The organism is Kosakonia sp. CCTCC M2018092, assembly GCF_003864115.1.
GTDB lineage: Bacteria > Pseudomonadota > Gammaproteobacteria > Enterobacterales > Enterobacteriaceae > Kosakonia > Kosakonia cowanii.
In genome coordinates, this window is sequence record NZ_CP034225.1 from 3550944 (window position 1) to 3607275 (window position 56332).

Below are 56332 nucleotides of genomic sequence, written 5' to 3' on the forward strand. Positions count from 1 at the left end.
AAAAATCCTCACGCAGCTCGACGGCCAGTTGATAGGAGGCACCAAACAACCAGACGCGCCAGACATAGCGCAGCAGATAGGTGACGACAGCAATCGCCACCAGCGCCGCTACCCACATCCACACCTGCTGATGGGTAAACTGCTTCTGGGTGACGCCATCCACCACAATCCCCACCACTTTTGGCGGGATCAGCTGCAAGATAGCAATAATGATAAGTAAGGCGACGGCGCCGAGGTAGCGCTGCCACTCCCGACGAAAATACCAGCCTAACTGAGCAAATAATCGCACGCGGTTACATCCTGAACGTGAATTGCCGACGGTCGGTTAACCGCCGGAAGGGTTATTCAATGGGCAAAGCCGTGGTGTATTTTATCTGTTCCATGGCGAAGCTGGAGGTGACATCCGAGAGCCCCGGCACGCTGTTGACCAGCTTCTTATAGAAGTCATCGTAGCGTTTCATATCCGCCACCTGGACGCGCAGCAGGTAATCGTACTCGCCAGCCATACGCCAAAAGCCTAGCACTTCCGGGAGCTGTGTCACTTCGCTGACGAAGCGGTTATACCAGTCGCTGCTGTGATGCTGGGTTTTGATCAGCACAAATGCCGTCAGCCCCAGCCCGAGCTTTTCCGCATCCAGCACCGCCACGCGGCGCAGTAAGATACCGTCATCTTCCAGTTTTTTCAGCCGTTTCCAGCACGGAGTGGTGGTCAGATTAACGGCATCAGCCAGCGCCTGCAAAGAGAGCGAACAATCCTGCTGCAACAGTGCGAGCAGCTTACGGTCAATTTTATCTAACATCCCCTGCTCCGTTAGAAAATTTTTCTCTAAATAGTCTATCGAAAAGGCGAAATGGCAACCTTTTTTTCTTCGCCTTTCGCTAGACTGGGCACAAAATGACAAACGGAACAGCATCATGAACAACAGCTGGGTCAAATACGCGATTAATGAAATCAATGCCGACGCGCAGCGCTCTGCGGATACCCACCTTATCCGCCTGACGCTGACGGGTTTTCCGGGTATCAATCTCTATTTAAAAGATGAAAGCACGCACCCCACCGGCAGCCTGAAGCACCGCCTTGCGCGCTCGCTGTTTCTCTACGGCTTGTGCAACGGTTGGATTAAAGAAGGCACCACGATTATTGAAGCCTCCTCCGGCTCGACCGCCATCTCAGAGGCGTGGTTTGCACGCCTGCTCGGGCTGCCCTTTATCGCGGTGATGCCTTACTGCACGGCGAAACGCAAAGTGGAGCAGATCGAGTTTTACGGCGGCCGCTGCCACTTTGTCGACAGCGCCTGCGAGATCTACGCCGAATCCGAGCGGCTGGCGAAAGAGCTGAACGGTCACTATATGGATCAGTTCACCTTCGCCGAGCGCGCGACGGACTGGCGCGGCAATAACAACATTGCCGACAGCATTTTCCGCCAGATGAAAAATGAGCCGCATCCGGTGCCGGAAGCGATTGTGATGAGCGCCGGAACGGGCGGCACCTCGGCAACCATTGGCCGCTATATTCGCTGCCAGGGTTATGACACGCGCCTGGTGGTGGTGGACCCGGAGAACTCCGTCTTCTTTGATTACTGGCAGAAGCGCGACAGCACACTGCGTAGCCCGATCGGCAGCAAAATTGAAGGCATTGGCCGCCCGCGCGTCGAGCCGTCATTTATTGCCGATGTGGTCGATGAAATGCTGCGCGTGCCGGATGCCGCCAGCGTGGCGACCGCCCAGTGGCTGGAGACGCAGCTTGGCCGCAAAGTGGGTGCCTCTACCGGCACCAATATGTGGGGCGCGCTACAGCTTGCGGCGCAGATGCGCGACGAAGGGCGCAATGGCTCGATCGTTACCCTGCTGTGCGACAGCGGCGAGCGCTATCTTGAAACCTACTACAACCCGCAATGGGTGGCGGCGAACCTCGGCGATATTGAGCCGTGGAGCGCGAAAATCGCCCTGCTTACCTCACCGCAATAGCGCGAAGGTAATGCCGACAGGCAAAAAAAAGCCGGGTTTAATAAACCCGGCTCGCTGGCAATATCTTTTCATTCGGGGGAATAAGGAAGATGTGGAGTGTCCAGCCAGTGTGTCAAAAAGTGCGACACCGCCTGATTACGGCAGTGCCCGATAACCGGTAAATGCGGCAGCGCCGCGCGCAGCTGTGGCATGGCGTTGCCCATGATCATGCCGTAGCCAACGCTCTCTAACATCTCTCTGTCATTCATCGCATCGCCAAACGCCATACACTCTTGCAGCGTCAGCCCTAACGATGCGCTGAGTACCGCCAGCGCGGCGCCTTTATTGCAGCCGACCGGCAGAACCTCCAGACAATCCATCGCCGCAAAACAGATATGCGCCTGCGCGCCAAGCTGCTCATCAAGTTGTAGCTGCAAACGGCAGAGATCGTCGTGATTGCCGACAAAACTGATCTTGGCAACCTCACTGGTTGGCAGGCGTTTAAGATCGGTAATCTGATAGCTAAAGTCGCTGAAGAGATGCGCCTGCAGCGCCTCCGGCAGCGGCTTATCAGTCAGCCAGCCGGAATCATTAAACACATGCAGCGAAGCACCGGTCTCCCAGCGGCCGTGCAACACGCGCTCGACAACCTGTGGGGAGAGATCCTGGCGATGGAGAAGCTCGCCCTCTAAGGAGTGGATGCGCGTACCGTTGCCAGTGATGAGAAAGGCATCAAGGGCGATATGCTGCACAACACGCTGCATCTCCAGCGCGTGCCGACCAGTGGCGAAGGCGAGCGTAACCCCCCGCTCATGTAAGCGTCGCAGCGCCGCCAGCGTTTGATCGCCCAAACGATGGTCGGGCATAAGCAGGGTTCCATCCATATCAAAAGCGGCCAGACGCGCCATGATCTACTCTCCAGTTCTGATGCCGTTAGGTTGTGTTTCAGTATTGCGTGGGATATACGGAAGTAATAGTGAATAGTTAAAAATTATTGTTCAGGGTTATGAGATTACTCAACCGCCTTAATCAGTTTCAGCGTCTATGGTCGCCTTCTGCCGGTGAGGATCAGGCGGTGAGCATTAGCGAGCTGGCGCTGCGCTGCTATTGCAGCGAACGCCATATGCGCACCCTGCTGCGCCAGATGCAGGCCGCCGGCTGGTTAACGTGGCAGGCGCAGTCCGGACGCGGTAAACGCGGCGCGCTGCATTTCTGCGTGACGCCGGAGCGGCTGCGGCGCGAGATGCTGGAGCAGGCATTGACGGCCGGGCAGCAGCATAACGCGCTGGCGCTCGCCGAGCTTGATCCTGCGGACCTGCGCACACTGCTCAACCCCTATCTCGGCGGGCAGTGGCAGAACGAGACGCCGACGCTGCGCATTCCTTACTATCGTCCGCTGGATCCTTTGCTGCCGGGTTTTCTCGCAGGACGTGCGGAGCAGCACCTGGCCGGGCAGATCTTTAGCGGGCTGACGCGCTTTATCAGCCGCAGCGCGTTACCGCAGCGCGATCTGGCGCACCACTGGGAGAGCAGCGAGGATGGCCTGTGCTGGCGCTTTCACCTTCACGCTACCCTGCACTGGCACAATGGCGATGCGGTCACCGCCGCACAGCTGCATCAGCAGCTTGTCGCCCTGCTTGAGTTGCCCGCGTTGCGGATGCTTTTTGCCAGCGTCGAGCGCATTACGCTCACCCATCCGTGGTGTATTACCTTTCAGCTGCATCGGCCCGATTACTGGCTGGCGCACCGTCTGGCGAGCTACGGCAGCCGCCTGGCGCACCCCGCTCATCCGCAGATTGGCACCGGGCCGTTTCGCCTTGTCGCCTTCAGTGACGAACTGGTGCGCCTTGAGAGCCACGACCACTACCATTTAGGCCACCCGCTGTTGAAAGCGGTCGAGTACTGGATTGCGCCCCAGCTGTTTGATGAGGATTTAGGCACCAGCTGCCGCCATCCGGTGCAGATCGCCATCGGCGAGCCGGAGGAGTTGCGCCATCTGCAACCGGTCAGTAACAGCATCAGCCTCGGCTTTTGCTATCTCGCCCTGCGCCCCGGCGCGCGGCTAAGCCCGGCGCAAGCGCGCCGTCTGGTGCAGATTATTCATCACACCTCGCTTTTGCAGACGCTGCCGCTGGATGAGGGGCTGATTACCCCCAGCCGGGAGTTACTGCCCGGCTGGCATATTCCCGGCTGGCCTGAAGAAAACGTCGCCTTGCCTGCAAAGCTGACGCTTATCTACCATCTGCCGGTGGAGTTGCACACCATGGCGCAGCAGCTTAAAGCGTATCTTGCTGCGCTCGGCTGCGAGCTGACGGTGATTTTTCATGACGGTAAACGCTGGGAAGGGTGCCGCGAACTTGCAGCGGCGGATCTGGTGATGGGCGACAGGCTGATTGGCGAAGCGCCGGAGTACACCCTTGAGCAGTGGCTGCGCTGCGATCCGCTGTGGCCGAACCTGCTCGGCAGCGCGCAGTTCGCGCATCTGCAGACAACGCTGGATGCGGTGCAGCGCCAGGCCGACGAGCAGGCGCGTATTGCGGCGTTAAAAGCGCTCTTTGACAGGTTGATGGACGAGGCACTGCTGACGCCGCTCTTTAATTATCACTACCGCATTAGCGCGCCGCCGGGGGTTGAGGGGATCGAGGTCAATCGCCGCGGCTGGTTTGAGTTTACCGAGGCCTGGCTTCCGGCCCCGTCGCCGTGAAGAAGCTGGTCGCTGCCTGGCTCACGCGCTACCATACCTTTTTTGTGTAAATGTCAGGAATAATTATGAAACGTGCCGTTGTCGTCTTCAGTGGCGGACAAGACTCCACGACCTGCCTGGTGCAGGCGTTACAGCAGTATGATGAAGTCCATTGCGTGACGTTTGATTATGGGCAACGCCATCGCGCTGAGATCGACGTCGCGCGCGAACTGGCGCAAAAGCTGGGCGCACGGGCGCATAAAGTGCTGGATGTGACGCTGCTTAACGAACTGGCCGTGAGCAGCCTGACGCGCGACAGCATTCCGGTGCCGGATTATGAAGAGAGCGCGGACGGCATCCCGAACACCTTTGTTCCCGGGCGCAATATTCTCTTTCTTACGCTGGCGGCGGTCTATGCCTACCAGGTGCAGGCAGAAGCGGTGATCACCGGCGTGTGCGAGACCGATTTTTCCGGCTACCCGGACTGCCGCGACGAGTTTGTGAAGGCGCTTAACCACGCGGTTAGCCTCGGTCTGGCGAAGGATATCCGTTTTGAAACGCCGCTGATGTGGATCGATAAAGCCCAGACCTGGGCGCTGGCAGATTACTGGGGTGCGCTCGATATGGTGCGCAGCGAAACCCTGACCTGCTACAACGGCATTAAAGGCGATGGTTGCGGCCACTGCGCGGCGTGCCATTTACGCGCCAACGGCTTGCAGCAGTACCTTGCGGATAAAGCCTCAGTAATGAGCGCAATGAAAGCAAAAACCGGATTGAAATAGGCCCGGTCAACAAACCCGCACCAATCCCGTAGGCCGGATAAGCGGCAGCGCCATCCGGCATTATCTCCGCGGCACAATTGCCGGATGGCGGCTTCGCCTTATCCGGCCTACATGAATGAAGCCGCTGAAACGGCGTAGGCCGGATAAGCGGTACGCGCCATCCGGCATCATCACCGCGGCACCGATTGCCGGATGGCGGCTCCGCCTTATCCGGCCTACAAAAGCGAGCCTACAGCAACACCGATATTGCCTTTACCTCCGGTCTCACAGCAGCGGTGTTGACCCCCGCTGAAATCGGCGAACCGAAGCGTGAATGACAAGGTCTGGACGCCATGGATGGCGGACAGAGGCGAACCGAGACAGGGACAAAATTGCCGGGAGCAATTTTGAACAGCGCTTGCGCTGGCCCCGAAGGGGCGAGTCCCATGGATGGGACGAGTAAGTCGAGTCGAGCCGGCCGCAGTCAGGCTCGCGGGAGGTGAGCGCAGTGCGCAGCACCGATTTCCTCGCGGGGCCGCGGGGATTGACAAGGGGAGCGCGGCCGCTTCCCTTGTCCCGTTCACCGCATAAGAGATTAATGAAACTCCCCAACGCCTGGTGAACGGAACCATTCCACCGTGGTAACACCCTTGCCGGATGACGGCTTCGCCTTATCCGGCCTACGCCTGACAATTCGGCACGGGTGCCGCGAAACATGCCGGATGGCGGCTCCGCCTATCCGGCCTACGCGGTTTCAGCGATTCCAGCGCACCTAATCCCGCTCCCCAATCATTATCTCCAGCTTCTCCCGCAACTCCCCCTCCAGCGCCAGCGCTTTCTGGGTTTTCAGATCGATGCAGACAAAAGTCACCAGCGCATCGGCAACCACCTGCCCTTCCGGCTCTAATGTCACCACCTGGCTTAACACGCCGCTTTTGCCGTTAATCTGCTGGACATGACTGGTGACCGTAAGCAGATCGCCGAGCACCGCCGGGCGGCGATAGTTGATATTGATGTTAACCACCACAAAAGCGATGTTGTGGGCGGTCATCCACTGAAAACTCTCGTTATGCTCCAGCCCATCCCAGCGCGCCTCCTCAAGAAATTCGAGATAGCGGGCGTTGTTTACATGCTGGTAGACATCAAGATGGAATCCACGAACTTTTATTTGGGTCTGCATAGCGCGTTAACCTTTACTGTTTATAGTTATAGAGACAGAGGCCATACTGGTATGACCTCCTTATTCTGGCAAAAATTAGCGACTACGCAAGCCGCTTACAGTTTCAGGTTCACCAGATTACGCTCCACCAGCTTGCCGCCCATGCCCGGCACCTGTTTTAAATCTTCGACGCTCTTAAACGGCCCATACTCTTCGCGATAACTGACGATCGCCTGTGCCTTTTTAAGGCCAACGCCCTTAAGCGCCTTTGATAACTCTTCCGCCGTCGCGCTGTTGATGCTGACTTTAACGCCGCCCTCCTCTTCCTGTGTGGATTTTGCCGCTTCCTGGGCTTTGGTGTGAGAAGCCGGTGCAGCGGAGTGTGCCGCCGGTGATTTTGCACCGCTTGCGGGCGCGGCAAGCGTGGCAGAACTGAATGTCGCACACACAAATGCCAGGGGCAGTAAAAGGGCTTTGACTCCATATTTCATGCTGTTATCTCCGTTGTGTTAACTCGCAGCGGAGAATAACCAGGCCGCAAAAAGTCCACAAAGGGCAAACAACAGAAATGGAAAAGGCCGCGAAAGCGGCCTTTGTATATTGCAGAGCGTTACCTTTTTTTGGGAGAAGCTTCCCGTTACTGCTGCTGTTCTGAGGTATCGCCCAGTTTGATTTTGGCTTCTTTGCGCAGGTTGCTCATCAGCGCTTCAAAGGCGATCTGCGCGTTATTCTGCGTCACGCCCTGCATCATCGCTTTCTTCTGCGCTTCCGGCATTTCGCCCGCTTTCACCTCATCCAGCGCAATGATCACCACATTACGCTGCTGATCGGTGGTGCTGCCGTAGGAGGGTTTATCCTTCGCCGGCAGTGGTAGGTTAAAGGCTGCGGTAGCAACCGGATCCTGTCCGAGGCGCGCCAGGGTTTTCGCTTCGCCAAAGCTCAGACCAGCGGCTTTCATCGCTTCGTCGCCTTTGCCCGCTTTCAGCGCTTCAACCAGTTTGTCGGCATCCAGCTTCGCCTGCTGCTCAGCTTTATCATGCTTAACGATATCCGTGACCTGCGCTTTCACTTCCGCCAGCGGCTTAATCGCTTCCGCTTTATGGTCGGTAACACGCAGCACGAACGCGCGATCGCCATCAACGGTGATGATATCGGAGTTGTTGCCAGGCGAGCCGATCTGCCCTACCAGACCACCGTTGAAAATCGCGTCGCTGACCTGTTTGAAGTTCAGCTCCTCCGGCAGATTGTCGCGGGTAAACCACTCGGTCTGCACCGCTTTGGTACCAGAAACCTGCTCGGCACCGGCCAGAGATTCGTTATCGTTGGTCGCTGCTTCACTCACTTTACGTTGCAGCGCGAACCAGGCATCGAGCGCATTTTCATGCTTCACTTTCGCCGCCAGTTCATCACGTACTTCGTTCAGCGGTTTGACAACGGCAGGCTGAATGTCATCCAGACGCGCCACCAGGTAGCCGACGGAGGATTTAATCGGGCCTGAGAGCTGGCCTTTCTCTTTCAGACCGGCGTTTTTCAGTTCGTCCGGGGTGGTGGACTCTTCCAGCCAGCCCATGTCGCCGCCGTTACGCGCAGAGATGATGTCAGCGGATTTCGCCTTCGCCAGAGCAGCGAAGTCAGCCCCTTTTTTCAGCTCGTCGATCACCGCTTTCGCTTCATCTTCCGTTTTGGTCTGGATGACGCTGTAACGATTACGCTGCGGCTGAGTGAACTGATCCTTATGCTCGTCGTAGTAAGCCTGAATCTGTGCGTCGGTGGCGTTTTCCTGCATCGCTGCCGCATCAAGCTTGATGTAGCTTACGCGGAACTGCTCCGGCGCAATAAAACGGCTCTTGTTCTGGTCGTAATAGCTGGCGATCTCGTCATCGCTGACCGTCTGTTTTGCCGCCAGCGCGTTCACGTCAATCACCGCCTGGCGCACTACGCGCTGCTGGGATACCAGCGCTGCCAGTTCGTCGGTCTCGCCTTTGAGCATAAAATCGGTGCCGGCAACGGCGTTGATCAACTGCTGGGAGATGAGCTGGTTACGCAGCGCCTGCGCATATTGATCGGCGCTCATGCCCATACGGTTAACGAGCGCGTTGAAGCGGTTATTATCGAACTTGCCGTCAGACTTGAAAGCATCGGTGGAGAAGATAGCGTTTTTGACCTGCTCATCGCTGATATCGAGGCCCAGCTTCTTCGCGTATTGATCCAGCAGAGCTTCGTCAATCATACGATTGAGCACCTGCTGACGTACGGATTTCATGTAGTTTTCATTTGCGGCCAGCTCTGAGAACTGGTCACCCAGCTTCTCCGCAATACGGTTGCGTTCGCTGGTTACCGCATTTTCAAACTGCGCGCGGCCGATCTCCTGGCCATTAACTTTTGCGGCGTAATTATTGTTACCGCCAATCAGGTAGTTACCTACGCCAGTCAAAATGAATGACACGATAATCAAACCCAGAATGATCTTGAGCACGACGTGATTCGCCGCCGCGCGTAAATTGTCCATCATGGTGTAACAACACTCCGCTGTAGGTGACTGTAGATCTCAGGCAGCGCACGAGGCCCGCTGCATGTAAGCGCGTATTTTGACAAGAAAACGGCGCAATTGTTAGCCCGCATCGCGCATAAACTCGCAGAAATTGATTTTGCGAAAATAAAAAGGGCACACCTCGCGATGTGCCCTTGTATGTTGCCACCCTCCCCGGATGGGGAAAGTCCTTAGTTCACGGCGTCTTTCAGCGCTTTACCTGCGCGGAAGCCAGGGACTTTGGCAGCAGCAATAGTAATCTCTTTGCCGGTTTGCGGGTTGCGGCCGGTACGGGCAGCACGCTCTTTAACCCCGAAAGAACCGAAACCAACCAATGCTACCTCTTCCCCGGATTTCAAAGATTCAGTAACAGAAGCCATAAACGCATCTAACGCGCGTCCGGCGGCAGCTTTAGAAATATCAGCGCCAGCGGCAATCTTGTCTATCAGTTGAGATTTATTCACTCTTCTCTTCCTCTCTTTATATTTTATATCGCACCACATCCTTCACAGTGCGACCGCGCAGCAGTTATAACAGGCCTGTCATGCCCTTACAACATCAGTTGATGATGACATAGCCAGCCAGCAATCTAAATTAGCTATACAAAAAAAGACTGGCAAGTGCGAAATCACTCACCAGCCTTATATTTCTCTACGCACTTTGCGCGAGGTCACTATTTTGCAGTGGCAACCTGCATGCCAAACGGCGCATTCTGCAAGGCAAGCGTCAGCACTTCTTCAATACGTTTCACCGGATGGATATCCAGATCGGCAATCACGTTTTCCGGAATTTCTTCCAAATCGCGTTTATTTTCGTAAGGAATCAGTACTGTTTTAATCCCGCCGCGATGCGCTGCCAGCAGTTTCTCTTTCAGGCCGCCAATCGGCAGCACCTGGCCGCGCAGGGTGATCTCACCCGTCATCGCAACATCGGCGCGAACCGGGTTACCGGTCAGGCAGGAGACCAGCGCGGTACACATAGCGATACCGGCGCTCGGACCATCTTTCGGCGTAGCGCCTTCCGGCACGTGCACGTGAATGTCGCGTTTTTCGTAGAAGTCGCCGTTGATACCCAGCTTCTCTGCGCGCGCGCGCACCACGGTCAATGCAGCCTGGATAGACTCCTGCATCACTTCACCCAGCGAACCGGTGTAAGTAAGCTTGCCTTTACCCGGCACACAGGCGGTTTCAATGGTCAGCAGATCGCCGCCCACTTCAGTCCACGCCAGACCGGTCACCTGGCCTACACGGTTTTCATCATCCGCACGACCGTAGTCGTAACGCTGAACCCCGAGGTAGTCATTCAGGTTATCGCCGTTGATCTCGATATGCTTCAGGGACGGATCCAGCAGCAGTTGTTTCACCGCTTTACGGCACAGTTTCGAGATTTCACGCTCCAGGCCACGCACGCCCGCTTCGCGAGTGTAGTAGCGAATAATGCCGACGATTGCACTGTCATCAACCGTCAGTTCGTTCGGTTTCAGCGCGTTACGCTCAATCTGCTTAGTCAGCAGGTGGCGCTTGGCAATGTTCAGCTTCTCATCTTCGGTGTAACCGGAGAGGCGAATCACTTCCATACGGTCCAGCAGCGGTGCCGGAATGTTCATGGAGTTGGAGGTGGCAACAAACATCACGTCGCTCAGATCGTAATCCACTTCCAGGTAGTGATCGCTGAACGCCACGTTCTGCTCAGGATCGAGCACTTCCAGCAGCGCGGAAGCGGGATCGCCACGCATGTCGGAGGACATTTTGTCGATCTCATCCAGCAGGAAAAGCGGGTTTTTAACGCCAACTTTTGCCATTTTCTGGATCAGTTTACCCGGCATAGAACCGATGTAAGTGCGGCGGTGACCGCGGATCTCGGCTTCATCACGTACGCCGCCCAGCGCCATACGGATATATTTACGACCTGTTGCTTTCGCGATGGATTGACCAAGCGAGGTTTTACCTACCCCCGGCGGCCCGACCAGGCAAAGAATCGGCCCTTTGAGTTTGTTCATACGGCTTTGAACCGCAAGATACTCAAGGATACGGTCTTTGACGCGCTCTAAGCCGTAGTGGTCGGTATCCAGCACTTCCTGCGCCTGGCGAAGATCTTTTTTCACCTTGCTGCGCGCATTCCACGGAACCTGCACCATCCACTCGATATAGCCACGTACCACGGTTGCTTCCGCAGACATCGGCGACATCATTTTCAGCTTCTGCAGCTCGGACTCGGCCTTCTCTTTGGCCTCTTTCGGCATTTTTGCCGCGTCGATTTTACGCTTCAGGGCTTCGTTTTCGTCCGGCGCGTCGTCCATCTCGCCGAGCTCTTTCTGGATGGCCTTCATCTGCTCATTCAGATAGTACTCGCGCTGGGATTTCTCCATCTGCTTCTTCACGCGGTTGCGAATGCGTTTCTCAACCTGCAGCAGATCGATCTCCGACTCCATCATCGCCATCAGATACTCGAGGCGTTCGTTGATGTCGGACATCTCCAGCACCGACTGCTTATCAGCCAGCTTCAGCGGCATATGCGCAGCGATGGTGTCAGCCAGACGCGCAGGATCGTCGATGCTGTTCAGCGACGTCAGCACTTCCGGCGGAATTTTTTTGTTGAGCTTGATATAGCCTTCGAACTGGCTGATCGCGGTACGTACCAGCACTTCCTGCTCGCGCTCATCAATGGCCGGCGAGTCAAGGTACTCCGCTTTCGCAGAGAAGTGCTCGCCGTTATCGGCAAGCGAAGTAATGCGCGCGCGCTGAAGCCCCTCGACCAGCACTTTTACAGTGCCATCAGGTAGTTTCAACATCTGCAGAATAGACGCCACGGTCCCGACGGTGAAAAGATCGTTTACACCCGGCTCATCCGTTGACGCTTCTTTCTGCGCAACCAGCATGATTTTTTTATCATGATCCATGGCTGCTTCAAGACAACGGATTGATTTTTCCCGTCCCACAAATAACGGGATGACCATGTGCGGATAAACCACCACATCGCGCAACGGCAATACGGGGATTTCAATGCGTTCAGAACGCTCAGGATTCATAGAGCTCTCTCTTAGTTTAAAGTCCGCCAGGTAATCAAGGTGACGTGACTGTGCCACACGCACCATTAACATGTAATGGAGTATATGGGGATGTTTCCCACACATTCAACGCCGGGAAGTCGGAAAAATAAAAGGGGAGATAAAATCCCCCCTTTTTGATTAACTGACTGTATGAATTGACGAATTATTCGCCAGATGCCTGCTGCGCTTCCGGCTTGCCGTAAATCAGCAGCGGCTTGGTTTGCCCTTCGATTACCGACTCATCAATCACCACTTTCTCGACGTCTTCCAGAGATGGCAGATCGTACATGGTGTCGAGCAGCGCGGCTTCGACGATAGATCGCAGACCACGCGCACCGGTTTTGCGGCTCATCGCTTTCTTGGCGATAGCGTTCAGCGCTTCGTCGCGGAACTCCAGATCGACGCCTTCCAGATTAAACAGCGCCTGATACTGCTTGGTCAGGGCGTTTTTCGGCTCTTTCAGGATCTGGATCAGCGCTTCTTCGCTCAGCTCGTTGAGCGTAGCGACAACCGGCAGACGACCGATGAACTCCGGGATCAGACCAAACTTGATCAAATCTTCCGGTTCAACCTGCGCCAGCAGCTCGCCCTCTTTCGCTTTTTCGGATTTTCCTTTCACCGTTGCGCCAAAACCGATGCCGGATCCGGTTTCCACACGGTGAGAGATCACCTTATCGAGTCCTGCGAAAGCACCACCGCAGATAAAGAGAATTTTGGAGGTATCAACCTGCAAAAACTCCTGCTGCGGATGCTTACGACCGCCCTGCGGCGGAACGGCAGCAACGGTACCCTCGATCAGCTTCAGCAGCGCCTGCTGTACGCCTTCGCCCGATACGTCACGGGTGATGGAAGGGTTGTCTGACTTACGGGAGATCTTATCGATCTCATCAATGTAGACAATGCCGCGTTGGGCTTTCTGCACATCGTAGTCACACTTCTGCAGCAGCTTCTGAATGATGTTTTCCACATCTTCACCGACGTAGCCCGCTTCGGTAAGCGTGGTGGCGTCCGCCATGGTGAACGGTACATCAAGCAGGCGCGCCAGCGTTTCCGCCAGCAGCGTTTTACCGGAACCGGTCGGCCCGATCAGCAGAATGTTACTTTTGCCCAGTTCAACACCGTTGCTGGTGTCGCCGTTGCGCAGGCGTTTGTAGTGGTTGTAGACCGCCACCGCCAGCACCTTTTTCGCCTGCTCCTGACCGATAACATAGTCATCGAGATGGTGGCGGATTTCATGCGGCGTCGGCAGCGCGCTGCGCTCGCGGTGCGGCGCAACTTCTTTAATCTCTTCGCGAATAATGTCGTTACACAGATCCACACATTCGTCGCAGATATACACGGACGGTCCGGCGATCAGTTTACGCACTTCATGCTGGCTTTTGCCGCAAAAAGAGCAGTACAACAGTTTGCCCGAACCATCTTTGCGTTTATCTGTCATGAGTAAAACCTCTTTTCTGTTCTTTGCGCCACACGACGACGCAAATGCCATTCCAGGCGCAAAACGTTACTCAGGCATTACGCCGCTTGCACTGGAAAGTATAGCGGCCAATGCGGACTGAGCATTAGTTACGATGGGTCAAAATTGAGTCAACCAGCCCGTAATCAACTGCTTCTTGCGCGGCAAGGAAGCGGTCACGTTCGGTATCGCGCTCAATTTGTTCTAAGGATTGACCCGTGTGATGCGCCATAAGTTCATTCATGCGCCCTTTCACTTTCAGGATCTCACGCGCGTGGATTTCGATATCCGTCGCCTGACCCTGATAGCCGCCCAGCGGCTGGTGGATCATCACGCGTGAATTCGGCAGGCAGAAGCGCTTGCCTTTTGCGCCAGCCGTCAGCAGGAATGCGCCCATTGACGCGGCCTGGCCCATACAGATGGTGCTGACGTCCGGTTTAATAAATTGCATGGTGTCGTAAATAGACATCCCTGCCGTGATCACGCCGCCCGGAGAGTTAATGTAGAGATAGATATCTTTTTCCGGGTTCTCTGCTTCGAGAAACAGCATTTGCGCCACGATCAGGTTGGCCATATGGTCTTCGACCTGACCGGTCAGGAAAATTACGCGTTCCTTGAGAAGACGGGAGTAGATATCGAAAGAGCGCTCACCGCGGGAGGTCTGTTCAATTACCATTGGCACCAGGGCCATATGGGGTGCAAAGTTGTCTCGTTCGCCGCTGTATGACATTTCCGTCTCCTGGATAAAAAATTAACAAACTTGCTGTACTGATTGTACTTGAGTGAAAGAGGTCTGACTACGACCCCTCACGGACGGATTATCAGCCAGAGTCTTTCCTGCCACCCTCTTTAGTGGGGATGACCACGCATGTTTTCAAGCATAACAATCTTTTGCTGTTACGCTAACCCTGAAACACGCTTTTAGCACAGTTCTGATAAAGCCAATGCGATAAAAAAAGCCCGCCACCAGCAAGCAGGTGACGGGCTTATTACTTTTAGCTATCGCAGAAAACGATTAAGCCTGTTGGTTCATCAGCTCGCTGAAGGAGGTTGCTTTCTCCGTCACTTTCGCTTTTTCCAGAACCGCTTCAACCGCTTGTTCTTCCAGCGCGACGTTACGCATGTTGTCCATCAGCTCTTTGTTTTTGCTGTAGAACTCGATCACTTCTTTCGGATCTTCATACGCAGAAGCCATCTCTTCGATCAGGCCTTTAACGCGCTCTTCGTCAGCTTTCAGCTCGTGGGTACGAATCACTTCGCCCAGCAGCAGACCAACAACAACGCGGCGTTTAGCCTGCTCTTCGAACAGCTCGCGCGGCAGTTCCAGAGCCTGTTTCTCGTTGCCACCGAAACGCTGAGCAGCCTGGCGACGCAGAACGTCGATTTCGCTGTCGATCAGTGCAGCCGGTACGTCGATGTTGTTGGCGTTAACCAGACCGTCGATCGCCTGAGATTTAACACGGTTACGCACGGCGCCTTTCAACTCGCGCTCCATGTTTTTACGTACTTCTGCGCGCAGACCGTCCATAGAACCATCTTCAACGCCGAAACGTTTGATGAACTCTTCGGTCAGTTCCGGCAGCTCACGCTCTTCAACTTTCTTCAGGTTAATGACGAATTTCGCCGCTTTACCTTTCAGATTTTCCGCGTGGTACTCTTCCGGGAAGGTCACGTCGATGGTGAACTCTTCGCCCGCTTTGTGGCCTTTGATGCCCTCTTCAAAGCCCGGGATCATACGACCCTGACCCATCGCCAGTACGAAATCGGTCGCTTTGCCGCCTTCGAACTCTTCACCGTCAACAGAACCGGTGAAATCGACAGTTACACGGTCTTCTGCGTCTGCAGCGCCATCTTTCTCTTTCCAGTCTGCCTGCTGCTTACGCAGGGTATCCAGCATGGTGTCAACGTCGGCATCGGTCACTTCAACGATCGGTTTTTCAACTTCGATGGTGTCCAGCGCTTTCAGTTCAACTTCCGGATAGACTTCGAATTCAACAGAGTAGGTGAAGTCTTCGCCCAGTTTGTATTCGCCCGGAACATAGTTCGGTGCGCCAGCCGGGTTGATTTTTTCCTGGATGATCGCGTCGATGAAGTTGCGGCTCATCAGGTCGCCCAGCACGTCCTGGCGAACAGAGGCGCCGTAACGCTGAGCAACAACGGTCATCGGGACTTTACCCTTACGGAAACCGTCAATACGTACTTTCTTCGCTACGTTGACCAGCTCGCTCTTCACAGCGGTCTCGATGCTGTCAGCAGCGATTGTAATCGTTACACGGCGCCCAAGGCCCTGAGTGGTCTCAACTGAAACTTGCATCTTGTTACCTCAAAAAATCACAGTGCTCGGTCAACTCTACCCTGCGCAGCAAACCTCTCGCTTTGCAGAACCGGGATGCTCTCTCTAATCAGATATACATTCCCTGTCGTCAGAATCACCCCGAAGACATTCCGAAAAATAAGACGCCGCATTATAGCGGCATCGCAGATATGAGTCGAGAACGGTAATAGCGCAACGGTGCGTCATTTTTCACACTTCTGAAGCAATTTTGCTCACAAAGGGGCGCTTCTCGCTCAAATTTCAGACAAAACAAAACGGCCCGCAGGCCGTTTTCACATTAACTGCATGCAACATACTGGAAAAGTTCAGCCCGTTGCAACCCGGTTTTCTAGGCGAGAGTCCCTGCGCCGCGGCAGGCTGGCGAGGCCAACAGGGTATCCTGTAGCCCTTCCCACTCTTTCAGGGTGTAGGTATGCAGCGCGAGCGCATGAATTTTCGTCGCCAGCTCATCTGCCAGGGTACCGTAAATCATGCGGTGGCGGTTGAGGAAACGTTCACCGGTGAAGCAGTCGCTCACCAGTACCACTTTGAAATGGCTTTCCGAACCCGCAGGAACGTTGTGACGGTAACTTTCGTCGACAACGTCGAGGAAAACAGGCTCAAATGCCGCCTTCAGTTTTGATTCTATTTGATCACGCATCATCATGGTACGCCTCCGACAACGCTGAGATACCAGCTATCCCTTTAAATGTTAGCCGCTTTTACCGTCTCCGTTACAATAAGACAACAAAAATTTAGCCTTCGTCGCGCTTTTGCCGCCAACGGCATAATCTCAAGGGAAAACCCGGCCATTTGGGGCCGGGATCGCGTTTGAAGATGTTACGGGCGCTGAAAAAAAACACAACACGATGAATTTACATGCGTTGAGGACTTCCTCTTAACAACGGCAATGTTATGATGGCGACAATTTTTCCCAGAAGCTTAGAGCCTTGAGAGCCTGAACATGATTAAGAAACTCCTCTTCCCGTTGGTTGCTTTATTTATGCTGGCTGGCTGCGCAACTCCGCCGACCACCCTTGACGTCACACCGAAAATTACCCTTCCGCAACAAGATCCGAGCCTGATGGGCGTAACGGTCAGCATTAACGGTGCCGATCAGCGTCCGGATCAGGCGCTGGCGAAAGTCACCCGTGATAACCAACTGGTCACCCTGACAGCCTCGCGCGATCTGCGCTTCCTGCTGCAGGAAGTGCTGGAGAAGCAGATGACCGCGCGCGGTTATATGATTGGGCCGAACGGCGCGGTTAACCTGCAGATCATCGTTAACCAGCTCTACGCTGACGTCTCTCAGGGCAACGTGCGTTACAACATCGCCACCAAAGCGGATATCGCCATCATCGCCACCGCCGCCAATGGCAACAAGCTGACGAAAAACTACCGTGCCAGCTATAACGTAGAAGGCGCTTTCCAGGCGACCAACGAAAAGATCACCAATGCGGTTAACAGCGTGTTGACCGACACCATCGCGGATATGTCTCAGGACACCACCATCCACGATTTCATCAAGCAGAACGCGCGTTAATCTCTCTGCACTGGCCCGGTTCTGCCGGGCCAGCTGAGCCGCTATGTCCAGTCACTACTTACGCATTTTCACGCAGCCTAAATCAGCGATTTTGCTGATGCTCGGTTTTGCCTCCGGTTTGCCTCTTGCCCTCACCAGCGGCACGTTACAGGCGTGGATAACCGTCGCAGGCGTTGATGTCAAAACCATCGGTTTTTTCTCGCTGGTCGGCCAGGCCTACGTCTTTAAGTTTCTCTGGTCACCGGCGATGGATCGCTACACCCCCTCCTTTTTAGGACGCCGCCGCGGATGGCTGCTGCTGACGCAGGTTGCGCTCCTGATCGCCATTGCCGCGATGGGCTTTCTACAGCCTGCCAGCGATCTGCGCTGGATGGCGGCGCTGGCGGTGGTTATCGCCTTCTGCTCGGCTTCGCAGGACATTGTTTTCGATGCCTGGAAGACGGATGTGCTCTCAGCCGAAGAGCGCGGCGCGGGTGCGGCGATAAGCGTGCTCGGTTACCGCCTGGCGATGCTGATTTCCGGCGGTCTGGCGCTGTGGCTGGCGGATCGCTGGCTCGGCTGGCAAGGAATGTACTGGCTGATGGCGGCGCTAATGATCCCCTGCATTATCGCCACGCTGCGCGCACCGGAGCCGGTGGGCACCATCCCTGCGCCGCGATCTCTTGAGGAAGCGGTGGTTGCGCCACTGCGCGATTTCTTCGGGCGCAACAACGCCTGGCTGATCCTGCTGCTGATTGTCCTTTATAAGCTCGGCGATGCGTTTGCCATGAGCCTGACCACTCTCTTCCTTATACGCGGTGTCGGTTTCGATCCCGGCGATGTCGGGATGGTGAATAAAAGCTTAGGGCTGGTGGCAACGATTATCGGCGCGCTGTGGGGCGGTGTATTAATGCAGCGTTTAACGCTGTTCCGCGCCCTGCTGATCTTCGGTGTGCTGCAGGCGATCTCCAATGCCGGGTACTGGCTGCTCTCCATCACCGATAAAGACATTGTGACGATGGGCGCGGCGGTCTTCTTCGAAAACCTCTGCGGCGGCATGGGTACGGCAGCGTTTGTCGCCCTGCTGATGACGCTCTGTAACAGCGCCTTTTCCGCCACACAGTTCGCGCTGCTCTCGGCGCTCTCGGCCGTAGGCCGCGTCTATGTCGGGCCGCTGGCGGGCTGGTTTGTTGCCAGCTATGACTGGCCGACCTTCTATCTCTTTTCGATCTTTGCGGCGATCCCGGGGCTGGCGCTGCTGCTGCTGTGTAAACGCACGCTGGAGTACACGCAGCGCACGGAAACCTTTATGCCGCGCACCGAGTTCACGGCCCTTTACCGGCTGGCGCTGCGCACTCTTGGCGCGGGCGCGCTGCTGCTTGCCGCCGGTCTGCTGGTGCTTGCCAGCAATGCGCTGGGTCTGACGCAGTGGTCTGTCGATGGCCTCCTGCTCGAGAGCGGTGCGCTGCTGGCGCTGGTGGGCATCCTCTTCGGTGGAGCGCTGGATCTGCTGGCGCTGCGCAAGACCGCCCTGCTCTAGCGGGCGCAAAACGGGCTTTTACGTGCGGCGATATATTTTACATAGTGTAACTCGGGGTTATTTTTTAACGAATAATCCCTTTAAAATCAGCTAATAAAAATAAAAAAAGCAGAAAAATAAATTTAGCGCCGTTATTATTTCGTTCATTAAACAGGCGTATTTTTTGTTTTTTGCCCAATCGCCCTGAGCGGGCAAAAAATAAAAATCTTAATTAATTTGTGCCTTATAAAATAAGGTCTATCCTATAACGATTCAGCACGGTTATTAATTGTTGGGTTTCATATTCGTTCCAATGATGTTTAATAGTTGCTGGATAATTGTTAATTATTTGTATATTTGAACGATTGGTTATACCAATTTACCCTCAACGCAGATTGTAATGTCAGGTTTTCGTTATAATCGCTCTCTCTGGCTGTGCGAACGCCCGGTTTTACAGATTGTTGCATTCTGTGTGACATATGCGGCAGAACCCAGTAACACCTTACTGACACAAAGCCAATCATGTTTACAGTAACGTAACCTTTCCGTAAAATGCCCGCACACTTTAAGCGCCACCAGATCCCGTGGAATTGAGGTCGTTAAATGAGACTCAGGAAATACAATAAAAGTTTGGGATGGATGTCCTTAATCGCCGGCACTGTATTACTCAGTGGCTGCGATTCTGCGCTTCTTGACCCCAAAGGACAGATTGGTATGGAGCAACGTTCACTCATCCTGACGGCTTTTGGCCTGATGATGATTGTCGTGGTGCCCGCCATCTTAATGGCCGTAGGTTTTGCCTGGAAGTATCGTGCGAGCAATAAAGATGCGAAGTATAGCCCGAACTGGTCACACTCCAATAAAGTGGAAGCTGTGGTCTGGACCGTGCCGATTCTGATCATCCTGTTCCTTGCCGTGCTGACGTGGAAAACCACCCACTCGCTCGAGCCGAGCAGACCACTGGTACATGACGAACGCCCGATTACTATCGAAGTGGTTGCCATGGACTGGAAATGGTTCTTTATCTATCCGGAACAGGGCATCGCTACCGTGAATGAAATCGCCTTCCCGGCGAACACTCCGGTGGAATTCAAAGTGACTTCCAACTCCGTGATGAACTCGTTCTTTATTCCGCGTCTGGGCAGCCAGATCTACGCGATGGCCGGTATGCAGACCAAACTGCATCTGATTGCCAACGAAGCAGGTACGTATGATGGCATCTCTGCCAGCTACAGCGGCCCGGGCTTCTCAGGCATGAAGTTTAAAGCCATTGCAACGCCGGACCGCGCCGCATTTGACCAGTGGGTCGCCAAAGCGAAACAGTCTTCTACTACTGTGTCTGATATGGACACGTACGAGAAAATTGCCGCACCAAGCGAATACAACAAGGTTGAATACTTCTCCAGCGTGAAACCCGATTTGTTTAAAGACGTTATTAACAAATTTATGGGCCACGGCAAGAGCATGGACATGACCCAACCGGAAGGTGAGCACAAGTCACACGAAGGTATGGAAGGCATGGACATGAGCCACGCGGAAACCTCTCACTAAGGGGCCGAGGAAAACGATGTTCGGAAAACTTACACTGGATGCAGTGCCGTACCATGAACCGATTATCATGGTTACGATCGCTGCGATTGCCGTCGGTGGTCTGGCGGTAGTCGGCCTGCTCTCTTACTTCGGTAAGTGGAAATGGCTATGGAATGAGTGGTTGACCTCGGTTGACCATAAACGTCTTGGCATCATGTATGTCCTCGTAGCGGTTGTTATGCTGCTGCGCGGCTTTGCTGACGCCGTAATGATGCGTAGTCAACAAGCGATTTCGTCAATGGGCGAAGCGGGCTTCCTGCCGCCTCACCACTACGATCAGATCTTCACCGCCCACGGCGTGATTATGATCTTCTTCGTGGCGATGCCGTTTGTTATCGGTCTGATGAACCTGGTGGTTCCGCTGCAGATCGGCGCGCGCGACGTTGCCTTCCCGTTCCTTAACAACCTGAGCTTCTGGTTCACGGTTGTGGGCGTGATTCTGGTTAACATCTCTCTGGGCGTCGGTGAATTCGCGCAGACTGGTTGGCTGGCTTATCCGCCGCTCTCGGGAATAGAGTACAGCCCTGGTGTCGGGGTCGATTACTGGATCTGGAGTCTCCAGCTCTCTGGTATCGGTACGACGCTGACCGGTATTAACTTCTTCGTGACCATCCTGCGCATGCGTGCGCCAGGCATGACCATGTTCAAAATGCCGGTCTTCACCTGGGCCTCTCTGTGCGCGAACGTGCTGATTATCGCTTCGTTCCCAATTCTGACGGTTACTATCGCGTTGCTTACCCTGGATCGTTATCTGGGCACCCATTTCTTTACCAACGATATGGGCGGCAACATGATGATGTACATCAACCTGATTTGGGCATGGGGTCACCCGGAAGTGTACATTCTGGTGCTGCCGGTGTTCGGGGTCTTCTCCGAAATTACCGCCACCTTCTCGCGTAAACGCCTGTTTGGCTACACCTCGCTGGTGTGGGCGACCGTGTGTATTACCATCCTGTCGTTCATCGTTTGGCTGCACCACTTCTTCACCATGGGTGCCGGCGCGAACGTAAACGCCTTCTTCGGTATTACCACGATGATTATCGCCATCCCGACCGGGGTGAAGATCTTCAACTGGCTGTTCACCATGTACCAGGGCCGTATCGTATTCCACTCCTCTATGCTGTGGACTATCGGCTTTATCGTCACCTTCTCCGTAGGTGGGATGACCGGCGTGCTGCTGGCGGTACCGGGCGCAGACTTCGTACTGCACAACAGCCTGTTCCTGATTGCGCACTTCCATAACGTCATCATCGGCGGCGTGGTATTTGGTTGCTTCGCAGGTATGACCTACTGGTGGCCGAAAGCGTTTGGTTACACCCTGAACGAAACTTGGGGTAAACGCGCATTCTGGTTCTGGATTATCGGCTTCTTCGTTGCGTTTATGCCGCTGTACGTACTGGGCTTCATGGGTATGACCCGTCGTCTCAGCCAGCATATCGACCCGCAGTTCCACAGCATGCTGATTGTTGCAGCTTGTGGTGCCGCGCTGATCGCACTGGGTATCCTGTGTCTGCTGATTCAGATCTACGTTTCTGTTCGTGACCGCGATCAGAACCGTGACCTGACCGGTGACCCGTGGGGTGGCCGTACGCTGGAGTGGGCAACCTCCTCTCCTCCGCCGTTCTATAACTTTGCCGTTGTTCCGGAAATTCACGAACGTGATGCTTTCTGGGAGATGAAAGAGAAAGGCGAAGCGTACAAGCAACCTGCCCACTATGAAGAGATTCATATGCCGAAAAACAGCGGCGCCGGGATTGTGATTGCCGCGTTCGCAACGGTATTCGGTTTTGCCATGATCTGGCATATCTGGTGGATGGCGATTGCCAGCTTCGCAGGCATCATCATCAGCTGGATTGTGAAAAGCTTCGACGAAGACGTGGACTACTACGTACCGGTTGCAGAAATCGAGAAACTGGAAAAACAGCATTTCGATGAGATCAACAAAGCAGGGCTGACAAATGGCAACTGATACTTTGACCAACGCGCACGCCCATGCGCACGAACACGGGCACCACGATGCAGGGCCGAATAAAGTATTCGGTTTCTGGATCTACCTGATGAGCGACTGCATTCTGTTCAGCTGTCTGTTCGCGACCTATGCCGTTCTGGTGAACGGCACAGCGGGCGGCCCGACCGGCAAGGACATTTTCGAACTGCCGTTCGTTCTGGTAGAGACATTCCTGCTGCTGTTCAGCTCCATCACCTACGGCATGGCGGCGATCGCCATGCACAAAGGCAACAAGAGCCAGGTTATCTCCTGGCTTGCGCTGACCTTCCTGTTTGGTGCGGGCTTTATCGGCATGGAGATCTATGAGTTCCATCATCTGATTGCAGAAGGTATGGGTCCGGATCGTAGCGGCTTCCTGTCAGCGTTCTTTGCGCTGGTTGGTACCCACGGTCTGCACGTAACCTCTGGCCTGATCTGGATGGCGGTTCTGATGTTCCAGGTTTCCCGTCGCGGCCTGACCAGCACAAACCGTACCCGCATCATGTGCCTGAGCCTCTTCTGGCACTTCCTTGATGTGGTATGGATCTGTGTGTTCTCTGTTGTTTATCTGATGGGGGCGATGTAATGAGTCATTCAACCGATCACAGCGGCGCATCCCACGGTAGCGTAAAAACCTACATGACAGGTTTTATCCTGTCAGTCATCCTGACGGTCATTCCGTTCTGGATGGTGATGAGCGGTACCGCGTCACACGCCGCAATTCTGGGGACCGTACTGGTCACCGCAGTGGTACAGATTTTGGTTCATCTGGTCTGCTTCCTGCACATGAACACCTCTTCTGAGGAGCGCTGGAACCTGACCGCCTTTGTCTTTACCGTGATTATCATCGCTATCCTGGTAGTGGGCTCCATCTGGATTATGTGGAACCTGAACTACAACATGATGGTTCACTAAGAGCGGCGAGTATGTTCAAGCAATACCTGCAAGTAACGAAACCGGGCATTATTTTTGGCAATTTGATCTCCGTGATTGGGGGGTTCCTGCTGGCCTCTAAAGGCCAGATTGATTACCCCCTGTTCCTCTACACGCTGGTTGGCGTGTCGTTGGTGGTCGCCTCTGGTTGTGTTTTTAACAACTACATCGACCGTGACATCGATAAAAAGATGGAGCGGACGAAAAACAGGGTGCTGGTCAGAGGGCTGATCTCGCCAAAAGTCTCGCTGGTGTACGCCGCCTTGTTGGGTATTGCTGGCTTTATGCTGCTGTGGTTCGGCGCGAATCCGCTGGCCTGCTGGCTCGGGGTGATGGGGTTTGTGGTTTATGTCGGGGTTTATAGCCTCTATATGAAACGCCACTCCGTCTACGGTACGCTGATTGGCTCTCTCTCCGGCGCAGCGCCGCCGGTGATTGGCTACTGCGCCGTGACCAACGAGTTTGACAGCGGCGCGGCGATCCTGCTGGCGATTTTCAGCCTGTGGCAGATGCCCCACTCGTATGCCATCGCGATTTTCCGCTTTAAGGATTATCAGGCAGCGAACATCCCGGTTCTGCCGGTGGTGAAAGGCATCTCCGTGGCGAAAAACCACATCACGCTCTATATCGTGGCGTTTGCTGTCGCCACCCTGATGCTCTCGCTGGGCGGCTATGCAGGTTATAAATACCTGGTGGTTGCTGCCGCGGTGAGCCTCTGGTGGCTGGGCATGGCGCTGCGCGGGTATAAAGTGGCGGATGACAAAGTGTGGGCGCGCAAACTGTTCGTCTTCTCGATTGTCGCCATCACTTCGCTCAGCGTGATGATGTCCGTGGACTTTATGGTGCCGGATTCACATAGCCTGCTGACTTACGTCTGGTGATCCAGACCGTCATATAAAGGGTGCCTCGGCACCCTTTTTTTATGCCCGCCATCCCATCCACGCAGGTAATATTTGTTAATTAAGCTGGTGTTTACCCCGCCCTGCCCCCGCACTACACTATGTCCGGTTTTCAACATGAGGTGGTAATGAACGATTACAAGATGACGCCAGGCGAGTTGCGCGCAACCTGGGGTTTAGGGACTGTATTCTCCCTGCGCATGCTCGGCATGTTTATGGTCCTGCCCGTTCTGACCACGTACGGTATGGCGCTGCAGGGCGCCAGCGAAGCATTAATCGGTCTGGCAATTGGTATTTACGGCCTCGCTCAGGCCATCTTTCAAATCCCCTTCGGCCTGCTCTCGGATCGCATCGGCCGCAAGCCGCTGATCGTCGGCGGGCTGGTGATTTTTGTCGCTGGCAGCGTGATTGCCGCCCTCTCCCACTCTATCTGGGGCATTATTCTCGGCCGTGCGCTGCAAGGCTCCGGGGCGATTGCCGCCGCTGTCATGGCACTGCTCTCCGATTTGACCCGCGAGCAGAACCGCACCAAAGCGATGGCCTTTATCGGCGTCAGTTTTGGCGTCACCTTCGCCATTGCCATGGTGCTCGGCCCGATCATCACCCATAAACTGGGTCTGCATGCGCTCTTCTGGATGATCGCCGGTCTCGCCACGCTCGGTATCGCGCTAACGCTGTGGGTAGTGCCAAACAGCACCCAGCACGTACGCAACCGTGAATCGGGGATGGTGAAAGGCTGTTTTAGCCTGGTCATGGCGAACCCGAAGCTGCTGAAGCTCAACTTCGGCATTATGTGTCTGCATATGCTGCTGATGTCGACCTTTGTTGCTCTGCCGGGCCAGCTGGAAGCTGCCGGGTTTGCCGCTGCGCAGCACTGGAAAATCTATCTCGTCACCATGCTGGTGTCGTTTGTCTCCGTCGTGCCGTTCATTATCTATGCCGAAGTGAAGCGCAAAATGAAGCGTGTCTTCCTGCTCTGCGTCGCCCTGCTGGTGATCGCGGAAATTGTGCTGTGGGGCGCGGGCCCGCACTTCTGGGAGATTGTCATCGGCGTGCAGATCTTCTTCCTCGCCTTTAACCTGATGGAGGCGCTGCTACCGTCGCTTATCAGTAAAGAAGCGCCCGCGGGCTATAAAGGCACGGCGATGGGCATCTACTCCACCAGCCAGTTTCTTGGTGTGGCGATTGGCGGCTCGCTCGGCGGTTGGGTTGATGGCTTTTTCGACTCCCAGACGGTCTTCCTCGCTGGTGCGCTGCTGGCGGTAGTCTGGCTGCTGGTCGCCAGCACCATGCAGGAGCCGCCTTATGTCAGCAGTTTGCGTATCGCGATCCCTGAGGATGTTGCGGTGGATAATGCGTTGCAGCAGCGGCTGCTGGCAATGGAGGGGGTGAGCGAAGCGATGGTGGTGCCGGAAGAGCGCAGCGTCTATGTGAAGATAGACAGCAAGGTGACCAACCGTTTTGAAGTGGAACAGGTTGTTGCGGGTTAAAGGTGAAGCGCCCTCCCCCGCACGGGAGAGGGCAAGCGATTAATCGCGGAAGTTCTTAAACTGGAACGGCTGGCCTAAGTTACCGCCGCGTACCAGCGCCATGGCGGCCTGCAGGTCGTCACGGGCTTTGCCGGTCACGCGGATCTCTTCACCCTGAATCTGCGCCTGCACCTTCAGTTTGCTCTCTTTAATCAGCTTGATGATCTTCTTCGCCGTTGCGGCGTCAATCCCCTGCTTGAGCTTGGCTTCAACAAACCAGGTTTTACCGCTATGGACAAACTCTTCCGGCACTTCCAGCGAAGTGCCTTCAATGCCGCGCTTTAACAGCTTGGCGCGCAGGATATCGAGCAGCTGGTTGACCTGAAAGTCAGATTCGCTCAGCACCTTGATGGTTTTGTTGGTTTCGTTTAATTCAAACGTCGCTTCAATGTTACGAAAGTCGAAACGCGTGGCCAGTTCACGGGTCGCATTTTCGACGCCGTTTTGCACTTCGCGCAGATCAATTTCGGAAACAATATCGAAAGATGGCATCTTTTCTCTCCCTCTGTAATTTCAGCGATGCATAATACCCGCACTGTGTATTAACACAATCTTGAATACTGGAAGCTTAGCTGACAGCGCTATACTTATCGCTGTAACACCTGGCGCAGTTGCAGGTGAGGAGGAATAATGAGAATTACCGTACTGGGATGCGGCGCCTTAGGGCAACTGTGGTTAACGGCACTGTGCAAGCAGGGACATGAGGTACAGGGCTGGTTACGTATCCCGCAACCTTATTGCAGTGTCAACCTGGTTGAAGAAGACGGCACGATTTTTAATGAGTCCCTGACGGCTAACGACCCCGATTTCCTGGCCCGCAGCGATCTGCTGCTGGTCACGCTTAAAGCCTGGCAGGTCTCCGATGCGGTTAAAGGGCTAGTTTCCTCGCTCTCGCCCGCCACACCGGTGCTACTGCTGCATAACGGCATGGGCACCGTAGAAGAGCTGAAATCCCTGCCCAATCCGCTGCTGATGGGCACCACCACCCATGCTGCGCGCCGCGATGGCAATGTGATTATTCATGTCGCCAGCGGCATCACCCATATTGGCCCGGCGCGCGCGCAGGATGGCGAGTTCAGCTACCTCGCCGACACGCTGCAAATGGCGCTGCCGGATGTCGCCTGGCACAACACCATTCGCCCCGCGCTCTGGCGCAAGCTGGCGGTGAACTGCGTCATCAACCCGCTAACGGCGTTGCGCAACTGTAAGAATGGCGATCTACGTGACGCACCGGAAGATATTGAGAAGATCGCCCGCGAAGTGGCGGCGGTGATCGAGCGCGAAGGCCACCATATCTCCGCAGATGACCTGATTGCCTATGTCCATCAGGTGATTGAGAGCACGGCGGAGAATATCTCATCGATGCTGCAGGATGTGCGCGCGATGCGCCATACCGAATGCGATTACATTACCGGCTATCTGCTCAGACGCGCCCGTGCACACGGTATCGCGGTGCCTGAGAATGCCCGGCTGTTCGACCTGATTAAACGTAAGGAGAGTGAATATGAGCGCATCAGCTCTGATATGTCTCGCCCCTGGTAGTGAAGAGATGGAGGCGGTCACCACTATCGATCTGCTGGTGCGCGGCGGGATCGCAGTGACCACCGCCAGCGTAGCCAGCGACGGCGAGCTCGCGATCGTCTGCTCGCGTGGCGTAAAGCTGCTGGCGGACGCGCCGCTGGTTGAAGTGGCAGACGGGGATTACGACGTGATCGTGCTGCCCGGCGGGCTGAAGGGCGCGGAGTACATGCGCGATAACCCGCTGCTGGTAGAGACCGTGCGCCAGTTTCACCTCTCCGGGCGCATTGTTGCGGCAATTTGTGCCGCCGCCGGCACCGTGCTGGTGCCCCATCAGATCTTCCCGATGGGCAATATGACCGGTTTCCCGGGGCTTAAGGAGACGATCCCGGAGGCGCAGTGGCAGGATAAGCGCGTGGTATGGGATCCGCGCGTCAATCTGTTGACCAGCCAGGGACCGGGCACGGCGATTGATTTTGGTCTGAAGATTATCGATCTGCTGGTCGGGCGCGAAAAAGCCCACGAAGTGGCGTCACAGCTGGTGATGGCGGCAGGGATTTATAACTACTACGAAGCGTAGGCATTGGCACTGAATGCCGGATGGCGCTGACGCTTATCCGGCCTACGGGTAAGTGCGGTCTGTCTGCCGGATGGCGCTGGTGCTTATCCGGCCTACGGGTAGGTGTGGTCTGTTTGCCGGATGGCGCTGGCGCTTATCCGGCCTACGGGTATGTGCGGTCTGTCTGCCGGATGGCGCTGATGCTTATCCGGCCTACGGGTAGGCGCGGTTTGTTTGCCGGATGGCGCTGGTGCTTATCCGGCCTTCGGGTAGGTGCGGTTTGTTTGAATGCTATGCGGCAAACGAATCATGGCATGCTGCACCGCGTAGGCCGGATAAGGCGAAGCCGCCATCCGGCACAATCCACGGTGCTAACCATGGCACAACGCAAAACTACGGGCGATAAACCTTCACGTTGGTAAAGCCCTGCTCACGCAGATAAAGCGCCTGCAGGCGGCTCATCACGCCGCGCTCACACCACAATAGCCAGGTTTTGCTCTGATCGAGATCGCCAAACTTGGTGCTGAGCTTGTAAAACGGCAGCGACACCACATCCACGCCTTCCAGCTGCAGCGGCTTGTCATCCTGCTCATCGATGGAGCGGATATCGAGGATCGCATCATTCTCACCGAAGCCGGTTACCGTTTCGACTTCCACCACCTCTTCCGAGGTCTGCTGCGCGATTTCGCGAATATCGATATTGCTCGCTTCCGCGACCACTTTCTCAAGGATCGAGAAATCGAAGTTCGCCTCTTCCGCTTCAATCTTGCCTTTAACCGCTTTTACCGTCGGTTTTTTGGAGATCACGCCGCAATACTCCGGCATGGTGCGGGCAAAATCTTCGGTGCCGATTTTACGCGCCAGATCGATGATGTGCTCTTTATCGTGAGAGATAAGCGGGCGCAGAATCAGCGTATCGGAGACGTTATCAATCAAACGCAGGTTGGTCAGCGTCTGGCTGGAGACCTGGCCCAGCGCTTCGCCGGTCACCAGCGCCTGCACGCCGTAGCGCTCGGCTACCTGAGAGGCTGCACGGACCATCATGCGTTTCAGCACCACGCCCATCTGGCCATCGTCGACTTTTTCGAGGATCTCGCCCACTACCGGCTCAAAGTTGATCGCCACAAAGCGCACGCGGTGGGAACTGCCAAAGCGGTTCCATAAATAGTGCGCCACCTGACGTACGCCGATTTCATGCGCCGCGCCGCCGAGGTTAAAGAAGCAGTAGTGTACGCGGCAACCGCGACGCATCAGCATATAGCTGGAGACGCCAGAGTCGAACCCGCCGGAGATGAGCGACAGCACATCTTCCTGCGTGCCGATCGGGAAGCCGCCAATACCTTCATAACGGCCCTTCACCAGCAGCAGGCGATCGTCTTCAATCTCCAGATGCACAGTCACATCCGGATGGGTCAATTTAACCTTTGCCGACGCAACGTGTTGATTAAGGCCGCCGCCGATGTAGCGTTCTGCTTCGATCGAGCTAAACTCATGTTGCCCGCGGCGTTTTACCCGCACGCAGAAAGTTTTGCCTTCGATTGCATCGCGATACTGCGCCAGCGCTTTCTCAAAAATGTCGTGCAGAGAGGTAAACGGAACATCTTCCACCTCCAGCACATGGTGAATGCCCGGCACGCGGGTCAGCGCATCGCGGATGGCCAGACGTTGGTTCTCGTCTTTGGCACGCACTTCAATATGGTCCCAGTGGCGCACAACAGCGAGCGCCTCATCGTAGTGCTTCAGAACGTTACGAATGTTCCCGGTGAGAATTTTAATAAAGCGCAAACGCACAGATTGGCTTTTGATGGTGATTTCCGGGAACAATTTAATGATAAACTTCATGGCGGCAATGGTTCGTTGGCAAGCCTGCAAAGGCCTGTAGAGGAAAATTTACAGCAGCCCCTACCCGCGGCTGCATCCAGGCGCGGAAGTATACCACCATCGCGAAGATCATGTGCAACGCATTACCACTGAGCGTTATTTGCTATGTGCCCCGACTTCGCTACCATAACGTAGTCGGAATAATAGAAGAGTCAGACATTCACTATGCCAAAGAAAAACGACGCACCCGCCAGTTTCGAAACCGCGCTGAGCGAACTGGAACAGATTGTCACTCGTCTTGAAAGCGGTGAACTGCCGCTTGAAGAGGCCCTGAACGAATTCGAACGCGGCGTCCAGCTGGCCCGCCAGGGACAGGTTAAGCTTCAGCAGGCGGAGCAGCGCGTACAGATCCTGCTCTCCGATACCGAAGAGGCGCCGTTAACCCCTTTCGCTCCGGATGCTGAATAGATGGATTTCAATCAACAACTGCAGGCCTGCGTTGAACAGGCCAACGACGCGCTGCGCCGTTTCATCGATCCCTTACCCTTTCAGAACACTCCGCTGGTTGAGGCGATGCAGTATGGCGCACTCTTAGGCGGTAAGCGCCTGCGCCCATTTTTGGTTTATGCCACCGGCCGCATGTTCGGCGTCAGCCAGCAAACGCTGGATGCGCCCGCCGCAGCGGTGGAGTGCATTCATGCTTACTCATTAATGCATGACGATCTGCCGGCGATGGACGACGACGATCTGCGTCGCGGTCTGCCCACCTGCCATATTAAATTTGGCGAAGCCAATGCCATTCTCGCGGGCGATGCCTTGCAGACGCTGGCCTTCTCGATCCTGACGGAAGCGCCGATGGCGAATGTCGCCGCAGAAGATCGCCTGGCGATGGTCGCCACCCTCGCAAACGCCAGCGGCGTTGCCGGGATGTGCGGCGGGCAGGCGCTGGATCTGGCAGCGGAGAATGAGCAGGTTTCTCTGGAAGGGCTGGAGCAGATCCACCGTCATAAAACGGGCGCGCTTATCTGCGCGGCGGTAAAAATGGGCGCTCTGAGCGCCGGGCAACGCGGTCGCGACGCGCTGCCGCTGCTCGAACGCTACGCGCAGTGTGTCGGCCTGGCGTTTCAGGTTCAGGATGACATCCTCGATGTGGTCGGCGATACTGCGACCCTTGGCAAACGCCAGGGTGCTGACCAGCAACTGGGTAAAAGCACCTACCCCGCACTACTGGGCCTTGAGCAAGCCCGCACGAAAGCCCGCGATCTGATTGACGATGCCCGCCAGGCGCTGAGCCTGCTGTCGGCGCAATCGCTGGATACGACGGCACTGGAAGCACTGGCGAATTATATAATCCAGCGTGATAAATAACGATATAACACGATGAGTCCGAGTCTCTGATGAGTTTTGATACAGCCAAATACCCGACGCTGGCGCTGGTTGATACCACGCAAGAGTTGCGCCTGCTGCCGAAAGAGAGTTTACCGAAACTGTGCGACGAACTGCGTCGCTACCTTCTCGACAGCGTAAGCCGCTCCAGTGGACACTTCGCCTCCGGGCTTGGCACGGTTGAACTGACCGTGGCGCTGCATTACGTCTATAACACGCCCTTCGATCAGTTAATCTGGGACGTCGGCCACCAGGCCTATCCGCACAAAATCCTCACCGGTCGCCGCGACAAAATCGGCACCATCCGGCAGAAAAACGGCCTGCACCCCTTCCCGTGGCGCGGCGAGAGTGAATATGACGTGCTGAGTGTCGGTCACTCCTCCACCTCCATCAGCGCCGGGATCGGCGTGGCCGTGGCAGCCGCGAAAGAGAATAAGCAGCGTCGTACCGTCTGCGTGATTGGCGATGGTGCCATCACCGCGGGTATGGCATTTGAAGCAATGAACCACGCCGGGGATATTCGCCCGGATATGCTGGTGGTGCTTAACGACAACGAGATGTCGATCTCCGAGAACGTTGGCGCGCTGAATAATCATCTGGCGAAGCTGCTCTCCGGCAAGCTCTACTCCACCCTGCGCGAAGGCGGGAAAAAAGTGCTCTCCGGCGTGCCGCCAATCAAAGAGCTGCTGAAACGCACCGAAGAGCATATTAAAGGCATGGTCGTGCCGGGCACGCTGTTTGAAGAGCTGGGCTTTAACTATATCGGCCCGGTGGACGGTCACGATGTGCTGGCCCTGGTGCAGACGCTGCGTAATATGCGCGATCTGAAAGGCCCGCAGTTCCTGCATATCATGACCAAAAAAGGGCGCGGCTATGAGCCGGCCGAGAAAGATCCCATCACTTTCCACGCTGTGCCGAAGTTCGATCCAACCAGCGGCACCCTGCCGAAAAGCAGCGGCGGTATGCCGAGCTATTCGAAAATCTTCGGCGACTGGCTGTGTGAAACCGCGGCTAAAGATAACAAGTTAATGGCCGTTACCCCGGCGATGCGCGAAGGCTCCGGCATGGTTGAGTTCTCGCGCAAATATCCCGGGCAATATTTTGATGTCGCCATTGCCGAGCAGCACGCGGTCACTTTTGCCGCCGGGCTGGCGATTGGCGGTTATAAACCGGTGGTGGCGATCTACTCTACTTTCCTGCAACGCGCCTACGATCAGGTGATCCACGACGTGGCGATCCAGAAGCTGCCGGTGCTGTTTGCTATCGATCGCGCCGGGATTGTTGGCGCGGACGGCCAGACCCACCAGGGGGCGTTTGATATCTCCTATCTGCGCTGCATCCCCGATATGGTAGTGATGACGCCAAGTGATGAGAACGAATGCCGCCAGATGCTCTTTACCGGCTACCACTACACGGATGGCCCGAGCGCCGTGCGCTACCCGCGCGGTAACGCGGTCGGCGTGACGCTGGAGCCGCTGGCGAAACTGCCTATCGGTAAAGGCGTGGTGAAACGCAAAGGCGAGAAGGTAGCGATCCTCAACTTCGGTACTCTGTTGCCGGAAGCAGCTAAAGCCGCCGAGGCGCTGAACGCGACGCTTATCGATATGCGTTTTGCCAAGCCGCTCGATGAAGCGCTGATCCTGCAGGCGGCCGCGCAGCACGAGGTGCTGGTAACGCTTGAAGAGAATGCCATTGCGGGCGGTGCCGGCAGCGGCGTTAACGAAGTGCTGATGGCGAAACGCAAACCGGTGCCGGTGCTCAACCTCGGCCTGCCGGACTTCTTTATTCCGCAGGGTACGCAGGATGAAGCGCGCGCCGAGATTGGCCTCGACGCCGCCGGTATCGAATCGCGCATCAAAAACTGGCTCGCCTGATTCCGCCCTTTTCCGCTCCTGCTATGCTTAAGCCTAATTCGTGACCAGCAGGAGTGGAACCATGCAATACAACACATTAGGGAAAACAGACCTCAAGGTCTCCCGCCTTTGCCTTGGCTGTATGACCTTTGGCGAGCCGGACCGGGGTAAACATGCCTGGACGCTGCCGGAAGAGAGCAGCCGCCCGATTATTCAACGCGCGCTGGAAGGCGGGATTAACTTCTTTGATACCGCCAACAGCTACTCCGACGGCAGCAGTGAAGAGATTGTCGGCCGTGCGCTGCGCGATTTCGCCCGCCGCGATGAAGTCGTTGTCGCCACCAAGGTTTACCATCAGGTCGGCGATCTGGCAGAAGGCCTCTCCCGCGCGCAGATCCTGCGCTCCATCGATGACAGCCTGCAACGCCTCGGCATGGAGTATGTCGATCTGCTGCAAATCCACCGCTGGGACTACAACACACCGATTGAAGAGACGCTGGAAGCGCTGAACGATGTGGTGAAAGCGGGTAAAGCGCGCTATATCGGTGCCTCTTCCATGCACGCCAGCCAGTTCGCGCAGGCGCTTGCCTTGCAGGAGCAGCACGGCTGGGCGCGCTTTGTCACCATGCAGAATCACTACAATCTTATCTACCGTGAAGAAGAGCGCGAGATGCTGCCGCTCTGCTACAAAGAGGGCGTGGCGATTATTCCGTGGAGCCCGCTGGCGCGCGGACGTTTGACTCGCCCATGGGGGGAAACCACCGCCCGTCTGGTCTCCGATGAGTTTGGCAAAACCCTGTATAGCGAAACGGATGCCAATGATGCGCAGATCGCCGAACGTCTGGCGAGCGTAGCAGAGGAGCTGGGCGCGTCGCGCGCGCAGGTAGCGCTGGCGTGGTTGTTGAGTAAGCCTGGCGTTGCCGCCCCGATTATTGGCGCGTCGCGCGAGGATCAGCTGGAAGAGTTGTTAGGTGCGGTAGAGTTAACGCTGAAGCCGGAGCAGATTGCCGAGCTGGAGATGCCCTATAAACAGCACCCGGTGGTGGGATTTAAGTAACGCGCGGATAAGTTGCCGGATGGCGGCTTGCGCCTTATCCGGCCTACGCCCAGATGATAATTCAGTGTCGTAGGCCTGATAAGCAAAGCGCCATCAGGCATTTCCACCGCATCCACATGCCAGCCCGGAATCGTAGGCCTGATAAGCGCAGCACCATCAGGCATTACCCCGCAGCCGGGCTGATTGCCGGATGGCGGCTCGCGCCTTATCCGGCCTACGCTCAGATGCCAATTCGGTACCGTAGGCCTGATAAGCGCAGCGCCATCAGGAATTTTCCACCGCATCCACATGCAAACCCGGAACCGTAGGCCTGATAAGCGCAGCACCATCAGGCATTACCCCGCAGCCGGGCTGATTGCCGGATGGCGGCTCGCGCCTTATCCGGCCTACGCTCAGATGCCAATACGGTGTTGTAGGCCTGATAAGCGCAGCGCCATCAGGCAATTCGCCGCAGCCTAATAGCGCTAAATCAGCCCAATCGGCCAATGATGACCAATCACGTAGAGCAACCCGGCGGCGACAATCCCGGCGACGATATCGTCGACCATAATCCCCATGCCGCCGTGCACGTTGCGATCGAACCAGCGGATCGGCCACGGTTTCCAGATATCAAAAATGCGAAACAGCACAAACCCAAGCGCGACCCACTGCCAGTCATTAGTGGGCAGCGCCATCAGGGTGATCCACATGCCGATAAACTCATCCCAGACGATACTGCCGTGATCGTGCACGCCCATATCTTTTGCCGTCTGATGGCAGAGATAAACGCCCAGCGAGATCCCCAGCATCACCAGCAGCGAATAGAGCTGCCAGGGCAGGAAGGTCATCAGCCACCAGAAGGGGATCGCCGCAATCGACCCCATGGTGCCGGGCATAAAAGGAATCAATCCGCTGCCAAACCCGGTCGCCATCAGGTGCCAGGGGTTACGCATAGTGAGACGGCTTTTAGCGATATCTTTATCTTTAGTGCGCTGCAAAATGGTCATATCCTTTCCAGTCGAGGGTGACGGCTTTTCCCTCGCGAGTGAAGTAGAGCCCCTCCCCGTCCGCGCCCATCTGCCCGATGCAGGTAAACGGTGCGCCCAGCTGACCAATCGCCACATCCAGTGCGCCGCGATTCAGTTCAGGGACGGTAAAGCAGAGTTCATAATCCTCTCCGCCGGACAACGCCCAGCGCAGCGCCTGATCCGGCTCGACATGGCGGCGCATGGCATCAGACAGCGGGATCGCATCAAGATCGATCCGCGCGCCAAACCCGCTCGCTTTCAGGATATGCCCGAGATCGGAGATAAGACCATCTGAGAGATCGATGGCCGAGCTTGCGAGGTTACGCAGCGCCTGGCCCTGCAGCACGCGCGCCGTCGGGCGCAGATGGCGCTTCATAAGATAAGCCGCATCATCGCTGTCGCTGACGGTTAAACGGTTTTGTAAAATCGCCAGCCCGGCAGCGCTGTCGCCCGGCGTACCGGTGACATAGATCCAGTCGCCCGGCTTCGCGCCGGAGCGCTTCATCGCACGGCCTGCCGGCACATAGCCATGAATACCAATAGTCATCGACAGCGGCCCACGGGTGGTATCGCCGCCGATAAGCTGCATATCGTAGTAACTTATTTGCTCAAACAGACTGTCGCTGAAGGCCTGCAACCACGCTTCGTCGGCTTCGGGCAGCGTTAACGCCAGCGTCAGCCAGGCAGGATCGGCACCCATCGCTGCCAGATCGCTGAGATTAGAAGCCATCGCTTTCCAGGCCAGATCGGCAGGATCGATATCAGGGAGAAAATGGTTACCCGCCACCAGCGTGTCGACGCTAATTGCCAGGGTCTGTTTTTCGGGGACATTGAGCAGCGCACAATCGTCACCGATACCGGTTTCGACGTCGCGACGTGAAGTTCGTACGCGGTCAAAATAACGGGCAATCAGGGAGAATTCACCGCATGCCATACGTTATTCCTCTGTAGAAAAAAGAAAAAGCCGGGACCGGCGCGCTGAAAGCATCGCCCGTCACCGGCTTGCGGATCACTTCTTGTGGGGACGGATCGCAGGTGCGGCTTTATCCAGCACGCCGTTCACAAACTTATGGCTGTCTTCCGCGCCAAAGGTTTTAGCCAGTTCGATAGCTTCGTTGATCGCCACTTTGTAGGGCACATCATCACGTTTAGAGAGTTCGAACAGCGCGATACGCAATACCGCTTTCTCAACCTGACCCAGCTCTTCGAGCAGACGGGAGAGGTATGGCTTCATCAGGCCATCGAGATATGCGCTATTAGTCGCCACCCCGTTCAACAGTTCACGGAAGTACACGACGTCAACATCTTTCACGTCCTGTTCCGCCAGGAACTGGTATTCAACATCAGTGATGTCGTTCTGGGACAACTGCCAGGAGTAAAGCGCCTGAACGGCACACTCACGGGCGCGGCGACGAGCAGCAGGTTTCACGTAATTCCCCTTACAAAATTCAAGCCTTGATGGCTTTCAATACATTAATCATTTCAAGCGCGGTCAGTGCAGCTTCCGCACCTTTATTACCGGCTTTGGTGCCAGCGCGTTCGATGGCCTGTTCAATACTTTCTGTGGTGAGCACGCCGAATGCGACCGGAATGGCGCTCTCCTGCGCGACATGCGCCAGGCCGTTGCTTGCGCCGCCTGCCACATACTCAAAATGCGCAGTGCCGCCGCGAATCACGGTGCCGAGCGCAATCACGGCATCATATTTGCCGGTTTTCGCCAGCTCGCCTGCGGCCAGCGGCAGCTCGTAAGCACCCGGAACCCACACGACGGTGATGTTATCGTCCTGCACCTGACCAATACGTTTCAGGGCATCGATCGCGCCTTCCAGCAGACTGTCATTGATAAAGTTGTTGAAACGCGCAATGGTGATGGCGACGCGAGCGTCCGGAGCAGCAACGTTGGCTTCAATAATGTTCATACACTTCCTTCACAGGTTCAGTTCGGACCCCGCAGGGGGGCGGATTTTAGCATACTATTTAACGCGCTGCTTCCCTTTTACAGCAGGCTTCACGCGTTGGTGAGGTGCAGGCAAACATCAGGGCCAACCTGCCGTATCTCACTGAAATTAAAGCGCGGCGCATCGGCAAGCGCCGTTAATCCTGGTAACTGGCAGAGCCCGCGCGCATCGCTGCCTAACAGTTTAGGCGCAAGATAGACCACCAGCTCATCAACCAGGCCCGCGTTCAGCAGCGCGCCTGCAAGCTCTGCGCCCGCCTCTACCCAGACGCTGTTGATCTGCTGTTTGCCGAGCATCATCATCAGCATCACCAGATCGGCATGGCCGTTATGCTCCGGCACGATGATTTCGCGCACGCTCTCGGGCCACGCGCGCGCATCGGCTTTGGTGCGCGCAAACCAGGTCTCACCCGGCTGGCTGACGATTTTATGCTGCGGCGTCACGCGATTCTGGCTGTCGATAATAATGCGCAGCGGCTGGCGCAGATCCGCTTCGGGATAGAGCGCCTGGCTGTCGCCGTTTAATTCGTTCCAGCGCACGGTCAGCGACGGATCGTCCGCCAGCACCGTGGCGCTGCTGCTGAGAATGGCATGGCTCTGCGCGCGCAACTGCTGCACGTCGCGTCGCGCCTGCACAGAGGTGATCCACTGGCTTTCGCCGCTCGCCATTGCCGTGCGCCCGTCGAGCGACGCGCCGAGCTTAAGCTGTACATAGGGAAAGCCGGTGCGCATACGCTTGAGAAAGCCTTTATTCAGCGCTTCGGCCTCGCTCATCATCAGGCCGTGGCTCACCGCAATCCCGGCCTGCTGTAAGCGATATAATCCGCGCCCGGCAACCTGCGGATTGGGATCCTGCATGGCGGCAACCACCCGCGATACTCCGGCGGCAATCAGCGCATCGCAGCAGGGCGGCGTGCGCCCGTGGTGGCTACAGGGTTCCAGCGTTACATACGCGGTGCCACCGCGCGCGCGATCGCCCGCCATGCACAGGGCATGCACTTCCGCGTGCGGCTCACCGGCGCGGTAGTGAAACCCTTCACCGACAATCTCGCCATTGTTAACAATCACGCAGCCGACGCGCGGATTCGGATGGGTGGTAAAGCGGCCGCGCTGCGCCAGTTTCAGCGCGCGCGCCATGTAGATTTCATCCTGCATGATCAGTCCTGTAGACGGGCGATCTCTTCGCCAAATTCGCGGATATCCTCGAAGCTGCGGTAGACGGAGGCAAAGCGCACATAGGCCACTTTATCGAGCTTTTTCAGCTGCTCCATTACCAGATTGCCGATCATCTTACTCGGCACTTCGCGTTCGCCGGTTGCGCGAAGTTGCGATTTAATATGGTTTAACGCCATTTCTACGTCATCGGCGCTTACCGGACGCTTCTCCAGCGCTTTCAACATGCCGCTGCGCAGCTTCTCTTCATTAAAGGGTTCACGCACATCATTGCTTTTTACTACGCGCGGCATCACAAGCTCTGCCACTTCAAAGGTGGTGAAACGCTCATTGCAAACCAGACACTGCCGACGGCGGCGAACGGATGAACCTTCTCCCACCAGGCGGGAATCGATGACTTTGGTGTCCACGGCGAAACAGAATGGGCAATGCATACGGGGTCCTGACGTGAGAGTTAACTGAAATCTATTTTAACCTGAAGTGGCATGACAACAAAGGCAGACCCTTTTTGAGACAATGGATCGATGGCAAGGCCGCAGTTGCGATCTACCATTACAGCGATCCTCCCCTTCAAGGAAACAGACGCAATGACAAGACGTTACCTAAGAACACTGTTGCTGGGAAGCCTTTTTACCCTCAGCGCCTGCGCTCCGCAAAGCGAAGTCCGCCAGCTCCACCAAAGCGTCAGCACGCTCAATAAAGAGATGAGCAAGCTGAACCAGGAGACGGTCAAAATCACACAGCAAAACAGCCTTAATGCCAAATCCGGCAGCGGCGCCTACCTGCTGCCCGGTGCCAATACCCCTGCGCTGCTGAAAAGCCAGATTGGCACACTGCGTATGTCGCTGAAAGATATCGCGCCAAACGCCGCCGGAACGCGCGTTGTGCTGCATATTCAGGGTCAGTCCAACGATCCGCTGCCCGCCTTTAGCGGCACCATTGAGTATGGTCAGCTTCAGGGCACTACCGAGAACTATCAGGAAGTGAATGTGCAAAATCAGCTGATTAACGCTCCAGCCAGCACGCTGGCACCGAGCGATGTGGACATTCCATTGCAGCTTAATGGCATCACGCCTGAACAACTTGGTTTTGTGCGCGTTCACGATATCCAGCCCGCTAACGTCCAGTAACTTCTCTTCTGCGGGCGAGCCTCTCGCCCGCCCTTTCACGGCTCCGTTTTTCAGCTGCTTCGCAACGTTGATATTCATCAATTGGCATTATCAATAAATGTCAGTACAATCGCCGCCGTTTAAACGACGCAAACGTGAACGCAATCGATTACGTATATGTCAATAATGTGAAACAACACATATTTTTGTGAGCGTGGATACTTATAATAGGCGCGCAGAAATATGAAACATTTAGCAATGTAATGCGTGCTTACTTTCACTCCCGTCTGGGATCTTAATCAGTGGCGTAATGATGAAAAAAACTCTCCTCGCAGCCGGTGCCGCACTGGCGCTTACCGCTTCTTTCTCTGCCAGCGCAGCGGAAACCAGCAAACCTGAATTTGTCTCCGACTGGTGGCATCAGAGCGTGAACGTGGTGGGCAGCTATCACACCCGTTTCGGACCGGTTCCGCGTAACGATACCTATCTGGAGTATGAAGCCTTCGCCAAAAAAGATTGGTTCGACTTCTACGGCTACCTGGATGCGCCGGTCTTCTTCGGCGGCAACTCCGGCGCGAAGGGGATCTGGAACCACGGCTCTCCGCTGTTTATGGAGATTGAACCGCGCTTCTCCATCGATAAGCTGACCAATACCGATCTGAGCTTCGGTCCGTTCAAAGAGTGGTATTTCGCCAACAACTATATTTACGACATGGGCCGTAACGCGTCCGGTCGCCAGAGCACCTGGTATATGGGTCTGGGCACCGATATCGACACCGGCCTGCCGATGAGCCTCTCCCTGAACGTCTATGCGAAATACCAGTGGCAAAACTATGGCGCAGAGAACGAAAACGAGTGGGACGGCTATCGCTTCAAAGTGAAATACTTTGTGCCGATCACGCCACTGTGGGGCGGCCAGCTGAGCTATATTGGCTTCACCAACTTCGACTGGGGCTCCAAACTGGGCGATCGCCGCTACTACAGCAATGGCGAACAGCAGCGTACCAGCGACTCGATCGCCTCAAGCCACATCCTCGCGCTGAGCTACGATCACTGGCACTACTCCGTCGTTGCCCGTTACTGGCATAATGGCGGTCAGTTCAAAGATGATGCGATGCTTGGCACTACTACCGTCCGCTCTACCGGCTGGGGTGGTTACCTGGTGGTCGGCTACAACTTCTGATTCTGCTCTCTGAAAAAGCCGACCACGAGTCGGCTTTTTTTTATGCCCGAACGCCGCTGAATAAAAATCCGAAAACAGACCTTTCCAGTACACCAGTACCAATCCTCCCCATCCATTGCTCATCATCATGCTTTAAAATCCGCTCCTGAGAGGAATTTACTCTAAGGAAAAGAGAACCATGTGGGCCGTAGAAATGGAGGGCATCAGTAAGAAATATTTACTGGGCCAGGTGTGGGTAGATGCCCTTAAAGACGTCACGCTCAACATTGCAGCAAACCGCTTTACCGTCCTGTCCGGGCAATCCGGCAGCGGCAAAACAACCTTACTCAACTTAATCGGCGGCATCGATCGGCCCGACAGCGGGTTTCTGACGATTGCCGGCCAGCCGATGGCGGAGCTGGATGATGACCAGTGCAGCGAATTTCGCGCCCGCCACCTCGGTTTTATCTTCCAGAACTTCAACCTTATCCCGGTGCTGACCGTGCGCGAAAACATCGAAGTTCCGCTACTGATACAGCATAAAAACCCGGCGTACCGCCAGCAGCGCATCGATGAGATGCTCGACAATGTCGGTCTGGCGCATAAGGCTGACTCGCTGCCTAACCAGCTCTCCGGTGGTCAGCGCCAGCGCGTTGCCATCGCCCGGGCGCTGATCCACCGTCCCGCGCTGATTGTCGCCGACGAACCCACCGCCAACCTCGACAGCAAAACCGGTGCCGCCATTTTGCAGCTGCTGCGCCATTTACAGCGTGAATACGCCGTGACGGTGGTGTTCTCCTCCCACGATCCGCAGGTGATTGCCGCCGCGGACGATCTCTATGTGGTGCATGACGGTAGCGTCACGCGCCCGGCAACGGTGTAAGGGGGGATAATGCAAACCACAACGCTGATGAAACACGCACTGCGTAACTTACTGCGCAGCCGCCGACGTACGCTCTCGACCCTCTGCGCCATTGTCGTGGGGGCGATAGGCATTCTGCTGTTCGCGGGCTATAACCAGTCGATTGAGTACAGCCTGCAAACCACCTTTGTGCGCGATAAAGGCCATCTGCAGATCCAGCAGCGGGACTATCTTCTGCACGGCACCAGCAACCCTGCGCTTTACAGCATTCATAACTATCAACAAATCGTCGATATCCTCATCCGCGACCCGGTGCTGAAAAAGATGATTGCCGTTACTACGCCGGTTCTCTCCCTGACCGGTCTCGCAGGCCACTACGCGGTTGGCACCTCGCGTCCGGTGTTGATCTATGGCACAGAGGCGGTCGGTCAGGCGCAGCTGGATAAATGGGATGAATATCAGATAGGCGCAGATCTCATTGATCGTAAGCCGCTGACGGGTACTCAGCCGGAGGCCGCCCTGATTGGCCGCGGGCTGGCGCGCCTGCTGCTGCTGTGTGATTTTGTCAAAGATCAGCCCTGCGCGCCGCCGCAGGCGAGAGAGAACAGTGCCAGCGCGCTGCCTGACGATCTGCTTGAGCTGTCGCAAAGCGCCCGCGATACGCGCCCACCGGCCACGGGATCGCATATTGAACTGCTGGCCGCCTCCGCCGCCGGTGCGCCAAATATTGTCCGCGTCAACGTGCTGGGAACCCAGCCGCAGCAGGCGCGCGAGCTGGATGACTCCGTCGTCAGCCTGCACCTGCGCCAGGCGCAGCAGCTGCTTTTCGGCCAGGAGACGCCCGGCGTAACGGCGATCCTGCTCCAGTTACACAGCACTAAAGAGATGGAAGCCGCACGGGCGCGTCTGCATCAGCTCTTCGCCAATAAACTCTCCGGCGAACCGCTGGCGGTGTATGACTTCACGCAGCTACAGCCGCTCTACAACCAGGTGCTGGCGATGTTCGGCAAGATCTTCTCGTTCCTGCTGGCGCTGATCCTCTGCATTGCGCTCTTCACCGTCGGCAACACCATGAATATGGCAGTGATGGAGCGCACGGTGGAGATCGGCACCCTGCGCGCGGTGGGGCTAAAGCGTGGCGATATTCAGCGTCTGTTCCTGAGCGAAGGCGCGCTGCTGGGCGCGATTGGCGCGATCTCTGGCGTCATTATCGCGCTGGGGCTGGCCTGGCTTATTAACCGCTCCGGGATGACATGGCAGCCGCCGGGCGTCACCTCGCCGCTGCCGATCCGCATCAGTATCTGGGGCGAGTGGCGCATGATGGCCAGCGTCACGGGCACCCTGCTGCTGGTGACCGTGCTCTCTTCCTGGTGGCCCGCACGACGCGCCTCGCGTGTGTCGATTGTTGAAGCGCTACGCCATATCTGATGCAACACCCGAATAAAAAGGAGGAATTCATGTCATTACGGAAAAAGAGCCTGACCTCAGCGTGGCTGGCCATCCTGTTGGTCAGTGCCGCACCGGCATCCGCGGCGCTTAATGCCCAGCAGATCCTGAAAAAAAGCGATGAGGTACGTAACCCGGATCGCTCCTTCAGCCTGGTGACCACGCTTATCAGTTACAAAAATGGCAAACAGCATGAAACCAGCGAACTGATGCTCTACTCCCGGGTTGCGCCGGACGGCGGCCAGTTTCGCAGCCTGCTGCGCTTTATCAGCCCGCAGCGCGATGCCGGTAAACTGACGCTGAAAAGCGGCCGCGATTTATGGCTTTACGATCCCACAAGCCAGGCGAGCGTGCCGATTTCGCCGCAGCAGCGGCTGATGGGACAAGCCTCTAACGGCGATGTCGTCACCGCAAACTGGGCGGCAGATTACCAGGCAAAGCTGGTGGGTGAAGAGCGGATCCAGGATGGCGAGCGGCAGATGCGCGACTGCTACCACCTGCATCTGGAGGCGCAAAACAGGGATGCGGCCTATCCATCAATGGATTTATGGGTCGATAAAACCGACTTTAAGAGCCGCAAAGCAGAATTCTATGCCGTTAACGGCAACCTGCTGAAAACCACCTTCTATCGCCGCTATGCGCCCGTGCTGGGCGGCATCCGCTCAACCGAAGCGGTGATTATTGATGGGGTTAATGCGCACTGGGTTACCGTGCTGCGCCAGAAGGATTTCCAGTGGCGCGACGTGCCGGAGTCCTGGTTACAGCGTGATTATCTCGCCCATTTCCGGGATGCGAATTCATGACACGATCGCCCCTTTCCCTTCTCTGGCTAATGCTGCTGACCGCCTTGCCGACCGCACCCGCGCTGTCGCAGGAGGATGAGACCCTCGCAGCCCTCGATCTGGCAGACAGCGCCGAGTTTAATCCCGACGCCTATCAGGCGCTGAATATGATGTTTGAAGCGGCCAGCAGCATCAATCATCAGCAGGAGAAAGAGCAGCGGCTGTCACTGGATATGCGCCTGGATACACCGCTTGGTGAGAAGTGGCGGCTGGTGCTCTCCAACCGTCTGGACAGCCGTTTTACCCACCGTCTCAGCGAAACCCGTTATACCAATACCCTGCGCGAAGCGTGGCTCAGCTATCACCTGACGCCGCAAATGATGCTGGATATGGGCCGCATTAACACCCGCTACGGCGTCGCGCTGGGCTATAACCCTACCGATTTTCTCGGCCGGGGCACGGTGCGATCCATGACCTCGGCCGATCCGGAAACCTTGCGTAACAACCGCATGGGCAATGGGATGGTGCGCCTGCAACACTTTTGGGACAACGCCGCCGTTAGCGCGCTCTGGGCGCCGAAAATCCGCAGGGGCAGCGCCGATCGCAGCGGCAGCCTCGACTGGCAGGCCAGCAACCCGCGCGACCGCCTGCTGCTTAGCGCCAGCTATCGCTTTGCGGAGAACTTCAACCCGCAGCTGCTGCTGTTTAAAGAACAGCAGCGTGAGCCGCAGTTCGGTCTCAACCTGTCGCGGGTGCTCTCCCGCTCAACGTTGATTTATGGCGAGTGGGCTGGCGGGCGTCAGCCCTACAGCTGGCAAGAGACGCTGCTGCCGGAGAGCCAGTGGGATATCGCCTGGCGCAACCGCGTGGCGGCGGGCCTCACCTGGACTGGCGAGAGCGATCTGACGCTGCGGCTCGAAGGGCACTACAACGGCAGCGCCCAGCCGACCGTGGCCGGTCAGGATCCGCGCCGCAGCGTGCTGCTGCAGGCTTACTGGAAGGATTTTTTCGCACAGTACGATCTCAACCTGATTGCGCAGCGGGATTTGCAGCAGCATAAGAATATGGGCTTTGCCGAACTGCGCCATCATCTTGGCCCGCTGGATGTGGCGTTGCAGTGGCAAAAAATCTACCTGCTGAATCTGAGTGAGCGCCGCTGGCAGATCTCACTGGATTACTGGCTGTAAGCCATCGCCCAGCCGATGCAGGCGAGAATAATGGCCGGGCCAAATGGAAAGGGCTGCTGACGCGCGGCGCGAAAGAGCAGCAGCCCGCTCGCCAGCCCGATGAGTGCGGCAATCAGCATAATATCAAACAGTGCCGGTATGCCGTGCCATGCGCCGATGCCAGCAAACAGCTTCATATCCCCTCCCCCAATGCCATCGCATCCGCGCCAGCGCGCAAATCCATAATTCAGCAACCAGAGGATAAAAAAGCCGACTGCCGCAGCCAGCATATGTTCCTGTAGCGTCGAAAGAAGTGGCTGGCGTAGCCAGGCGCAGAGCAGCGCCAGCAGCATAAAGGGATAAGTCAGCACATCCGGCAGCAGCATATGGTCGATATCGATAAAAAACATCGCCACCAGCAGACTCAGCAGCGCCAGCGTCAGCAGCGCCGTCGGGTTGACGCCATCATGGGCAATTACTGCCGCGAACAGCAGCGCCATCAATGCTTCAATGGCCGGGTAGCGAACGCTTATGCGCTTCTGACAGCAGCGGCTGCGCCCGCGCAGCCACAGCCAGCCGAGCAGCGGAACATTGTCGCGCGCATTTATCCGCATCCGGCAGTGGGGGCAGAACGACGGCGGCCAGCTCAGGCTTATCGCTTCCCCCTGCATTTTTCGTGGTAAGCGGTAGATCACCACATTAATAAAACTGCCGAAAATCGCGCCGAGCAGCGCAAAAAAGAGGCTTTCCACAGGCTTATCGCTCCGGTTTATTAAGCAGCGAGCGGCAGGCGGAGGGGAGCGGCGCGGAGAGCACCTCCGGGGTTTTGAAGAGCCACTGTTCGTAGCGCTCCGCCTGTTTGAAGTTCTTTATCTCAGGCGGGAAGAGTTCACGGCGCAGCGGCGTACCGCGGCCTTTGCTGAAGACGCCAACCCAGCGCCCCTGCTTGTCATAGCTCATCCCCCAGTCGCGCGAGCCGGTGAGCGGATCGGCAAACCACTGGCGCAGATGCGCGACGGGCTTTTTATCGCGGCTGTCTTGCAGCAGATCCTCAAAGCCCAGCGGAAAGCAGCCGCTGCCCTTTTTCTGATAACTGTGGATCGCATTGCGGATCTGCACGCCGCGAAAAAAGAGCTCCTCCTCCTGCTGCTGGCGAAAGTGCACCTCGCGCGAGCGGGTCTCTTTCAGTAAGGAGAGCGACAGCATGGTGAGCATCAGCAGCACCCACAGGTAGGTGAAACCGCCTTGCGTTGCGGGCTTACTGCTCGGCATTTTCCTGCTCCGGCAGGGAGGGCGAAGTGACATCGATAATCTGATCGTTTTCATCACGCTTCACTTGCCAGTTATCGCGTCGCTGGGTGACGGGATCTAAGGGAATATCAAACAGGTACCCCTGCTCGACCAACTCCTCCAGTTGCTCCGGCCCGCTCAGGCGATCGTGACGCCAGGCGGCAATCGCCGAGCGCAGAGCATTGCGGTTATGCTGCAACACCACAATTTTTGCGCGCTCGGTTTGATTAAAAAAGCGCGGCGCAACCAGCGTCATCAGCGTGGCGATAATCGCCATCACCACCAGTAACTCGATCAGCGTAAAACCTTTTTCACCACTGCGCATACGGCACTCCATTCAGTCCGGGCTGCATGCTGGTGGAGCTGACATCCCAGATATCCTTCCCGCCGGTGCTTTCGCCGGGTGCCTGCGTTGAGGCGCGCAGCCGCCAGGTTTCGCTGTTCGGCTTGCCTTCACAGTCGCAGAAGGGATCGCGCGGAATGGCGCGCAGCAGGTAGATCTTCTCCCGGTTGGCCGACTTTTTATTGATCACGCCATCCACCAGCTGATTCAGCGACACCGGCCAGTTCGACATATCCGCCTCTTTTTCGATAATCCCCTCTTCGCTCAGTTGCGCATAGCGATCGAGAGCGGTACGGATCTCGCGCAGCGCCACGCGCAGCGTCTCCTCGTTGCGCTGCTGGATCTGACGCTGGTAAATCGGGATCGCGGCGCTGGCAAGGGTGGCGAGCAGCGCCAGCGATACCAGCATCTCAATCAGCGTAAAACCGTTGCGCTGCACCATTACTGCTTGCCTTTAGCAAGGGTTGGTGCCGGCACTTTTTTCAGCGCTGGAAAGGTGGCCGGTGGCGTCAGCGGCGGCGGCGCAAAGTGCGAGGCTTCAGGCGTCTCCTCTGCGGCAGGCGGCAAGTAGGCGCTTTCACCCGGCGCATCTTCGCTGCCCATCTCAATGGTATTGATATGGGAGCCCGGCAGGTCGATGCTGCGCTCAATGGTCGGCGTGATCAGCAGCACCACTTCCGTCCGCTCATGGTTACTTTCATGGCTACCGAAGAATTTGCCGAGCAGCGGCAGATCTGCCAGCCCCGGCAGGCCGTTCAGCCCTGCACTGTCGCTCTCTTTGATCAGCCCCGCCAGCATCTGCGTCTCCCCGTTCTCGCTGCTGAGCACGGTGGCCGCATCGCGGTTGTTAGTACGATAGTAAGCGACGCCATCTTTCGAGTGTTCAGCGCTGCCGATGGTGCTGAGGTTAAACTTCACATCCATTGAGATAGTGTTATCGACGCTGATATCCGGCGTGACTTCCAGTTTCAGGCCGACATCCTGATACTCCACCTGCTCTTGTGAAAAGCCCTCGGAGATACTGCTGGTCAGCACCGGGATGCGCTCGCCAATCTCCACCACCGCTTTTTTATTGTTTTTCACGCGGATGCGCGGGTTAGCCAGCACGCGACCATGGGAGCGGATCTTCTGCATATTGGCGCTCAGCCCCTGGCCGGAGCCGAGATTGACGAACATATTATTTTTATTCAGTGCGTTAATGGCGATGTTGCTGTTGCCGGACTCAATAGAGTTAAAGCCGATGCCAATCTGCCCGGGGAAGTTGATACCCAGGGATTCAACATCTTTGGCGTCCACTTCCAGCACTTCGACCGCCAGCGTCACCTCCGCTTCCGGACGGTCGAGGGTCAGCAACAGCTGCTCGGCTTTTTCCACGCTTTCACGCGGGCCGCGAAAAGTCACCGAGTTGGTACGCTCATCGACATGGACATCGCGCAGCTTAATCAAGTTACGCAGCGCCACATTCAACTCTTTCGCTTTGGCGTAACCGAGAAAGACCGTTTTCACCACCGTATCGCGGTAGAGCTTCTCTTTTTGCATCGTGGCGGGATAGATCAACAGCGTGTTGCCATTGAGGATCTTTTTACGCAGCTGGTTGGAGAGCAGCAGCAGATTGAGGGCGTTCTCCGCGCTGGTATCGTGGGCGATCAGGCTGGCGGTGGCCGCATCGGAGACATCCTTATCGTAGATGATATTGATGCCGGTAATCTGGCCGATGGCGGCGAAGATCTCCTTCAGATTATGTTTGCTGAAGGTAAAGCTTACGGGCTTGCGCAACTCGCGCTTGATCTTCTTCTCCGGCTGATTCTGTACGGCTATTTCACGCATCAGACGGTCGCGCATCTCCGCCGCCTGCGGCCAGCCGGGCGACTCTTCAAGGATCTGCTGGATTTTGGCTAACGCCTGCTCCGGGTCGGTTTGGTACTGCGCCCTCGCCTGTTGGTAGAGCTTATCCAGCACGCGCAGCCGGTCGATTTTCTGTAATCCCTGCTGCGCGACAAAGTGACCCGGCTGATAGCGCAGCACCGCTTCCCACGCGCGGCTCGCTGCAACATAGTTATTTTTCGCCGCCGCCTGACGGGCGGTCGCGATATAGCCCTCCACCAGTTGTGTCACCAGCAGTTGCCGCTGCGTTCGCAGTTCAACGTCCTGCGGGTGGTTTTTAAGCTGGCTATCGATACGCTGCAACGCATCAAGCAGCGAGGCCGTATTGACGGGCGTGGCACCTTCCGGCGCAACCGGTTTGCTGCTTACGCAGCCCGTCAGCAGCGCAAGGGCACATACCATAGTGAGAATCGGTTTTTTCATTGTGTTGTTACGGCTTGTGTAGTCAAAGAGTTAAGGCTGATGCTGTACGGCTCATGCCCCGGTAATGATTCAAAAAGCAGGTTGTCCTGCGCCATCGCCTGCAGTCGCCAGTCGGGCGTGATCAGGCCGCCAGGCCGGATATACCCCGCTTTACGACAGGCATCACAGAGCAGCCAGTTACGTGCGCCATCCGTCAGGATGACAATGCGCATGCCGTTGCGGATCCACAGCCCCACCGCGCGAAAAGGAAAGGTGACGCTTTGCGCCTTTGCCACCGGCGCGGGCGCGGCCGCTTTCGTGACCGGCGCGTTATAGACCGGGAAGAGGTCGGCAATCGCACTGGCATCATCCGCGACGCGCAGCGGGCGGTTCGCCTGGCGCGGCTCATCTGGCGCAGCCTGGCTCATCTCAGGCCCGTTTTCTGCACCTTCGTCGGTGAGATGCACCCAGAGAAGCAGCCCGGCGGTCAACAGCAGCAAGAGTTTGAGATATCGCGGCAGCTTCATGACGCCTCCAGACCCGATGCAAGGCTCAGCGTTAATTGCAGCGTAATCAGCAGATGGCCGCTCTCCGGGCTGGCGCGGCTGATGGCGAGCCTGTCGACATGAAAGATCAGACTTTTACTCATGGTGATGAGGGATCGCGTCAGGTTTTTCCACTCGCCCTGTAGCGGAATGGTCAGGGCCAGCGCGCGTTGACGCCCTTTACCGTTTTTGCCGAATTGATAGCGGCTGCCGTCAACCTGTAAGTGGTTCTGCTGAAAAATATCGAAGACCGCTTTCACCTGCTGATACTCGGTATCATTCAGCGTGCGCTGTAAGAGAGCCGCACTATTGTCAGGCTGCGCAGAGAGCGCCAGCGGTTTATCTAATTGCAACTCCAGCTGCGCATTTTCACTGAGGAGCAGGCGGTTTTCCGGGGCAAGGGCACACTGCCAGTAACCGACCATCAGCAGCGGTACGAGCGCCGCCAGCAGCGGTAGCCTGCCCGTTTTTTCCACCAGAGAGGCCAGCGACCAGCGTAGCCAGGGTAAAGAGAGGGAGAATCGCATAATTTCACTCAGAGCCGGGGGTTATTGGGATAGATGACTATCAGCGTGGCGTTGACCGCCCATTTCTGGCTGAGCTCCTTTGACGGCGTGTGGTTTTGTAGCTCAACCCGCGCCGGGATCGCCTCCAGACGGGTGCTGAAATCGAGCAGCGCCTCAAGCGACATCGCTTTTACCTGCAGCCGCACCACTTTTTTCTCCGGCTCAACGCTGACGTTCATGATCGCCACATCGGGCAGGAGTAATTTCGCCAGCGGATTCAGCATTGCCACTACCTGCATGGCGGCTCTCGCATCCGGCTGATGTTTTTTCATGCGCGCCGACAGACCACGGACAATCTCATCCCGCTTCGCCACCGTCTCCAGCAGGTGTTGATGCTGGCGCTGTAGCGCGTCGCGCCGTTGATAATCGTTCATACTCGCCAGCAGCAGCCCGCCGGTCAGCAGCAGCACAACCACCATTACCGGCAAGGCTGCACGTGGACGATAGTGAAAACAGGGAGCGGGCCAGCCTTTAAAAGCCGATATGGAAAACATCCTTACTCCCCTTTGGCATCAATATTGTTGAGAAAGAAGTACGGAACGGCGCTATCCAGCCCCATCAGCCGCGCGGTCTGGGCAACCTGCTGCTGCGCGTTCACGCCCGCGTCATTGTGCAGACACCACGCCTGGTGCCACTCTCCACGCTGGCGCGAGACAAAGATCGTCGACTGCTCATCACGCAGACAGAAGAGCGCATCGGCGGGAAGTGCGCCGCGCCATGCGCGAAGCTTTTGGTGCAGCGCGACATGAATACCACCCACACGCAGTTTCCATTTATGGGCGGTGAGCAGTAAGGTCTGCCAGAGCGCTTCATCAATGGCCGCCGCCAGCGCCGTTGCGCCGAACTGCACCGAGATAAAGGCGGTTTTACAGGCCAGAACGTTGCGCCAGAAAGGTTGCCTGGCGGCCTCGGTGGCGGCGAAGCTGCGTAACTCCTCCGGCGTGCTCAGCCCGGGCTGCCAGGGGACGGTAAAGTAGTGGATCCGGCTGCTGCTCAGGCAGAAACTGAGCTTTCCCCACCAGGGCATCGCCAGGTTGTTGGCGCTTAACAACTTATCGAGCGCCTCATCCAGCGCGGCGTGCGCGGTTAACGCCTGCTCGCCGAGCACCCGGTTGCCCCGGCGCAGCACCAGCCGCTGCGGATGAATGTCGCACTGCAACTCAGGCGGGAGGAGTGATAACACGGTTGATCTCCGAAAAAGTGGTTTTGCCCTCCAGCACCGCGCGAATGGCAACGTTATGCAGCGGGACAAACCCCTCTGCTAAAGCGATTTCGCGCATCTGGCGCACCGAGGCCCGCATCTGGAGCGCCTCTTTCATCCTGTCGCTGAACGGCAAAACTTCCGCCAGCGCCAGCCGACCGCGAAACCCGCTCTGGCGGCAGGCCGGGCAGCCGCGCCCTTTACGCCACACAGGCGTGAGCGTATGGAGCGCGCTCTGCTGCCACTGGTGAAGATCCTGTTCGCTCGGTTGCGCCTCCTCCAGGCACTGCGGGCAGATGCCGCGCACCAGCCGCTGCGCCAGCACGCCGCGCAGCGCGGAGAGCAGGCTGTTGGCATCGACGTTCATATAGAGGAAACGCTCCAGCACGCTGAAGACATCGTTGGCGTGGACGGAGGAGAGCACCAGGTGGCCGGTGAGCGCAGCCTGCACGGCGATGCCGGCGGTTTCGCTGTCGCGGATCTCGCCGACCAGAATGGTGTCGGGATCGTGACGCAAAATCGCGCGCAGGCCGCGGGCAAAGGTCAGCCCTTTTTTGTCATTGACGGGAATTTGCAGCACATCGTTAAGCTGATACTCCACCGGATCTTCAATGGTGATGATCTTATTGTCGCCGGTGTTCAACTCGCTCAGCGCCGCGTAAAGGGTGGTCGATTTACCGCTGCCGGTTGGCCCGGTGACCAGCACCATGCCGTGCGGCTGATGGGTTAACAGGCGGATCTCGCGCAGCGTATGGTCGTCAAAACCCAGCGTCTCAAGGCTCAGCGTGCTGCTGTGAGACTTGTCGAGCACGCGCAACACGGCATCTTCACCATGGATACCCGGCACCACCGAGACGCGAAAATCGACCGGTCGCTGGTGGATCATCGCCTTGAAGCGGCCATCCTGCGGGATGCGCCGCTCGGAAATATCCATACTGCTCAGCACCTTAATGCGCGAAATAATCTGACCGGACGCCTGAATGCCCGGGCAGTGACGGATGGCGTGGATAACGCCATCAACGCGGTATTTCACCGCCAGGCCATCCGGCGCGGCGCTAAGGTGGATATCGCTGGCGCGACTCTGGATCGCATCATAGAGCGTGGCGTTAACCAGCTTGATAATCGGGTTGCTCTCACTGGCGATATTGCCGGGGGTGATCTCCAGGATCACCTCGTCTTCGCCCTCTTCATTTCCCTGCTGTTCAAGCTGATCGAGTGTGCGCTGCTGGCGGGTCAGCGCCTCTAGTTGCTCGCGTAACCAGCCGGGCGAGGCGATAGCAAGGGTAACCGGCAGCCGCTGCGCCCACTGACGCAGCGCCAGCGAAAAGGGATCGCTCAACAGCAACCAGTGGCGCTCGTGCCAGCACACCGGCAGGACATGCATCGCCAGCGCCTCATTGAGGGGGATATGCTGAAAATCGACGCTGACCTCATCTTCAGTCTCCGGCGCAAAGAGCGCGATGCCGAGGGCGTCGGCAAGCGCGGGCAGCGCGGCGGGCTCGGCGTCAATCAGCTTTGCAAACGCCTCGCTGCGCTGGGCTTCATCAACCGCCAGCAGGTCATCAATCAGGGCGGAAACTTCCGGCTGCGACATCATCAGGACATACTCCCGGCCATCTCAAAAATGGGCATATAGAGGAGAAAGACCACCAGCCCGACAATGCCACCGACAATCATCATCAGTAGCGGCTCAAAAATGCGGGTGAAGGTATCGATGGCGCGCTCCAGCGCCTCGTCATAAAAGCCCGCGATGCGTTCGCACATCCCGGCTAACTCCCCGCTGCGCTCACCCACTTGTAGTAAACGCATTGCTACCGGGGTGGTTAAGTGCTGGCTCTCCAGCGACTCCGAAACGCTCTTACCCGCCATCACATGCTCCACCACAGTGTTGAGCTGGGAGTGATGGCTAACCGGGATCACCGATTGCGCAAGGCGTAACGCGTGGGTAACCGGTACACCGCCATCAAGCAGCAGCCCGAGCGTGCGATAGAAACGCACCAGAATGGTGAGAAACTGCTGCTGGCGCAGCTGGGGGATTTTCATCGCGCCTCGCATCAATAGCTGTCTGGTCCAGCTCTGTTTACACACCACGATCAGCGCGCCGAGGGTGGCGATAGTGCCCATTAACAGCTCCGGCCCCGACTGCTTGACCAGCTGTCCCCACCATAAAATCAACTCAGCGCTACGGCTGAGCGTGTTTACCCCTTCAAACACCTGGGAAAAGCTCGGCACGATAAAGCCCAGCAGGAAACAGACAATCAGCCCGCCGACAGTCAGCACAATCAGCGGGTAAGTTAAGGTGCCGCGAATGCGTTTGCGCAACTGTTCAAGGCGTTGCTCATAGAAGTGGTAGCGTTTCAGGGCGTTGGCCAGTTGGCCGGTTTGTTCAGAAGAGGCGACGGTGTTGACTAATAGGGGCGGGAAGATATCGGGTTGGGCGGCCATGGCCTACGATAACTGGCTTCCGGCGTAGAGTTTCTCCAGCAGCCCTTCCAGCATCTCCAGCGCCTGTTCATCGCTGGAGCAGGCGCAGAGGGTCTCGATCGCTTCGGTCACCACCAGCCCGGCATCCAGCAGCGCCATCAGCTCCTGCGTAAAGAGCGTCAGCGAGACGCGTTTTGCCGGGTGCTGTGCCTGTTGCGCCACGCGCAGCACCACATAACCTGCCTGCTGTAACTGGTGTCTGGCTGAAATGGGCGTATCGGCCTGGGTACGGATTTTTTTGCGTTTACCCTTTTCTAAGTAGGTCACTTCCCAGGTGCTCATTTTTCCCATGCCGCGAACTCCTTCTCGTTCCTTTTCAGCCCCTGATAAATACGCGCCACTTTCTGGCTATAGCGCAGGCGTGCTAAATGGGTTTTCCTGTTACGGGCGTTCCCGGCGTTATAGGCGCCAACCGCTTCCCAGTTATAACCAAACTGGCGAATTTGCCCGGCCAGCACCCAGGCACCCGTTATGACGTTTTGGCAAGGGTTAGTAATAAGCGAGCGCGCGGTGATGTGATATTGCTTGAGCTGTGCGAAATGCTGGCTGTTAATCTGCATTAAACCGACATCCGTGGAGCCATTGCGGTTTTTGTGCACCACCGTCGGCGATAAGCCCGATTCAACCACAGCGATCGCTTTTAATAATGCTGGCTCAATACCGTAACGCGCGCCCGCACGTTGCCAGCAATGGGCCTGCGCGCTATGCCCCGCCAGCAGGGTGAGTACCAGCATTAGCCGAATCATTATCAGAAGCCGTAGACAATGGCCTTGCCATTATTATCGGTGGTAGAAATATCCACTTCGAATACGCTTTGCGATTGTCGGCTCGGGTTGTGCCATTGATAGGCTTTACCCCACGGGTCATGAGGAATTTTTTGCGCCAGATAGGGGCCGTTCCAGTTATTAACGTTATCGGGCTTCTCGACCAGCACATTTAACCCCTCGGCTTCTGAAGGATAACTACCGGTATCCAGCCGATATTGCGTTAATGCATCCGCAAAGGCGTGCATCTGGCGTAATGCGGTTTTTTCTTTTGCCTGATCAACATTGGAAAATAATTTCGGGCCAACAAAGCCGGCCAGCAGCGCAATGATCATTAATACCACCAGCAGCTCGAGCAGTGTAAAACCCTGCTGCTGATTAATCTTAAGGCGTTGTTGATAATTCATGATTCAGTTGCTCACTCAAAGAATTGCCGTTCACCGTGGCTATTCTCCCCCGATGCAACAGAGACGAAAGCTGATTGCTCCCGCGGCATTAAAGAATGCTCTACCCGCGCGCGGAAATCTCCTTTCGGTAAAAGGCCACTGATTTTTCTTACTGGTCAGATAGAAATGACATCAGGAACGCCGTATGGTGCTTTTGTACTCTTCATTCCTACAGGACGTTGGGAGGATAATTAATGCCAATTAATATATTGATTGCCGATGAGCATACGATAATACGCCGGGGGATGACCTCGATGATTAACTCTCTGAAAGCCAGTAATATCAATACAGAGAGGTTAGATATAGAGGTTGTTGGCGATACACATGAACAAACAGAACTGCTAAATATTCTCGCTAATAAACAAGTTGATCTTCTTTTCCTCGGCTACGGTCTGACAACAATAAAAACCGGCAGCCCCTTATCAGAATTAGATGGCATCGCGCTGGTAAAATGGATTTCAGGCCGTTACCCCAAAACAAAAATCATCTTCTTATCTCCGTATAACAACACCAATCTTATTCGAATCGCCCTCGAAGCCGGTGCTAAAGGGTATATCAGCCGTAATACCAGTGAACGCACATTATGGCGCGCCATGGCCACTGTCTTAATGGACGAAGTCTATATTGAGCGCGGCTTAATGGACTCCCTTTTCCGCCGCGATGCCATTACGCCGCAGGAGCTCTCCACCCGCGAAAGTGAAGTATTACGCTTGCTCTGCCGTGGTCTCTCATTAACCACCATCTCCAGGCGTATGAATATCAGCATTAAAACAGTGAGCGCACATAAATTACGGGCGATGGCGAAACTGAATGTGCGAACCGACTGCCAGCTCTACTGCCTGCTTTTCCAGACGCGGATGTTTGATATCGCGATGTAACCGCAAGGCCAGCGATTTCACTCTACACCGCCACTGCGCAAGCGTGATAAAACAGGGCCATCTACGTGCTGTATGACCCTGTTTTGTCCGCTGCGCTTATTTCACCTCGCTCCAGACTTCATGCTCGCCCGGCTTGTTGCCCCTCGTCCACCAGCGCGCCTGATACTCCTTCCCGTTAAACGTCACCCTGTCGCCGCCAACATAGACCGTGTCGTTATGCCACTGCGGCGGAAGATCGCTCTGGGGATCCTCGTCCGGTGCTGGCGCGGGTGCGTTATGACCGCCGAAATCAACATCAATCACGTTGTAAAAGGTGGCTCCCGTATCAGCAACATCCCACGCCGCGAGGATCACATGGTAGCCTTCGCGCTCGGGAACCGTGCACTCATGCGGCATATCCGGGCCGGCGCTGGGCCGAATGTTATTCCCTTCGATATGACAAAATGGTTTGCTCTCAAAGGAGCCACGCGTAAGCGGCTGCGCGGGGTTCCAGTCGCTCTTCGTCAGGTAGTAATCCCACGATTTGGTTTTGTGCGGCGCGGTATAGGTCCAGGTGAAAGCATGTTTGCCCGCGCTAATGGGATGTTTCGCCCAACGCGTTTCACTCTGCTCATCCAGCCGCCCCATGGAGGCTAATCCCGCGCTAGCGAGATGACCATCCGCAGGCCCTCTACTGGCCGCAGGAAAACCATCAGGCCCTTCAACGCTCTGCATCTCATACAGCGGACCGCTGCCGCACTCTTTATTTTGGTAGCCCATATTGGCGTTACACATATACGCGCGTGACGCTGGC

The 56332-nt window shown here is 56.4% G+C and carries 59 protein-coding genes (2 of these 59 only partly in view); 24 read left to right on the forward strand and 35 right to left on the reverse strand.

The features are described 5' to 3' along the window. On the reverse strand, positions 1-289 hold the 5' end (the start) of the coding sequence (locus tag EH164_RS16925) for a SmdA family multidrug ABC transporter permease/ATP-binding protein (RefSeq protein WP_124969403.1). The gene continues 1475 nt to the left of window position 1, outside the view; the window shows 289 of its 1764 coding nt (coding positions 1-289); it begins with the start codon at positions 287-289; its stop codon lies off the left edge, out of view. Positions 290-341: 52 nt separating this feature from the next. Then, positions 342-800 carry an Lrp/AsnC family transcriptional regulator gene (locus tag EH164_RS16930; protein ID WP_023478271.1) on the reverse strand — a complete coding sequence of 153 codons (459 nt, stop codon included), beginning with the start codon at positions 798-800 and terminating at the stop codon, positions 342-344. 115 nt (positions 801-915) lie between these two features. On the opposite strand from EH164_RS16930, the gene EH164_RS16935 reads away from it, so the two are divergent. Further along, positions 916-1968, forward strand: coding sequence for a PLP-dependent cysteine synthase family protein (locus EH164_RS16935; RefSeq protein WP_124969405.1), 1053 nt, complete (start codon positions 916-918; stop codon positions 1966-1968). 68 nt (positions 1969-2036) lie between these two features. On the opposite strand, the gene cof is transcribed toward EH164_RS16935, so the two are convergent. Next, positions 2037-2855, reverse strand: coding sequence for an HMP-PP phosphatase (gene cof / locus EH164_RS16940; protein ID WP_124969407.1), 819 nt, complete (start codon positions 2853-2855; stop codon positions 2037-2039). Between the two features lie 98 nt (positions 2856-2953). Here cof and EH164_RS16945 point away from each other — a divergent pair, with 98 nt between their 5' ends. Both EH164_RS16945 and queC read left to right on the forward strand, forming a co-directional pair. Then, entirely contained in the window at positions 2954-4651 is a 1698-nt protein-coding gene (locus tag EH164_RS16945; RefSeq protein ID WP_124969409.1) for an SgrR family transcriptional regulator, read from the forward strand. Between the two features lie 65 nt (positions 4652-4716). Beyond that, positions 4717-5412, forward strand: coding sequence for a 7-cyano-7-deazaguanine synthase QueC (gene queC / locus EH164_RS16950; protein WP_094419525.1), 696 nt, complete (start codon positions 4717-4719; stop codon positions 5410-5412). A 751-nt stretch (positions 5413-6163) separates the two neighbouring features. Here the strand turns inward: queC and EH164_RS16955 are convergent. The 9 genes from EH164_RS16955 to bolA form a co-directional block, all read right to left on the reverse strand. Continuing rightward, positions 6164-6571, reverse strand: coding sequence for a YbgC/FadM family acyl-CoA thioesterase (locus EH164_RS16955; RefSeq protein ID WP_124969411.1), 408 nt, complete (start codon positions 6569-6571; stop codon positions 6164-6166). A 95-nt stretch (positions 6572-6666) separates the two neighbouring features. Continuing rightward, positions 6667-7041, reverse strand: coding sequence for a helix-hairpin-helix domain-containing protein (locus tag EH164_RS16960; protein ID WP_124969413.1), 375 nt, complete (start codon positions 7039-7041; stop codon positions 6667-6669). Between the two features lie 146 nt (positions 7042-7187). Continuing rightward, entirely contained in the window at positions 7188-9062 is a 1875-nt protein-coding gene (ppiD, locus tag EH164_RS16965; RefSeq protein ID WP_124969415.1) for a peptidylprolyl isomerase, read from the reverse strand. 209 nt (positions 9063-9271) lie between these two features. After that, positions 9272-9544: a nucleoid-associated protein HU-beta gene (hupB, locus tag EH164_RS16970; protein WP_124969417.1), complete on the reverse strand. Its 273-nt coding sequence runs from the start codon at positions 9542-9544 to the stop codon at positions 9272-9274. 209 nt (positions 9545-9753) lie between these two features. After that, positions 9754-12108, reverse strand: a complete 2355-nt coding sequence (lon, locus tag EH164_RS16975) for an endopeptidase La (protein WP_023481941.1) — start codon at positions 12106-12108, stop codon at positions 9754-9756. 184 nt (positions 12109-12292) lie between these two features. After that, positions 12293-13567 (reverse strand): ATP-dependent protease ATP-binding subunit ClpX, encoded by a 1275-nt coding sequence (clpX, locus tag EH164_RS16980; RefSeq protein ID WP_054804405.1) that lies wholly within the window; start codon positions 13565-13567, stop codon positions 12293-12295. A 124-nt stretch (positions 13568-13691) separates the two neighbouring features. After that, positions 13692-14315 carry an ATP-dependent Clp endopeptidase proteolytic subunit ClpP gene (clpP, locus tag EH164_RS16985; protein WP_007373538.1) on the reverse strand — a complete coding sequence of 208 codons (624 nt, stop codon included), beginning with the start codon at positions 14313-14315 and terminating at the stop codon, positions 13692-13694. 285 nt (positions 14316-14600) lie between these two features. Further along, complete coding sequence (gene tig, locus EH164_RS16990) at positions 14601-15899, reverse strand: trigger factor (RefSeq protein WP_124969419.1); 1299 nt, start codon at positions 15897-15899, stop codon at positions 14601-14603. Between the two features lie 349 nt (positions 15900-16248). Further along, positions 16249-16566: a transcriptional regulator BolA gene (gene bolA, locus EH164_RS16995; RefSeq protein WP_034814127.1), complete on the reverse strand. Its 318-nt coding sequence runs from the start codon at positions 16564-16566 to the stop codon at positions 16249-16251. Positions 16567-16863: 297 nt separating this feature from the next. Between bolA and EH164_RS17000 the strand changes: the two genes are divergently transcribed. From EH164_RS17000 to EH164_RS17035, 8 genes are all read left to right on the forward strand, one after another. Then, positions 16864-17442, forward strand: a complete 579-nt coding sequence (locus tag EH164_RS17000; RefSeq protein WP_023481890.1) for a lipoprotein — start codon at positions 16864-16866, stop codon at positions 17440-17442. Between the two features lie 43 nt (positions 17443-17485). Beyond that, positions 17486-18961, forward strand: a complete 1476-nt coding sequence (gene ampG, locus EH164_RS17005) for a muropeptide MFS transporter AmpG (protein WP_124969421.1) — start codon at positions 17486-17488, stop codon at positions 18959-18961. Between the two features lie 582 nt (positions 18962-19543). Beyond that, on the forward strand, positions 19544-20491 hold the full coding sequence (gene cyoA, locus EH164_RS17010) for a cytochrome o ubiquinol oxidase subunit II (protein WP_124969423.1): 948 nt from the start codon (positions 19544-19546) through the stop codon (positions 20489-20491). 16 nt (positions 20492-20507) lie between these two features. After that, complete coding sequence (gene cyoB, locus EH164_RS17015; protein WP_124969425.1) at positions 20508-22499, forward strand: cytochrome o ubiquinol oxidase subunit I; 1992 nt, start codon at positions 20508-20510, stop codon at positions 22497-22499. Then, positions 22489-23103 (forward strand): cytochrome o ubiquinol oxidase subunit III, encoded by a 615-nt coding sequence (locus EH164_RS17020; RefSeq protein ID WP_023481905.1) that lies wholly within the window; start codon positions 22489-22491, stop codon positions 23101-23103. The genes cyoB and EH164_RS17020 overlap by 11 nt, the downstream gene beginning before the upstream one ends. After that, on the forward strand, positions 23103-23432 hold the full coding sequence (locus tag EH164_RS17025; protein WP_023481940.1) for a cytochrome o ubiquinol oxidase subunit IV: 330 nt from the start codon (positions 23103-23105) through the stop codon (positions 23430-23432). The genes EH164_RS17020 and EH164_RS17025 overlap by 1 nt, the downstream gene beginning before the upstream one ends. Before the next feature lie 11 nt (positions 23433-23443). Beyond that, positions 23444-24331 (forward strand): heme o synthase, encoded by an 888-nt coding sequence (gene cyoE, locus EH164_RS17030; RefSeq protein ID WP_094419519.1) that lies wholly within the window; start codon positions 23444-23446, stop codon positions 24329-24331. A 146-nt stretch (positions 24332-24477) separates the two neighbouring features. Next, positions 24478-25839 carry an MFS transporter gene (locus EH164_RS17035; RefSeq protein WP_023481886.1) on the forward strand — a complete coding sequence of 454 codons (1362 nt, stop codon included), beginning with the start codon at positions 24478-24480 and terminating at the stop codon, positions 25837-25839. A gap of 39 nt (positions 25840-25878) precedes the next feature. Here the strand turns inward: EH164_RS17035 and EH164_RS17040 are convergent, their stop codons facing one another. Beyond that, a complete protein-coding gene (locus tag EH164_RS17040) occupies positions 25879-26370 on the reverse strand; it encodes a YajQ family cyclic di-GMP-binding protein (protein ID WP_023481915.1) in 492 nt (163 codons plus the stop codon). A gap of 138 nt (positions 26371-26508) precedes the next feature. Between EH164_RS17040 and panE the strand changes: the two genes are divergently transcribed. Beyond that, positions 26509-27420: a 2-dehydropantoate 2-reductase gene (gene panE, locus EH164_RS17045; RefSeq protein ID WP_124969427.1), complete on the forward strand. Its 912-nt coding sequence runs from the start codon at positions 26509-26511 to the stop codon at positions 27418-27420. Continuing rightward, positions 27383-27976: a protein deglycase YajL gene (yajL, locus tag EH164_RS17050; protein ID WP_124969429.1), complete on the forward strand. Its 594-nt coding sequence runs from the start codon at positions 27383-27385 to the stop codon at positions 27974-27976. Before panE ends, yajL begins: the two co-directional genes overlap by 38 nt. A gap of 372 nt (positions 27977-28348) precedes the next feature. On the opposite strand, the gene thiI is transcribed toward yajL, so the two are convergent. Next, positions 28349-29797: a tRNA uracil 4-sulfurtransferase ThiI gene (thiI, locus tag EH164_RS17055; protein ID WP_042712110.1), complete on the reverse strand. Its 1449-nt coding sequence runs from the start codon at positions 29795-29797 to the stop codon at positions 28349-28351. A gap of 204 nt (positions 29798-30001) precedes the next feature. Here thiI and xseB point away from each other — a divergent pair, with 204 nt between their 5' ends. From xseB to EH164_RS17075, 4 genes are all read left to right on the forward strand, one after another. Further along, a complete protein-coding gene (gene xseB / locus EH164_RS17060; protein WP_023481901.1) occupies positions 30002-30244 on the forward strand; it encodes an exodeoxyribonuclease VII small subunit in 243 nt (80 codons plus the stop codon). Continuing rightward, positions 30245-31144 (forward strand): (2E,6E)-farnesyl diphosphate synthase, encoded by a 900-nt coding sequence (ispA, locus tag EH164_RS17065; protein WP_124969431.1) that lies wholly within the window; start codon positions 30245-30247, stop codon positions 31142-31144. A 29-nt stretch (positions 31145-31173) separates the two neighbouring features. Then, positions 31174-33036 carry a 1-deoxy-D-xylulose-5-phosphate synthase gene (gene dxs / locus EH164_RS17070; protein ID WP_124969433.1) on the forward strand — a complete coding sequence of 621 codons (1863 nt, stop codon included), beginning with the start codon at positions 31174-31176 and terminating at the stop codon, positions 33034-33036. Between the two features lie 61 nt (positions 33037-33097). Then, entirely contained in the window at positions 33098-34072 is a 975-nt protein-coding gene (locus EH164_RS17075; protein ID WP_124969435.1) for an aldo/keto reductase, read from the forward strand. Between the two features lie 464 nt (positions 34073-34536). Here EH164_RS17075 and pgpA read toward each other — a convergent pair whose 3' ends face one another. The 6 genes from pgpA to nrdR form a co-directional block, all read right to left on the reverse strand. Further along, positions 34537-35058: a phosphatidylglycerophosphatase A gene (pgpA, locus tag EH164_RS17085; protein WP_124969439.1), complete on the reverse strand. Its 522-nt coding sequence runs from the start codon at positions 35056-35058 to the stop codon at positions 34537-34539. Beyond that, complete coding sequence (thiL, locus tag EH164_RS17090) at positions 35036-36013, reverse strand: thiamine-phosphate kinase (RefSeq protein WP_124969441.1); 978 nt, start codon at positions 36011-36013, stop codon at positions 35036-35038. The genes pgpA and thiL overlap by 23 nt, the downstream gene beginning before the upstream one ends. Positions 36014-36088: 75 nt before the next feature. After that, the gene (gene nusB, locus EH164_RS17095; protein WP_023481929.1) at positions 36089-36508 is read right to left on the reverse strand and encodes a transcription antitermination factor NusB; all 420 of its coding nucleotides are present in this window, start codon (positions 36506-36508) and stop codon (positions 36089-36091) included. 19 nt (positions 36509-36527) lie between these two features. Then, on the reverse strand, positions 36528-36998 hold the full coding sequence (ribE, locus tag EH164_RS17100) for a 6,7-dimethyl-8-ribityllumazine synthase (RefSeq protein WP_042712118.1): 471 nt from the start codon (positions 36996-36998) through the stop codon (positions 36528-36530). An 89-nt stretch (positions 36999-37087) separates the two neighbouring features. After that, on the reverse strand, positions 37088-38191 hold the full coding sequence (gene ribD / locus EH164_RS17105; protein WP_124969443.1) for a bifunctional diaminohydroxyphosphoribosylaminopyrimidine deaminase/5-amino-6-(5-phosphoribosylamino)uracil reductase RibD: 1104 nt from the start codon (positions 38189-38191) through the stop codon (positions 37088-37090). 2 nt (positions 38192-38193) lie between these two features. After that, complete coding sequence (gene nrdR / locus EH164_RS17110; protein ID WP_023481939.1) at positions 38194-38643, reverse strand: transcriptional regulator NrdR; 450 nt, start codon at positions 38641-38643, stop codon at positions 38194-38196. 153 nt (positions 38644-38796) lie between these two features. Between nrdR and EH164_RS17115 the strand changes: the two genes are divergently transcribed. The 6 genes from EH164_RS17115 (at position 38797) to EH164_RS17140 (ending at position 44757) form a co-directional block, all read left to right on the forward strand. Continuing rightward, positions 38797-39339 carry a DUF3251 domain-containing protein gene (locus tag EH164_RS17115; RefSeq protein ID WP_023481909.1) on the forward strand — a complete coding sequence of 181 codons (543 nt, stop codon included), beginning with the start codon at positions 38797-38799 and terminating at the stop codon, positions 39337-39339. 292 nt (positions 39340-39631) lie between these two features. Further along, positions 39632-40501 carry a nucleoside-specific channel-forming protein Tsx gene (locus tag EH164_RS17120; protein WP_124971529.1) on the forward strand — a complete coding sequence of 290 codons (870 nt, stop codon included), beginning with the start codon at positions 39632-39634 and terminating at the stop codon, positions 40499-40501. A 178-nt stretch (positions 40502-40679) separates the two neighbouring features. Beyond that, positions 40680-41363, forward strand: a complete 684-nt coding sequence (locus EH164_RS17125; RefSeq protein WP_023481900.1) for an ABC transporter ATP-binding protein — start codon at positions 40680-40682, stop codon at positions 41361-41363. A 9-nt stretch (positions 41364-41372) separates the two neighbouring features. Further along, positions 41373-42770: an ABC transporter permease gene (locus EH164_RS17130; RefSeq protein ID WP_023481908.1), complete on the forward strand. Its 1398-nt coding sequence runs from the start codon at positions 41373-41375 to the stop codon at positions 42768-42770. A 29-nt stretch (positions 42771-42799) separates the two neighbouring features. Next, positions 42800-43591 (forward strand): outer membrane lipoprotein-sorting protein, encoded by a 792-nt coding sequence (locus EH164_RS17135; protein WP_023481889.1) that lies wholly within the window; start codon positions 42800-42802, stop codon positions 43589-43591. Continuing rightward, positions 43588-44757, forward strand: a complete 1170-nt coding sequence (locus tag EH164_RS17140; protein ID WP_124969445.1) for a hypothetical protein — start codon at positions 43588-43590, stop codon at positions 44755-44757. The genes EH164_RS17135 and EH164_RS17140 overlap by 4 nt, the downstream gene beginning before the upstream one ends. On the opposite strand, the gene EH164_RS17145 is transcribed toward EH164_RS17140, so the two are convergent. From EH164_RS17145 to gspG, 14 genes are read right to left on the reverse strand one after another with little or no spacing between them, the layout of a single operon-like run. After that, complete coding sequence (locus EH164_RS17145; RefSeq protein ID WP_124969447.1) at positions 44745-45488, reverse strand: A24 family peptidase; 744 nt, start codon at positions 45486-45488, stop codon at positions 44745-44747. The genes EH164_RS17140 and EH164_RS17145 overlap by 13 nt on opposite strands. A gap of 4 nt (positions 45489-45492) precedes the next feature. Next, positions 45493-46008: a type II secretion system protein gene (locus EH164_RS17150; RefSeq protein ID WP_124969449.1), complete on the reverse strand. Its 516-nt coding sequence runs from the start codon at positions 46006-46008 to the stop codon at positions 45493-45495. Beyond that, positions 45995-46351 carry a type II secretion system protein gene (locus EH164_RS17155; protein WP_124969451.1) on the reverse strand — a complete coding sequence of 119 codons (357 nt, stop codon included), beginning with the start codon at positions 46349-46351 and terminating at the stop codon, positions 45995-45997. Before EH164_RS17155 ends, EH164_RS17150 begins: the two co-directional genes overlap by 14 nt. Continuing rightward, positions 46338-46811 carry a type II secretion system protein gene (locus EH164_RS17160; RefSeq protein WP_124969453.1) on the reverse strand — a complete coding sequence of 158 codons (474 nt, stop codon included), beginning with the start codon at positions 46809-46811 and terminating at the stop codon, positions 46338-46340. The genes EH164_RS17155 and EH164_RS17160 overlap by 14 nt, the downstream gene beginning before the upstream one ends. Further along, entirely contained in the window at positions 46811-48676 is a 1866-nt protein-coding gene (locus EH164_RS17165; RefSeq protein ID WP_124969455.1) for a secretin N-terminal domain-containing protein, read from the reverse strand. Before EH164_RS17165 ends, EH164_RS17160 begins: the two co-directional genes overlap by 1 nt. After that, positions 48673-49182, reverse strand: a complete 510-nt coding sequence (locus tag EH164_RS17170; RefSeq protein ID WP_124969457.1) for a hypothetical protein — start codon at positions 49180-49182, stop codon at positions 48673-48675. Before EH164_RS17170 ends, EH164_RS17165 begins: the two co-directional genes overlap by 4 nt. Next, the gene (locus EH164_RS17175) at positions 49179-49727 is read right to left on the reverse strand and encodes a hypothetical protein (protein ID WP_124969459.1); all 549 of its coding nucleotides are present in this window, start codon (positions 49725-49727) and stop codon (positions 49179-49181) included. Before EH164_RS17175 ends, EH164_RS17170 begins: the two co-directional genes overlap by 4 nt. Before the next feature lie 8 nt (positions 49728-49735). Then, positions 49736-50260: a hypothetical protein gene (locus EH164_RS17180; RefSeq protein ID WP_124969461.1), complete on the reverse strand. Its 525-nt coding sequence runs from the start codon at positions 50258-50260 to the stop codon at positions 49736-49738. Positions 50261-50262: 2 nt separating this feature from the next. Further along, positions 50263-50949, reverse strand: a complete 687-nt coding sequence (locus EH164_RS17185; protein WP_124969463.1) for a hypothetical protein — start codon at positions 50947-50949, stop codon at positions 50263-50265. Continuing rightward, positions 50927-52564, reverse strand: a complete 1638-nt coding sequence (locus tag EH164_RS17190) for a GspE/PulE family protein (protein ID WP_241174971.1) — start codon at positions 52562-52564, stop codon at positions 50927-50929. The genes EH164_RS17185 and EH164_RS17190 overlap by 23 nt, the downstream gene beginning before the upstream one ends. Then, positions 52564-53412: a type II secretion system F family protein gene (locus EH164_RS17195; protein ID WP_124969465.1), complete on the reverse strand. Its 849-nt coding sequence runs from the start codon at positions 53410-53412 to the stop codon at positions 52564-52566. The genes EH164_RS17190 and EH164_RS17195 overlap by 1 nt, the downstream gene beginning before the upstream one ends. Positions 53413-53415: 3 nt before the next feature. Next, positions 53416-53742 (reverse strand): hypothetical protein, encoded by a 327-nt coding sequence (locus EH164_RS17200; RefSeq protein ID WP_124969467.1) that lies wholly within the window; start codon positions 53740-53742, stop codon positions 53416-53418. Next, complete coding sequence (locus tag EH164_RS17205; protein WP_241174972.1) at positions 53730-54185, reverse strand: transglycosylase SLT domain-containing protein; 456 nt, start codon at positions 54183-54185, stop codon at positions 53730-53732. The genes EH164_RS17200 and EH164_RS17205 overlap by 13 nt, the downstream gene beginning before the upstream one ends. A 14-nt stretch (positions 54186-54199) precedes the next feature. Then, entirely contained in the window at positions 54200-54622 is a 423-nt protein-coding gene (gene gspG, locus EH164_RS17210; protein WP_023481896.1) for a type II secretion system major pseudopilin GspG, read from the reverse strand. 233 nt (positions 54623-54855) lie between these two features. Between gspG and EH164_RS17215 the strand changes: the two genes are divergently transcribed. Beyond that, entirely contained in the window at positions 54856-55539 is a 684-nt protein-coding gene (locus EH164_RS17215) for a response regulator transcription factor (RefSeq protein WP_034814117.1), read from the forward strand. 96 nt (positions 55540-55635) lie between these two features. Here the strand turns inward: EH164_RS17215 and EH164_RS17220 are convergent, their stop codons facing one another. Continuing rightward, on the reverse strand, positions 55636-56332 hold the 3' portion of the coding sequence (locus EH164_RS17220; RefSeq protein ID WP_124969471.1) for a lytic polysaccharide monooxygenase. The gene runs 80 nt beyond the window's last position; the window shows 697 of its 777 coding nt (coding positions 81-777); its start codon lies beyond the right edge, outside the window — the gene reads right to left on this strand; its stop codon occupies positions 55636-55638.

What these genes read in the sequence shown, in the direction of transcription:
- EH164_RS16930 (WP_023478271.1), bottom strand. Translation starts at nt 800, where the DNA reads ATGTTAGATAAAATTGACCGTAAGCTGCTCGCACTGTTGCAGCAGGAT.
- EH164_RS16935 (WP_124969405.1), top strand. Translation starts at nt 916, where the DNA reads ATGAACAACAGCTGGGTCAAATACGCGATTAATGAAATCAATGCCGAC.
- cof (WP_124969407.1), bottom strand. Translation starts at nt 2,855, where the DNA reads ATGGCGCGTCTGGCCGCTTTTGATATGGATGGAACCCTGCTTATGCCC.
- EH164_RS16945 (WP_124969409.1), top strand. Translation starts at nt 2,954, where the DNA reads ATGAGATTACTCAACCGCCTTAATCAGTTTCAGCGTCTATGGTCGCCT.
- queC (WP_094419525.1), top strand. Translation starts at nt 4,717, where the DNA reads ATGAAACGTGCCGTTGTCGTCTTCAGTGGCGGACAAGACTCCACGACC.
- EH164_RS16955 (WP_124969411.1), bottom strand. Translation starts at nt 6,571, where the DNA reads ATGCAGACCCAAATAAAAGTTCGTGGATTCCATCTTGATGTCTACCAG.
- EH164_RS16960 (WP_124969413.1), bottom strand. Translation starts at nt 7,041, where the DNA reads ATGAAATATGGAGTCAAAGCCCTTTTACTGCCCCTGGCATTTGTGTGT.
- ppiD (WP_124969415.1), bottom strand. Translation starts at nt 9,062, where the DNA reads ATGATGGACAATTTACGCGCGGCGGCGAATCACGTCGTGCTCAAGATC.
- lon (WP_023481941.1), bottom strand. Translation starts at nt 12,108, where the DNA reads ATGAATCCTGAGCGTTCTGAACGCATTGAAATCCCCGTATTGCCGTTG.
- clpX (WP_054804405.1), bottom strand. Translation starts at nt 13,567, where the DNA reads ATGACAGATAAACGCAAAGATGGTTCGGGCAAACTGTTGTACTGCTCT.
- clpP (WP_007373538.1), bottom strand. Translation starts at nt 14,315, where the DNA reads ATGTCATACAGCGGCGAACGAGACAACTTTGCACCCCATATGGCCCTG.
- tig (WP_124969419.1), bottom strand. Translation starts at nt 15,899, where the DNA reads ATGCAAGTTTCAGTTGAGACCACTCAGGGCCTTGGGCGCCGTGTAACG.
- bolA (WP_034814127.1), bottom strand. Translation starts at nt 16,566, where the DNA reads ATGATGATGCGTGATCAAATAGAATCAAAACTGAAGGCGGCATTTGAG.
- EH164_RS17000 (WP_023481890.1), top strand. Translation starts at nt 16,864, where the DNA reads ATGATTAAGAAACTCCTCTTCCCGTTGGTTGCTTTATTTATGCTGGCT.
- ampG (WP_124969421.1), top strand. Translation starts at nt 17,486, where the DNA reads ATGTCCAGTCACTACTTACGCATTTTCACGCAGCCTAAATCAGCGATT.
- cyoA (WP_124969423.1), top strand. Translation starts at nt 19,544, where the DNA reads ATGAGACTCAGGAAATACAATAAAAGTTTGGGATGGATGTCCTTAATC.
- cyoB (WP_124969425.1), top strand. Translation starts at nt 20,508, where the DNA reads ATGTTCGGAAAACTTACACTGGATGCAGTGCCGTACCATGAACCGATT.
- EH164_RS17020 (WP_023481905.1), top strand. Translation starts at nt 22,489, where the DNA reads ATGGCAACTGATACTTTGACCAACGCGCACGCCCATGCGCACGAACAC.
- EH164_RS17025 (WP_023481940.1), top strand. Translation starts at nt 23,103, where the DNA reads ATGAGTCATTCAACCGATCACAGCGGCGCATCCCACGGTAGCGTAAAA.
- cyoE (WP_094419519.1), top strand. Translation starts at nt 23,444, where the DNA reads ATGTTCAAGCAATACCTGCAAGTAACGAAACCGGGCATTATTTTTGGC.
- EH164_RS17035 (WP_023481886.1), top strand. Translation starts at nt 24,478, where the DNA reads ATGAACGATTACAAGATGACGCCAGGCGAGTTGCGCGCAACCTGGGGT.
- EH164_RS17040 (WP_023481915.1), bottom strand. Translation starts at nt 26,370, where the DNA reads ATGCCATCTTTCGATATTGTTTCCGAAATTGATCTGCGCGAAGTGCAA.
- panE (WP_124969427.1), top strand. Translation starts at nt 26,509, where the DNA reads ATGAGAATTACCGTACTGGGATGCGGCGCCTTAGGGCAACTGTGGTTA.
- yajL (WP_124969429.1), top strand. Translation starts at nt 27,383, where the DNA reads ATGAGCGCATCAGCTCTGATATGTCTCGCCCCTGGTAGTGAAGAGATG.
- thiI (WP_042712110.1), bottom strand. Translation starts at nt 29,797, where the DNA reads ATGAAGTTTATCATTAAATTGTTCCCGGAAATCACCATCAAAAGCCAA.
- xseB (WP_023481901.1), top strand. Translation starts at nt 30,002, where the DNA reads ATGCCAAAGAAAAACGACGCACCCGCCAGTTTCGAAACCGCGCTGAGC.
- ispA (WP_124969431.1), top strand. Translation starts at nt 30,245, where the DNA reads ATGGATTTCAATCAACAACTGCAGGCCTGCGTTGAACAGGCCAACGAC.
- dxs (WP_124969433.1), top strand. Translation starts at nt 31,174, where the DNA reads ATGAGTTTTGATACAGCCAAATACCCGACGCTGGCGCTGGTTGATACC.
- EH164_RS17075 (WP_124969435.1), top strand. Translation starts at nt 33,098, where the DNA reads ATGCAATACAACACATTAGGGAAAACAGACCTCAAGGTCTCCCGCCTT.
- pgpA (WP_124969439.1), bottom strand. Translation starts at nt 35,058, where the DNA reads ATGACCATTTTGCAGCGCACTAAAGATAAAGATATCGCTAAAAGCCGT.
- thiL (WP_124969441.1), bottom strand. Translation starts at nt 36,013, where the DNA reads ATGGCATGCGGTGAATTCTCCCTGATTGCCCGTTATTTTGACCGCGTA.
- ribE (WP_042712118.1), bottom strand. Translation starts at nt 36,998, where the DNA reads ATGAACATTATTGAAGCCAACGTTGCTGCTCCGGACGCTCGCGTCGCC.
- ribD (WP_124969443.1), bottom strand. Translation starts at nt 38,191, where the DNA reads ATGCAGGATGAAATCTACATGGCGCGCGCGCTGAAACTGGCGCAGCGC.
- nrdR (WP_023481939.1), bottom strand. Translation starts at nt 38,643, where the DNA reads ATGCATTGCCCATTCTGTTTCGCCGTGGACACCAAAGTCATCGATTCC.
- EH164_RS17115 (WP_023481909.1), top strand. Translation starts at nt 38,797, where the DNA reads ATGACAAGACGTTACCTAAGAACACTGTTGCTGGGAAGCCTTTTTACC.
- EH164_RS17120 (WP_124971529.1), top strand. Translation starts at nt 39,632, where the DNA reads ATGAAAAAAACTCTCCTCGCAGCCGGTGCCGCACTGGCGCTTACCGCT.
- EH164_RS17125 (WP_023481900.1), top strand. Translation starts at nt 40,680, where the DNA reads ATGTGGGCCGTAGAAATGGAGGGCATCAGTAAGAAATATTTACTGGGC.
- EH164_RS17130 (WP_023481908.1), top strand. Translation starts at nt 41,373, where the DNA reads ATGCAAACCACAACGCTGATGAAACACGCACTGCGTAACTTACTGCGC.
- EH164_RS17135 (WP_023481889.1), top strand. Translation starts at nt 42,800, where the DNA reads ATGTCATTACGGAAAAAGAGCCTGACCTCAGCGTGGCTGGCCATCCTG.
- EH164_RS17140 (WP_124969445.1), top strand. Translation starts at nt 43,588, where the DNA reads ATGACACGATCGCCCCTTTCCCTTCTCTGGCTAATGCTGCTGACCGCC.
- EH164_RS17150 (WP_124969449.1), bottom strand. Translation starts at nt 46,008, where the DNA reads ATGCCGAGCAGTAAGCCCGCAACGCAAGGCGGTTTCACCTACCTGTGG.
- EH164_RS17155 (WP_124969451.1), bottom strand. Translation starts at nt 46,351, where the DNA reads ATGCGCAGTGGTGAAAAAGGTTTTACGCTGATCGAGTTACTGGTGGTG.
- EH164_RS17160 (WP_124969453.1), bottom strand. Translation starts at nt 46,811, where the DNA reads ATGGTGCAGCGCAACGGTTTTACGCTGATTGAGATGCTGGTATCGCTG.
- EH164_RS17165 (WP_124969455.1), bottom strand. Translation starts at nt 48,676, where the DNA reads ATGAAAAAACCGATTCTCACTATGGTATGTGCCCTTGCGCTGCTGACG.
- EH164_RS17170 (WP_124969457.1), bottom strand. Translation starts at nt 49,182, where the DNA reads ATGAAGCTGCCGCGATATCTCAAACTCTTGCTGCTGTTGACCGCCGGG.
- EH164_RS17175 (WP_124969459.1), bottom strand. Translation starts at nt 49,727, where the DNA reads ATGCGATTCTCCCTCTCTTTACCCTGGCTACGCTGGTCGCTGGCCTCT.
- EH164_RS17180 (WP_124969461.1), bottom strand. Translation starts at nt 50,260, where the DNA reads ATGTTTTCCATATCGGCTTTTAAAGGCTGGCCCGCTCCCTGTTTTCAC.
- EH164_RS17190 (WP_241174971.1), bottom strand. Translation starts at nt 52,564, where the DNA reads ATGATGTCGCAGCCGGAAGTTTCCGCCCTGATTGATGACCTGCTGGCG.
- EH164_RS17195 (WP_124969465.1), bottom strand. Translation starts at nt 53,412, where the DNA reads ATGGCCGCCCAACCCGATATCTTCCCGCCCCTATTAGTCAACACCGTC.
- EH164_RS17200 (WP_124969467.1), bottom strand. Translation starts at nt 53,742, where the DNA reads ATGGGAAAAATGAGCACCTGGGAAGTGACCTACTTAGAAAAGGGTAAA.
- EH164_RS17205 (WP_241174972.1), bottom strand. Translation starts at nt 54,185, where the DNA reads ATGCTGGTACTCACCCTGCTGGCGGGGCATAGCGCGCAGGCCCATTGC.
- gspG (WP_023481896.1), bottom strand. Translation starts at nt 54,622, where the DNA reads ATGAATTATCAACAACGCCTTAAGATTAATCAGCAGCAGGGTTTTACA.
- EH164_RS17215 (WP_034814117.1), top strand. Translation starts at nt 54,856, where the DNA reads ATGCCAATTAATATATTGATTGCCGATGAGCATACGATAATACGCCGG.